General features: G+C 38.2%; 42 protein-coding genes, 1 tRNA gene and 5 pseudogenes. 8 read left to right on the top strand and 40 right to left on the bottom strand.

Annotated features, from left to right (window positions below):
* Nucleotides 1–36: 36 nt before the first annotated feature.
* The 28 genes and pseudogenes from AC058W_RS03660 to AC058W_RS03525 form a co-directional block, all read right to left on the bottom strand.
* Entirely contained in the window at nucleotides 37–1,002 is a 966-nt protein-coding gene (locus tag AC058W_RS03660; protein ID WP_479389725.1) for a S1C family serine protease, read from the bottom strand.
* A gap of 169 nt (nucleotides 1,003–1,171) precedes the next feature.
* A complete protein-coding gene (locus AC058W_RS03655) occupies nucleotides 1,172–3,742 on the bottom strand; it encodes a DUF5722 domain-containing protein (protein ID WP_117676601.1) in 2,571 nt (856 codons plus the stop codon).
* Nucleotides 3,743–4,057: 315 nt separating this feature from the next.
* On the bottom strand, nucleotides 4,058–4,627 hold the full coding sequence (lepB, locus tag AC058W_RS03650) for a signal peptidase I (protein ID WP_117676600.1): 570 nt from the start codon (nucleotides 4,625–4,627) through the stop codon (nucleotides 4,058–4,060).
* Between the two features lie 336 nt (nucleotides 4,628–4,963).
* A pseudogene (locus AC058W_RS03645) lies at nucleotides 4,964–6,524 on the bottom strand (aminotransferase class I/II-fold pyridoxal phosphate-dependent enzyme).
* 1,404 nt (nucleotides 6,525–7,928) lie between these two features.
* On the bottom strand, nucleotides 7,929–9,173 hold the full coding sequence (locus AC058W_RS03640; RefSeq protein ID WP_117676598.1) for a 3-isopropylmalate dehydratase large subunit: 1,245 nt from the start codon (nucleotides 9,171–9,173) through the stop codon (nucleotides 7,929–7,931).
* A gap of 17 nt (nucleotides 9,174–9,190) precedes the next feature.
* On the bottom strand, nucleotides 9,191–9,682 hold the full coding sequence (locus AC058W_RS03635) for a LeuD/DmdB family oxidoreductase small subunit (protein ID WP_117676597.1): 492 nt from the start codon (nucleotides 9,680–9,682) through the stop codon (nucleotides 9,191–9,193).
* A gap of 99 nt (nucleotides 9,683–9,781) precedes the next feature.
* The gene (locus AC058W_RS03630) at nucleotides 9,782–11,032 is read right to left on the bottom strand and encodes a 3-isopropylmalate dehydratase large subunit (protein WP_118411350.1); all 1,251 of its coding nucleotides are present in this window, start codon (nucleotides 11,030–11,032) and stop codon (nucleotides 9,782–9,784) included.
* A 1-nt stretch (nucleotide 11,033) separates the two neighbouring features.
* Nucleotides 11,034–11,516, bottom strand: a complete 483-nt coding sequence (locus AC058W_RS03625; protein ID WP_117676595.1) for a LeuD/DmdB family oxidoreductase small subunit — start codon at nucleotides 11,514–11,516, stop codon at nucleotides 11,034–11,036.
* A gap of 153 nt (nucleotides 11,517–11,669) precedes the next feature.
* Nucleotides 11,670–11,921 (bottom strand): annotated as a pseudogene (locus AC058W_RS03620) (adenosine deaminase); the annotation flags it as partial.
* 53 nt (nucleotides 11,922–11,974) lie between these two features.
* Nucleotides 11,975–12,403 (bottom strand): cytidine deaminase, encoded by a 429-nt coding sequence (gene cdd, locus AC058W_RS03615; RefSeq protein WP_118411351.1) that lies wholly within the window; start codon nucleotides 12,401–12,403, stop codon nucleotides 11,975–11,977.
* Nucleotides 12,404–12,583: 180 nt separating this feature from the next.
* Entirely contained in the window at nucleotides 12,584–13,249 is a 666-nt protein-coding gene (gene deoC, locus AC058W_RS03610) for a deoxyribose-phosphate aldolase (RefSeq protein ID WP_117676593.1), read from the bottom strand.
* 74 nt (nucleotides 13,250–13,323) lie between these two features.
* A complete protein-coding gene (locus AC058W_RS03605) occupies nucleotides 13,324–13,845 on the bottom strand; it encodes a nucleoside phosphorylase (protein WP_117845305.1) in 522 nt (173 codons plus the stop codon).
* Between the two features lie 98 nt (nucleotides 13,846–13,943).
* Nucleotides 13,944–14,483 (bottom strand): annotated as a pseudogene (locus tag AC058W_RS03600) (ABC transporter permease); the annotation flags it as partial.
* Between the two features lie 178 nt (nucleotides 14,484–14,661).
* A complete protein-coding gene (locus AC058W_RS03595) occupies nucleotides 14,662–16,023 on the bottom strand; it encodes an MATE family efflux transporter (protein WP_117676591.1) in 1,362 nt (453 codons plus the stop codon).
* A 50-nt stretch (nucleotides 16,024–16,073) separates the two neighbouring features.
* Nucleotides 16,074–16,646, bottom strand: a complete 573-nt coding sequence (locus AC058W_RS03590; RefSeq protein ID WP_072522472.1) for a CDP-alcohol phosphatidyltransferase family protein — start codon at nucleotides 16,644–16,646, stop codon at nucleotides 16,074–16,076.
* Nucleotides 16,636–17,700, bottom strand: a complete 1,065-nt coding sequence (locus AC058W_RS03585; RefSeq protein ID WP_117676590.1) for an FUSC family protein — start codon at nucleotides 17,698–17,700, stop codon at nucleotides 16,636–16,638. The genes AC058W_RS03590 and AC058W_RS03585 overlap by 11 nt, the downstream gene beginning before the upstream one ends.
* Before the next feature lie 23 nt (nucleotides 17,701–17,723).
* The gene (locus AC058W_RS03580; protein WP_117676589.1) at nucleotides 17,724–18,770 is read right to left on the bottom strand and encodes a HAMP domain-containing sensor histidine kinase; all 1,047 of its coding nucleotides are present in this window, start codon (nucleotides 18,768–18,770) and stop codon (nucleotides 17,724–17,726) included.
* Entirely contained in the window at nucleotides 18,770–19,441 is a 672-nt protein-coding gene (locus tag AC058W_RS03575; RefSeq protein ID WP_117602944.1) for a response regulator transcription factor, read from the bottom strand. The genes AC058W_RS03580 and AC058W_RS03575 overlap by 1 nt, the downstream gene beginning before the upstream one ends.
* A gap of 24 nt (nucleotides 19,442–19,465) precedes the next feature.
* A complete protein-coding gene (locus AC058W_RS03570) occupies nucleotides 19,466–20,899 on the bottom strand; it encodes a phospholipase D family protein (protein WP_117676588.1) in 1,434 nt (477 codons plus the stop codon).
* Nucleotides 20,900–21,088: 189 nt separating this feature from the next.
* Nucleotides 21,089–22,647: pseudogene (gene cls / locus AC058W_RS03565) on the bottom strand (cardiolipin synthase).
* 36 nt (nucleotides 22,648–22,683) lie between these two features.
* Complete coding sequence (locus AC058W_RS03560; RefSeq protein ID WP_055057101.1) at nucleotides 22,684–23,364, bottom strand: GTP pyrophosphokinase; 681 nt, start codon at nucleotides 23,362–23,364, stop codon at nucleotides 22,684–22,686.
* Between the two features lie 77 nt (nucleotides 23,365–23,441).
* A pseudogene (locus AC058W_RS03555) lies at nucleotides 23,442–23,675 on the bottom strand (ParB/RepB/Spo0J family partition protein); the annotation flags it as partial.
* Between the two features lie 249 nt (nucleotides 23,676–23,924).
* A tRNA-Arg gene (locus AC058W_RS03550) sits at nucleotides 23,925–23,998 on the bottom strand.
* 756 nt (nucleotides 23,999–24,754) lie between these two features.
* Nucleotides 24,755–25,630 (bottom strand): DUF3881 family protein, encoded by an 876-nt coding sequence (locus AC058W_RS03545; RefSeq protein WP_117676619.1) that lies wholly within the window; start codon nucleotides 25,628–25,630, stop codon nucleotides 24,755–24,757.
* Between the two features lie 32 nt (nucleotides 25,631–25,662).
* Nucleotides 25,663–26,952: a serine--tRNA ligase gene (gene serS / locus AC058W_RS03540; RefSeq protein ID WP_117676586.1), complete on the bottom strand. Its 1,290-nt coding sequence runs from the start codon at nucleotides 26,950–26,952 to the stop codon at nucleotides 25,663–25,665.
* 246 nt (nucleotides 26,953–27,198) lie between these two features.
* Nucleotides 27,199–27,720, bottom strand: coding sequence for a DUF4446 family protein (locus tag AC058W_RS03535; RefSeq protein WP_117676585.1), 522 nt, complete (start codon nucleotides 27,718–27,720; stop codon nucleotides 27,199–27,201).
* Between the two features lie 13 nt (nucleotides 27,721–27,733).
* On the bottom strand, nucleotides 27,734–28,699 hold the full coding sequence (locus AC058W_RS03530; RefSeq protein ID WP_117676584.1) for a ParB/RepB/Spo0J family partition protein: 966 nt from the start codon (nucleotides 28,697–28,699) through the stop codon (nucleotides 27,734–27,736).
* Nucleotides 28,699–29,466 (bottom strand): ParA family protein, encoded by a 768-nt coding sequence (locus tag AC058W_RS03525; protein WP_117676583.1) that lies wholly within the window; start codon nucleotides 29,464–29,466, stop codon nucleotides 28,699–28,701. The genes AC058W_RS03530 and AC058W_RS03525 overlap by 1 nt, the downstream gene beginning before the upstream one ends.
* Nucleotides 29,467–29,939: 473 nt before the next feature.
* Between AC058W_RS03525 and AC058W_RS03520 the strand changes: the two genes are divergently transcribed.
* Nucleotides 29,940–30,893 (top strand): alpha/beta fold hydrolase, encoded by a 954-nt coding sequence (locus AC058W_RS03520; protein ID WP_118247683.1) that lies wholly within the window; start codon nucleotides 29,940–29,942, stop codon nucleotides 30,891–30,893.
* Nucleotides 30,894–31,062: 169 nt separating this feature from the next.
* Here AC058W_RS03520 and AC058W_RS03515 read toward each other — a convergent pair whose 3' ends face one another.
* The 12 genes from AC058W_RS03515 to rpmH form a co-directional block, all read right to left on the bottom strand.
* Complete coding sequence (locus AC058W_RS03515; protein WP_479389724.1) at nucleotides 31,063–32,823, bottom strand: DUF4340 domain-containing protein; 1,761 nt, start codon at nucleotides 32,821–32,823, stop codon at nucleotides 31,063–31,065.
* Entirely contained in the window at nucleotides 32,824–34,308 is a 1,485-nt protein-coding gene (locus AC058W_RS03510; protein WP_118630421.1) for a GldG family protein, read from the bottom strand.
* Between the two features lie 17 nt (nucleotides 34,309–34,325).
* Complete coding sequence (locus AC058W_RS03505; protein ID WP_117676580.1) at nucleotides 34,326–35,189, bottom strand: ABC transporter permease; 864 nt, start codon at nucleotides 35,187–35,189, stop codon at nucleotides 34,326–34,328.
* 2 nt (nucleotides 35,190–35,191) lie between these two features.
* Nucleotides 35,192–36,265, bottom strand: a complete 1,074-nt coding sequence (locus AC058W_RS03500; protein ID WP_117845301.1) for an ABC transporter ATP-binding protein — start codon at nucleotides 36,263–36,265, stop codon at nucleotides 35,192–35,194.
* Nucleotides 36,266–36,474: 209 nt separating this feature from the next.
* Nucleotides 36,475–37,215: a 16S rRNA (guanine(527)-N(7))-methyltransferase RsmG gene (rsmG, locus tag AC058W_RS03495; RefSeq protein ID WP_117676578.1), complete on the bottom strand. Its 741-nt coding sequence runs from the start codon at nucleotides 37,213–37,215 to the stop codon at nucleotides 36,475–36,477.
* Between the two features lie 355 nt (nucleotides 37,216–37,570).
* Nucleotides 37,571–39,445, bottom strand: a complete 1,875-nt coding sequence (mnmG, locus tag AC058W_RS03490; RefSeq protein WP_117676577.1) for a tRNA uridine-5-carboxymethylaminomethyl(34) synthesis enzyme MnmG — start codon at nucleotides 39,443–39,445, stop codon at nucleotides 37,571–37,573.
* A gap of 178 nt (nucleotides 39,446–39,623) precedes the next feature.
* Nucleotides 39,624–40,997, bottom strand: a complete 1,374-nt coding sequence (mnmE, locus tag AC058W_RS03485; RefSeq protein ID WP_118411356.1) for a tRNA uridine-5-carboxymethylaminomethyl(34) synthesis GTPase MnmE — start codon at nucleotides 40,995–40,997, stop codon at nucleotides 39,624–39,626.
* 401 nt (nucleotides 40,998–41,398) lie between these two features.
* The gene (gene jag / locus AC058W_RS03480) at nucleotides 41,399–42,337 is read right to left on the bottom strand and encodes an RNA-binding cell elongation regulator Jag/EloR (protein WP_117676575.1); all 939 of its coding nucleotides are present in this window, start codon (nucleotides 42,335–42,337) and stop codon (nucleotides 41,399–41,401) included.
* Nucleotides 42,338–42,357: 20 nt separating this feature from the next.
* A complete protein-coding gene (locus AC058W_RS03475; RefSeq protein WP_117676617.1) occupies nucleotides 42,358–43,647 on the bottom strand; it encodes a YidC/Oxa1 family membrane protein insertase in 1,290 nt (429 codons plus the stop codon).
* Between the two features lie 87 nt (nucleotides 43,648–43,734).
* Nucleotides 43,735–43,947, bottom strand: coding sequence for a membrane protein insertion efficiency factor YidD (gene yidD, locus AC058W_RS03470; RefSeq protein WP_173681245.1), 213 nt, complete (start codon nucleotides 43,945–43,947; stop codon nucleotides 43,735–43,737).
* Nucleotides 43,916–44,287: a ribonuclease P protein component gene (gene rnpA / locus AC058W_RS03465; protein WP_117676616.1), complete on the bottom strand. Its 372-nt coding sequence runs from the start codon at nucleotides 44,285–44,287 to the stop codon at nucleotides 43,916–43,918. Before rnpA ends, yidD begins: the two co-directional genes overlap by 32 nt.
* A 63-nt stretch (nucleotides 44,288–44,350) precedes the next feature.
* Nucleotides 44,351–44,485, bottom strand: coding sequence for a 50S ribosomal protein L34 (rpmH, locus tag AC058W_RS03460; RefSeq protein ID WP_008708004.1), 135 nt, complete (start codon nucleotides 44,483–44,485; stop codon nucleotides 44,351–44,353).
* Between the two features lie 662 nt (nucleotides 44,486–45,147).
* Between rpmH and dnaA the strand changes: the two genes are divergently transcribed.
* The 7 genes from dnaA to AC058W_RS03425 all read left to right on the top strand — a co-directional run.
* Entirely contained in the window at nucleotides 45,148–46,503 is a 1,356-nt protein-coding gene (gene dnaA, locus AC058W_RS03455) for a chromosomal replication initiator protein DnaA (RefSeq protein WP_117676574.1), read from the top strand.
* A 278-nt stretch (nucleotides 46,504–46,781) separates the two neighbouring features.
* Nucleotides 46,782–47,897 carry a DNA polymerase III subunit beta gene (gene dnaN / locus AC058W_RS03450; protein WP_118411357.1) on the top strand — a complete coding sequence of 372 codons (1,116 nt, stop codon included), beginning with the start codon at nucleotides 46,782–46,784 and terminating at the stop codon, nucleotides 47,895–47,897.
* Nucleotides 47,898–47,910: 13 nt separating this feature from the next.
* Complete coding sequence (locus AC058W_RS03445; RefSeq protein ID WP_117676572.1) at nucleotides 47,911–48,120, top strand: RNA-binding S4 domain-containing protein; 210 nt, start codon at nucleotides 47,911–47,913, stop codon at nucleotides 48,118–48,120.
* A 4-nt stretch (nucleotides 48,121–48,124) separates the two neighbouring features.
* The gene (recF, locus tag AC058W_RS03440) at nucleotides 48,125–49,213 is read left to right on the top strand and encodes a DNA replication/repair protein RecF (RefSeq protein WP_118411358.1); all 1,089 of its coding nucleotides are present in this window, start codon (nucleotides 48,125–48,127) and stop codon (nucleotides 49,211–49,213) included.
* A 73-nt stretch (nucleotides 49,214–49,286) separates the two neighbouring features.
* Entirely contained in the window at nucleotides 49,287–51,800 is a 2,514-nt protein-coding gene (locus tag AC058W_RS03435) for a hypothetical protein (protein ID WP_479389723.1), read from the top strand.
* A 23-nt stretch (nucleotides 51,801–51,823) separates the two neighbouring features.
* On the top strand, nucleotides 51,824–52,693 hold the full coding sequence (gene rsmA, locus AC058W_RS03430; RefSeq protein ID WP_117676569.1) for a 16S rRNA (adenine(1518)-N(6)/adenine(1519)-N(6))-dimethyltransferase RsmA: 870 nt from the start codon (nucleotides 51,824–51,826) through the stop codon (nucleotides 52,691–52,693).
* Nucleotides 52,694–53,151: 458 nt separating this feature from the next.
* Nucleotides 53,152–53,540: DUF1002 domain-containing protein (locus AC058W_RS03425; protein WP_479389722.1), on the top strand; the 389-nt coding region annotated here is incomplete at its 3' end.

The following is a 53,540-nucleotide window of genomic DNA, read 5'->3' as shown; positions in this document are numbered from 1 at the left end:
TGGAAGTCTCATTCATCAGATTCTGAAGAATATCGGTTACATCAGAAATTGCAATCGCATATCCCATACCTTCAACTTCTGTAGATGCAAGTTTTGCAGAGTTGCATATCCTACAACTTCACCTTCCATATTTAAAAGAGCACCACCACTGTTACCAGGGTTAATTGCCGCATCTGTCTGGATCAGATTTACACCGTCACTGCTGTCATCGCTGCCATCAGTTACTGTACTTTTTTCAGAATCCATTCTACGGTTCTTAGCACTTACAATACCAGTAGTAACAGACTGTCCATATCCAAGAGCATTACCAATTGCAACTACCTGCTCACCAACTTTAAGGTCATCGGAACTGCCGATCTTTGCAACAGAAATAGCATCCATTGTATCATCCTTAATATCATCCAGTGCTACAGATACAACCGCAAGGTCTCTCTCTTCATCAAAACCTTTTACAGATGCCTCTACAGCATTTCCATCTGCAAATGCAACAGACAATGTATCTGCATTCTCTACTACATGGTAGTTTGTAGCAATCAGAAGTTCATCATCATTCTTACCTACGATAATACCTGAACCGCTGCCCTCTACTTCCTGTTCCTGCTGCTGTGGAGCATATCCATACATTCCGTACATTCCATAATAGCTCTGTACTTCCTGAACTGATTTAGTTGTGATAGATACGATAGATGGAAGTGCCTCCGCTGCGATATCAGATATATCCAGGCTTCCTGTTGTCTTGCTGCTTGTATCTTTACTGTCATCTGCTTTAGAATCGCTCTCATCTGAATCTGCTTCTTTTTCAGATTTAGCAAATGTTAAAGTTGTCTCATTTTTATTTGATGCAGCCTCTACTGTTGCTGCTCCATCCCATCCTGCAAGTTTATTTACACCCTCAAAGCTTCCTGCTGCAAGTCCTCCTACAAGCACTGCACATAAGCTAAATGTAAGACCTTTCTTAACGATCTTTCTGATTTTATCATTTCTATTGTCTTTATTCATCATAATAAAGTCCCTCCCTGAATCTATATCAATTCCATAAAACAATATGTATTTTTTTGTTTTACTTTTATTTCTCTCTGTTTCCTTTTGATGCTTCTAAGTATAGAAATCATTTGTGTTCTTTGTGTGGGAAAAATGTGTTTAATTTGTGACGATTTCATATATTTCCGCTTTACTTCCGATACATACTGGAAATTCTTTTTACATTATATCCCGGAATCTGTGCTTTCCAGTTCCCCACCTGACTGCTTAATACCTTTTCCGTATACTTCAGTGAATTGGAACTATCCATATTACTAAAGACATTAAATGCTGTTTTCTTCTTACCGTTGGCATCTTTTAATCCCATCGCCAGACCCTGAGCTACTTCATGAGTCTCATCTTTATAGCTTCTTACAATAAATGCATCAATCATCGGATTGCAAGCCGCCTTATAATATGCCAGCGCCAATGCTGCTGCCTGATTTGCCTGTCCACCTGTAGAAGAAAATCCCTGTTCAGAAAGAATCACTCTCGTATTGGAACCATATCTGCTCTTCGCATAACTAGTCAATGTGTCAATATTTCTCATTGTAATGAATGTTGTGGAATTGGCATCGCTGGTAAACATAGATGCATTTGCCCCAGACCAGAACCGAGAATCTGAAAGCGGTTGATTATAAGCATGATATGCCAGATTCCAGTTAACATTCTTCTGTATCTCAGAAATTTTGGTTGCAAAATTATCTAAAGTTGATTTTGCGCTGTAGCAGACACTGAATGCATTTTTCTGGTTCCAGCAGTTATCAAGGCAGATAAATACTTTAGAACTTCCGCGGCTGCTGCGAACTGCATTATACAGACAGCGGAATGCTTCACTGTACATGGAAATAAATTTAGAGAAGCTTACATTTCCTACATAATAATAACCACTTGCACTATTCACTTCATTTCCCAGAATCCAGTTACTTATATAGCAATTATTTCTGCCGAATTTCTCTCCCAGATATGCAAACATTGCCTCCATTGTCTGTCTTGTCGCAGCGTTGTCTGTATTCCATCCATAGTAAGCAGTCTCTGCATATGGGCTGCTTCCGGTTGTCAGACTCTGTGTACTTGCATTCTTGTCAATACTGATCTGTGCCGTCACCTGGATTCCTTTTGCATTACACTGCTGAACCAGATATTCATATCCATACAGCCCATTAAAATGGTATGTCTTTCCGTTATACTTATAGGTTTCTACCCCACTGTCTTTTCGCATCAGATCTGATATATACAGATTAAAAAATACATTCTTGGACTTTGTATCAGTCACTTCGCTAAAATTCGTAGCCTGAATTCCTTTTTTTGTTTTTGGTACAAAATATGCTGCTGTATTTGAGCTAAGTTTCTCTGGATTGCTGACATAACTTTTGGAACTGATTACTGTATAAGCAGTCTTGGATTTCTTTACTCCCACTGCAAATTTACCCTGCGTATATTCCGGATGCCCGGAAATATCCAGTTTAAATGCAACTTTTCCATTTGACATCTCAGGTTTCTTAACCTTAGCTGCCGCTTTCTTCACTTTGCCGGAATTGGAATCTACATATAACAGATAATAATAATCATCCACACTTTTTACATAATTGGCAATATTTGCAGATGCAGTGATTGTCTTTGCTTTTGTTCCTTTCAGTGCAGTCAGTGACGCCGCCTTTGCTGAAGGATTAACTTCCTTTATCCACTTTGCATATAAAGTAACCCTGCCCTTTGATCCTTTTTCAATCACATCTATTTTTTGTTTGTACTTACTGTCTGTATACCATCCCACAAAATGATATCCTGAACGTGTGGGCTTTTTTAGTTTTATTTCAGTCTCTCCAGTATACGTTTTGGGGTTAGACGTGCTGTTTTTTCCCTTATTAAGTTTATATGTAATTTTATACTCTGCTGCTTTTTCCCAGATTGCATATAATGTTATGGTTGTTCCGGTTGTCGTTTCAGATGTTACCATTTCTGCTGTCTTCGACTCTTCTGTTTCTTCTGTCCATTCAGGTTCTTCAGCTAATGATGCACTTTCCATTTTTTCTTCTTCAACGGATAATATCTGTGCTGTATTTCCAGCACTTTCTACCGTTGGATTAAGACCTTCTGATTCCATTTCTCCCATTTTCTTATCTTGTACCACTGAATTCGTATTTGCCGAATCTAAATTTTGCATTGCCGGATTTTCACTTTTCAAAAGCTTGCTGATGGAATCTCCCGGTTTATAGGCTTCTCCGCTTCCATCTTCTTTTGTATTCCACTCTTTAAAAACATATCCGGCTTTTCCTTTTAATGCTTCAGGTGCTTTTGCGTCATTAATATCTGCATATGCTATCACATACGTTTTTTCGATTTTTCCTTCACTGTAAAGCTGTATTGTATATCCTTCGACTGCCTGCCCGGTATTTACTTCTTTTTCCCTTTCAGACTGTTCTGGCGTTTGTTCTTTTGTATCATTTAAAATAATATTTTTCGATCCATTCTCTCCGTCTGATATATCCTCCATTTCCTTCTTTTTTTCAGATTCTCCTGTATCAAATTCATATTTTTCGTTATTCTTATCACCTGTTCTATTTCCCGATTCACTTTCCGAATTATCTCCAAACACATCAGCTACCGTTTCGCTGCTTTCTGCCGAAAACTCTGATGCCCACAATATCTGCTGCGGTACACCAGATGGTATTATCATAGATGCTGCCAAACCTATTGCCATAAACTTTTTCCATTTTCTCATGCTTTCTTTCCCTCTCTTTACATACCAAATATAAGAAGCCTATCGGATATTCACAATCCATTTTGCTCCCCAACCTTCTCAAACAACTACTTTATAATTTGTCAAGAGTCACCTGATTATTATAGTAATTCTATATCTAATAATTAGCTTTTTTTATAGTATAACATTTGAAAAATCTTCATACAATGAAAAAGAACTACTGGTAAAAAATCATCAAGTAAAGTAAAAAAACTGTCAAAATTAACTTTTTCACCAAAAATCTTTGGAGAAATCAGTTAATTTTAACAGTCTTTTTTCGACTTTCATGCTATTGCTTTAATCAACCGTTCCTATTTTGTTTAGCGGCCAGTAACGAACTGCTACTTCTGCCACTATCGCATCTTTCTCTACAAATGTATTCTGCCAGTATCTTGAGTCCATACTATGATTTCTGTTATCTCCCAACATGAAATAACAACCATCAGGAACCGTATACGGTCCAAAGCTTCCCTCTGGTGTTTCCGGGCAAAAGCTGTCATCTAATGGTTCTTCCGAATCATTGATGTAAACTTTTCCATCCACAATATTTACCGTTTCACCAGGCAGGCCAATTACTCTTTTTACAAAAAGCTGAGATGGATCATCCGGATACTTAAATATTACAATATCAAATCTCTCCGGATCCTTCGTCTTATATGCAAGGCGATTACCAAATACCCTGTCTCCTGTCATAATTGTCTGTTCCATAGATCCTGACGGCACTCTTGCATTGATATATACAAAGTGTCCTAACAGGAATGCTATAACAAAGACAACGAGAATAATCTTTGCATAGTCCCATAAATCTTTCCAGACAGACTGACTTTTGTTCTCCTGCTCTGCCTGGCTTTTTTCTTCATTTTCCATCTTCCGTCGTACCTCCAAAATTCATGCTATTGCATCATTTATCAATAATATAACATTTATTATCTTTAAATATGTAATAGCTGTTTTGCAAACGATGCATTGGATATAGTTTATCACATCTATTTCCTATTCACCATTAATTTTTTATAAAATTTACAACAATGCCGTAACATCTTAATTAAGTAAATACTAAAATTTATAGCTGATGTTTCACGTGAAACAATATTTATTTTTAAGTTATTCAGACAACTATGCTCAATTAAAACCTTACAATAATTATTCTCTGCTGAAAAAATAAGCGTATATGTTTCACGTGAAACATATACGCTATTTTCGTTATACTTCCTGCTGATAATGTTCCAGGAAATCTCTGATTTTTCCTGCTGCCTCTTTTAAAACCTCTATTCTCGGTAAATAAACTACCCTGAAGTGATCTGGCTGCTGCCAGTTAAATCCACCACCATGTACAAGCAGGATTTTCTTCTCTTTTAACAGAATCCAATGCAAATTTTTCATCATTTACAATATTGAATTTCTTTGTATCAATCTTAGGGAACATATAAAATGCCGCCTTGGGTTTAACAGCAGTAATTCCCGGGATATCTGTCAGTGCATTGTAAATATACTCCCTCTGCTCATAAATACGTCCACCTGGAACAATATAACTTTCTACACTCTGATGTCCTCCTAATGCAGTCTGAACAATGGACTGTGCCGGTACATTAGAACAAAGTCTCATATTTGAAAGCATCTTGATACCTTCTATATAATCTTTTGCAATTGCTTTATTACCGCTAAGAATCATCCATCCAATTCTAAATCCGGCAATCATATGTGATTTTGATAATCCACTAAAAGTAACACAGAATAAATCCGGAGCCATTGATGCAATAGAAATATGTTCTGCATCATCCATTACCAGGCGGTCATAAATTTCATCAGAGAAAATAATCAGATGATGTTCTCTGGCAATATCAACAATCTGCTGCAATACTTCTCTTGGATATAATGCACCTGTTGGATTATTTGGGTTGATAATAACAATTGCTTTCGTCCTGCTGGTAATCTTTCTTCTTATATCATCCATATCCGGATACCATTCTGCCTGCTCATCGCAGATGTAATGTACAGCTTTTCCTCCTGCCAGAGTAGCGCATGCTGTCCATAACGGATAATCCGGAGACGGAATTAAAATCTCATCTCCATTGTCTAACAAAGCTGACATACTAAGATTTATTAACTCGCTGACTCCATTTCCTGTATAAATATCTTCGATTGATACATTAGGAAGTTTTTTCAGCTGAGCGTACTGCATGATTGCTTTTCTGGCAGAAAATAAACCTTTTGCCGGAGAATAGCCTTCACATTCTGTCAGTTGCTGTCTCATATCATAGATAACTTCATCCGGTGTTCTGAATCCAAACGGTGCAGGATTTCCAATATTCAGTTTCAAAACCTGAGTTCCTGCATCTTCCATACGTGCAGCCTCCTCTACAACAGGCCCTCTTACGTCATATAGTACATTATTTAATTTTGATGATTTCTTAAATTCACGAACCTGTGCTTCCTCAACTGCCTCGTTATTATTTTCTTTCATATTATTATAGTTGTAATCAAATTTCATATTTTCCATCTGAAACTCTGCCTCGTTTGTCTCTTTCTTTAATGTTTCTACTGTTACATCATTTCCTTTTAACCAATCGACATCTACCTGTAATGTATTTGCAAGAAAATGAAGAATTTCTGATCTTGGAGTTGTTTTTCCACTCAAATACTGGCTTACATGGCTCTTTCCAAGCTTTACACCCTGTTCAGCCGCCGTCTTAACCAGATCGATCTGCTTCATATTTTTCTGTTCCATTGCTATCTTCAATCGCTCAGCAAATTTATTATTCATATAAAATTACCTCCCAGCTTACTTCTCAACGCATAATATTGTTTATTTTACTATAATCAAACAAATAAAATCATCAGCTTCGCTACTTACTTGATTCAATAAAGTCAAAGGATATTCGCAATCAAAGCAGGGGGACTTCCTTGATTTGGTCAAATTAGAAGTAATAATTTTCATATCTTTCCATATATTATATATAGAACCAAAATATATCTTTCCCCAGAAACTTTTATCACTCTTCGTAAAAACTATTATTATTTTAAAAATATGTCCAAGTAAGTTCAACATAGTTCACTTTTTTTATGTTGCGCAACCATATGTTCTGTTCATTTTGGAACCCGCAAGATTACGCAATTTTTACTTTGTAAGTATACTATAATTGAACTAAAAATTCAACGATAACTTTCACATTTTTTTGCAATTCAATTGATTCCTACTTTTGGTTCAATTTGTAGTTTAATTTTACTTTGAACTATATTGAACACTTTATTAACATGTTTAAATATTGGTTCAATTAGTTCATTTTATGCATTGAACTAATATTTAAACTTACTCTGAATTTTTCTTCGTGTTTTAGTCATTAGTTCAATCATGTTCAATTTTAAAGTTCAAGCGTAATTCAGCTTATTTTCCCATTTATTTCGCTATTTATTCAAAATACCCTTATTATCACGCTTAATACGGTTCAATTTTGCTTATTTTTATCTTATATCCTATATTTTTATTCTTATTTTAATGATTCCGAAGTGACTTTTTATATTCTTCATCCCAAAAGAATTCTGCCTATAGGATTCTTCGCCTTCGATGAGCCCCTGTAAGCAGCATCCGCTTGCTGCCGCAACATGCTCCCGCCTGATAGGACTTTTTGATGTGATTTTATGTACTAGTGTGCCGACAAGTTGATTCTTGAAGCAATCTTGCAGGATAAATTTTCTTATTTTAAGGCGGAGGAAATCATCCTGCGTCAATATAGCAGAAACTTAATTTTCGCTGTACTAGGAAATTTATTTGGAATTTCTATTACATAAAATCACACCAAAAAAATCCCCTGCTCTGTATAAAACAATAAGCAAGGGATTTCTTTGATGTCAGTCACATAATAACTACACATCTCATATTTAATTTTTATTCGGTACTGTAAATTATTATGCTTATATCTTGTCAATCGGATATTCGCAATCCGCTTTCGCTACTTGCTCATAACCGAATAACTGCTCCGCAGTTTATCAGGAGGGGCTTATACCCCTCCTGATACAAGCAAGTCCCACCCACTGCTTATTGCTTCTCGCAATTGAAGCAGGGGACTTACTTAATTCGGTTAAATTCACTCAATCTCAGTGTTTAAAGTATATTGTAGCACTATTTATTGTACTGTAAATATTTTCTATCCTGTTTATAGCCCTTTTATTACTCAGGTTTTACAATTTTACCTGCCACAGCACAAGCTGCTGCTGTTTTTGGAGATGCCAGATAAATTTCTACTTTTGATGTTCCCATACGGCCAAGGAAGTTTCTGTTATTTGTGGCTACTACGCGTTCTCCGTCTGTAAGAATTCCGCCTGTACGACCACAACATAATCCGCATCCAGGATGTGTGATAATAGCTCCTGCCTCTGCAAGTACATCCATAATTCCCATATCTATCGCCTGACGGTATATTTTGCGGCTTGCAGGCGTTACGATCAGTTTTACATATTTTGCTACCTTCTTGCCTTTTAAGACCTCTGCCGCAGCTTTAAGGTCCTCCAGACGACCGTTTGTACAGGAGCCAATGAATACCTGATCAATTTCCGTTCCTTCAAGGTCACTTACATCTCTGATCTTGTCTACCTGAGAAGGACATGCCATAACAGGCACAAAGTCTTCTGCGCGATATGTAATCGTCTTTATATATGTTGCATCTGTGTCTCCTGAAAGGCTTTTCTGGAAATCATTTAACTCTATCCCGCAATATTCTGCTGTCTTTTCATCTGGTGTAAATAATGCACATTTAGCACCTGCTTCAATTGCCATGTTAGCCATTGTCATACGGCTTGCAACTGTCATATTTTTCACTGTACTGCCAGTAAACTCAAGCGCTCTGTAAGTTGCGCCATCAGCTCCCAGATCACCGATCAGACGCAGAATAATGTCTTTTGACATAACATTCTCCGGAAGTTCTCCGTCAACTACTACTTTGATGGTCTCCGGAACCTTGATCCACATCGTTCCTGTTCCCAGGATACTTGCCATTTCTGTATATCCGATACCTGAAGAAAATGCACCAACACAACCATAAGTAGTTGTATGGCTGTCTGTACCAAATACAATATTTCCTGGTTTTACATAGCCTGCTTCTGTCATTAACTGATGACAGATTCCGTCACTTCTGTGAACATTTTTCATGCCATATTTTTTTGCAAAAGCATCTCCTGCATGGAAATGCCTTGTATCATCTAACTGACTTGCAGGAACCAGATGATCATAGATAAGGACAACTTTATCTGGATCCCAGAGCTTCGTAAAGCCCATTTCCTCGAACTTTTCTGCTACGAATGGAATAAATATGTCATGAATCATAACTCTGTCTACATTGACCGTTACGATGTCTCCTGGCTTTACTGTTTTTCCAACATTATTTCTTATGATTTTCTCAATAACTGTCTCGCCCATTTACTTCTCCTTTCTCATTAATCCAGTCCGTTTAATTTACGCATGGCTTTTACAAGTCCGCCTGCCTGGATAATACTCATCAGATTCTCTGGAAGAGAAGCAATTGGATATTGTTTTCCGTTATAATCTACGTGTTCATTCATTACTACAGTTACTTCATCGCCTTCTTTGATATCATCATGAATATCTGGCTGCTCAATTAATAAAAGACCATTGTTAATGGAATTTCTGAAGAAAATTCGTGCAAAAGACTTCGCAATTACGCACTGAATTCCCAGTGCTTTGATAATTTCCGGTGCCTGTTCCCTGGAAGATCCGCATCCAAAATTCTTTCCGGCAACAATAATGTCACCTTTCTGAATCTGACCTGCCAGTTCCGGACGCAGAGGACTGAATCCATACTGTTTCATATCGTCAATTGTTTTCAGTGCCAGATACTCTGTAGGAATAATGATATCTGTATCAATATCATCATCCAATACCCATACCTTTCCTGTAAATTTTTCCATAATCTTACCTCTTTATTTCTATCTGCATATTTATGATATCAGGGGCAAAAGACCTTTGTCCCTAAAATCATATTTATTATAAGTTTCACGTGAAACATTTTATACTTCACTTGCTAACGCAATCTTTCCGGCAATAGCAGACGCTGTAACAGTTGCAGCTGAACCCAGATATACTTTTGAACTTGGATGTCCTGCACGTCCTTTGAAATTACGTGTTCCTGTACTGATCAGAACTTCATTTTCGCCAATAACACCCTGGCAGCTTCCCCAGCATACACTGCAGTTCGGATTCATAACAATGGCTCCAGCGTCCATAAACACATCCATAAGGCCTTCTTTTAATGCCTGACGGTAAATAGTCTGGCTTGCAGGCACAACGAGGAATCTGACGCCCTCAGCCACCTTCTTGCCTTTGATGATTTCTGCCCCGACACGAAGATCTTCAATACGTCCATTGTTACAGGAGCCAAGGAAAGCTTCATTAATTTCAATTCCACATGTTTCTTCTGCCGGAACTACATTATCTACAAAGTCCGGTTTGGCAACTACAGGACGAACTTTTGATAAATCAAATGTATATTCTCTTGCGTAAACAGCATCCGGATCACTGTGATAGATAGCTTTTGGCTCACGTCCATGTTCTTTCAGATACTCAATTGCTTTCTCATCTGCTTCGAAAATACCAGTCTTAGCTCCGGCTTCTACTGCCATGTTGCAAAGTGCCATACGATCACTGATGCTGAGTGTTTTTGTGCCTTCCCCTGTAAACTCCATAGCCTGATAATTACATCCATTTGCTCCGATTTCACCGATAATAGTGAGGATTAAATCTCTCGCATAAACTCCTTCCGGAAGTTTTCCGATAAGATTGAATTTTACACTTTCAGGTACCAGAACCCATGATGTTCCTGTAACCATACCATACAGGAAATCTGTGCAGCCTACACCTGTTCCGAATGCTCCCAGCGCTCCATAAGAGCAGGTATGGCTGTCTGCACCAAAGATCAATTCACCTGGACGAACATAGTTCTCGATCATAACCTGATGGCAAACTCCCTTTCCTTCCCAGAAATCAATATTATTTTCTTTCGCAAAATCTCTCATTTTCTTCTGAGAAGCAGCCGTTTTCGGACTGTCTGAAGGTACATTATGGTCCACGATAAACACAAGTTTGCCTGGATCTGCAATATGCGGATTCTTTAATTTATTGCGGTACATATCAACGGTAAGATGTGTTGTTCCATCATTACTCATTAGACGGTCAAGTTTAACTGTATGGATATCTCCCGGTTTTACGCTGTCAACACCGGCTGCCGCAGCAATAATCTTTTCTGCAATTGTCATTCCCATCTTATTTTTCCTCCTTATTCAGAGATGCGATCAGACCGCCCTGATTTAAGATATTCTGCATATACTCCGGAAGTTTTGTGCAAGAATAAGTTTTTCCATTTGCTTCAACCGTTCCCTCTGACATATGAAGAATCATCTGATCACCTGTTTTCACTTCGTCCGGAAGATCTTTACAAACAATTACCGGCAAACCAATATTGATTGAATTTCTGTAAAAAATTCGTGCAAAAGATTTCGCTACAACTGCCTGTACTCCCAATGCTTTTAATACACCAGGCGCCTGCTCTCTGGATGAACCACATCCAAAGTTCTCTCCACCTACTACAAAATCACCAGATTTTACTTTCTTTGAGAAATCCGGATCCAATGATTCAAAAGCATGTCCTTTCATCTCATCCAGATTCGGAAGTAGCAGATACTGTGATGCTATGATCTGGTCTGTATCCAGATCATTATGAAATTTGAAAATTGTCCCTGTTTCCATAAAAATCATTTTCCTTTCTGTATCATTTATCTTTATGATTTGTCTTTATCATTTATCTCGCTTTAGCGATTTATTCAGATAAACTCTTTTCCTATTTTAGCACAAAAGACTAATGATTGAAAATGTCTTTTACAAAAAATGGCCTTTGCATTTTTCTCTGCTCATGCCTCTCAACACATCATATCCGGCTTCTTCCAGACCTTTTTCATCCATAATGCATTGTCCCGGCAATGTGAATTTTTCCAGATATTGTGCAAGACTGGTACAGTCATCTGATACGCTCAGTTCCTCCTGGTGTACTTCTCTTCCCAAACGCTTTTCTATAAATTCACGACTGAGTGACCCATCCAGATGGCAGTGCAATTCTATCTTGGGTAATGCGATCAGTTGTTCCTGTGTCGTGATGTTTCTCCATTTCGTATTTCGTATATACTTTAGTAAGTGTTTTGAAAAAGGCTTTATGCCAGGTTCATTGGACCGAATCCCAGTGGCAGCAGCTCTTTCAGGGTATAAATATCATAATGTTCCTTATCCACTGCCAAAACAATCTTAAATGTCTCCGGGTTACAAAATTCCATCATTACCTGTCGGCACACACCGCATGGAGCCGCGTATTCGGTCAAAACACCGCCTTTTCCGCCAACAATGCAAATCGCATCAAATTCCTTTATCCCCTCGCTTACAGCCTTAAAGAACGCAGTTCTCTCAGCGCAGTTAGTAGGTGTGTATGCTGCATTTTCAATATTACACCCTGTATAGATTTCTCCATTCTTCGCAAGCAGTGCTGCGCCAACTTTAAAATTGGAATATGGTGCATAAGAAAATTTCAACTGTTCAATTGCTGTCCCGATTAATTTATCAATCATCGTTTTGTCTAAGTTCTGCATAATCTACACCCCCGTTAATTACTGTCTTTATTTTTCATTATCAAATACTTACCTTGCGTAATTATTATGTCAATCGGATATTCGCAATCCGCTTCCGCTACGTGGCTTTACACCGAATAACTGCTTCGCAGTTTATTGCTCTTCGCAACCTCCGCAGGAGACTTACCTGATTCGGTTAAATCAATAACCAGTTGCTTCTTCATTCTTTACAATCTTAATGATTCTGCTCGTTCCCAGTCTGTCTGCACCCAGAGAAAGAAATTTCTCAGCATCATCCAGAGAAGAAATACCACCTGCTGCTTTCATTTTTACATTTGGTCCAACGTGTTTGGAAAACAGTTCGATGTCTTCAAATGTTGCTCCGCCACCGCCAAATCCTGTTGACGTTTTGATATAATCAGCTCCCGCCGCTGTTACGATCTCACACATTTTGATTTTCTCTTCTGTAGTGAGAAAGCAGGTTTCAATGATAACTTTGAGAATTTTTTCTCCGCATGCTGCTTTGAGAGTTCTGATCTCGTTCTCAATCAGATCATATTTCTTATCTTTTAACCATCCGATGTTAATTACCATATCAATTTCCGATGCACCGTTTGCAATGGCATCTTTGGTCTCAAATTCTTTCGTTGCTGTTGTTGTATTTCCATTTGGGAAGCCAATAACTGTGCATACTGCCATTTTTCCGTTCATGTATTCTGCTGCTTCTTTTACATAACATGGAGGAATACATACAGATGCGGTTCCATATTTCATTGCATCATCACAAATCTGCTTAATTTCTTCCCATGTGGATGGTTGAAGAAGTAATGTATGATCTACATGTTTTAAGATTTCTTTAATTTCCATTTTTACTTATCCTCTTTTCTTTCTGTCACTGCCGGTTCCGCTCGTTGCGATTATTCATTTATACTCACCAGCTGCTATTTAGCCTGATCTTCTTTAATCATTCTTCTTATGGCCTCTACAGCTACACGAATAGCCATATCTGTGTCGTGAACTACCGGATTCTCCAGACCAAGCTTCTCTCTCTCCTGATTTGCTACCGCAGGATATTCAATTGGTGCATATTCTCTGGTAGTTCCTTCCATACGGACTGCACCTGTGGCAATCACTACATCACCACTCTTTACTTCCGGCTGCATTCCTCCGCATATACCAATTCTCACAAATGTATCTGCACCGCAACGGTACAGTTCTTCCATTGCTATGGATGCGAATGGCCCACCAATTCCTGTTGATGTTACGCTTACCTTTACACCGTCGAATGTTCCTGTGTATGTAACATATTCCCGGTTATCCGCGATCAGCACCGGATCATCAAAATACTGTGCAATTTTGGCACATCTTTTGGGATCTCCCGGCAGGATCACATAACGTCCTACTTCGCCTTTTGCCACCTGAATATGATACTGTCTGCTTGCGTCTTCTGAATAATTTTTCATGGTCTTTCCATCCTTTACTAAAGTTTTTTCGTAACTGTTCAGTAATTTTCTATCCTGTGATGAGATAATTCTTATTGTCTTTTAACCCAAACACGGCTTTATCTCTGTCCTTTATCGTACGGGATACCCTCTGCTTTCGGTGCTCTGGAATTCTTTGACACAAATGCAAGAACAATCAGAGAAATAATATACGGGAACATATTGTATAAGGTACTTGGAAGCTTTAATGCTACCAGTACGTCAAATCCTGTATAAACATTTGAAAGTGCACGGAACAGACCAAACAGAAGTGCTGCAAGTCCGATATTCACCGATTTCCACTGACCAAAGATCATAACTGCAAGTGCAAGGAATCCAAATCCCGCAACACCATTCTCAAATTTCCATTCACTGACACCGGCTGTAATATAAACCAGCCCGCCAAGTCCGCCCAATGCTCCAGAAATCAAAACACCTGCATATCGCATTTTGTAAACGTTAATTCCTACGGAGTCTGCTGCCTGCGGATGCTCACCACATGTCATAAGACGGAGACCAAACTTAGTCTTATATAATATGATATATGATGCGACAAGAATCAGCAATGCCAAAAGCATAAACCAGCTAAATTCGAACTTCCCAATGTTTACAAGAAATGCTTTTTTTGCTTCTTTGTACGCAACTGTAGAAGAACAAACGCTTAAACTATACAGCCTAACAAAACGAGACCAGGCTTATCATATGTCAATGGAGATACAGAGTAATTTCCTGGCAAAATAAATACACAAAGATCCTGTTCTTTATAGCATAGTTTGAACAGGATCTTTTTATAATGCTTTATTTTCTATCTAAAATTTTATTAAACCGACTAAAGAACGTTGAAGTTGTTATTATCGCTGCCAAAATATCACTGATTGGCTCAGCCAAAAATACCGCAAATACTTTATTCTGGATAAAATGCGGCAGGATAAAAATCAACGGAATCAACAGAATCAATTTTCTTAAGCAGGCAAGTAATAAACTAACTTTTGCCTGGCCCAATGCCATGAAACTCTGCTGACAAGCAACTTGGAATCCAAGAGAAAAAATACCTGCCATGTAAATTCTTAACGCCCATGCCGTATACGTGATTAATTCTGTATTATTCGAAAAAATACCTGCAAACATCTTCGGAAATAGAAGCATAATCAACCAGAAGCATCCCGTAAAAATTGTACAAACTGTAAATTGAGTAAAAAATGCTTTTTTTACTCGATTTCTATTTCCTGCACCATAGTTATAGCTCATGATTGGCTGTCCACCCTGACAAATTCCCTGTAATGGTAATGTTGCAAGCTGGCTAACACTGGTAATAATTGTCATAGCCCCTACTGCGAGATCTCCGCCATATCTTGACAAACTGGAAGTAAAACTGATAGACAAAATACTTTCCGTAGATAACATGACAAATGTAGATATACCAAGAGCAAGGCATGGTAAGATGATTTCTTTTTGCAGTTTAAAGTTTTCTTTTTTAAGATGCAGAATCGTCTTCTTTCCTGACAAGAAACGAAGGATCCATATTGCCCCTACAGCCTGACTCAAAACAGTTGCGAGTGCAGCTCCCTTTACTCCAAGATGAAATACGAAGATAAAAATCGGATCAAGAATGATATTGATTACAGCACCAATCACTGTTGTCATCATGCTGATCTTCGCAAATCCCTGTGTCGTAATAAATGGATTCATTCCCATCACGATCAAAACAAAAATACTTCCAAGAATATAAATCCTTGCATAATCCACGCCATAAGGAAGTGTCTTATCGCTAGCACCAAACATCGTCAGTAACTGTGGCACAAAAGTAAAGAATATCACCGTCAAAGCTGCGGCCATAAGCATGAGGATTGCAAAACAATTTCCAAGAATCTTTTCAGCTGTCTTATTATCTTTCTTTCCCATAGAAATCGCTGCACGCGGTGCACCTCCGGATCCTGCCAGCATGGCGAAGGCATTGATCAGCATGAGAATTGGCGTAAACAATCCAACACCTGTTAATGCTGCGGCACCGACACCTGGAATATGTCCGATATAAATACGGTCAACAATATTATATAAAAGGTTGATGATTTGAGCCACAACAGCCGGTATTGCAAGCTGGGCCAAAAGACGTGGTATTTTTTCTGTTTCCATAGCTTGTGCGTTTGACTTACTGTTCATGTCTGTGTCCTCCTAAATATTATCTAGTCATCTCAATATAATCAAATTGCTTATGCAGTCTCTCCCCTAAGTGTTCTGGTATTCTTGATAATGTACAAAACAACTGATACAACCATCATTATAGCACACAAACCAATTAACAGATCTGACACCATTGGTGTAATGTGGAACCATATAATATGCACAGCCACAGTTCCATATAATAAAAAGGTTACTATTTTTCCATGCCAGTCTGCACCATGCACTTTTCCTGTTTTTCGTATCACAAGGCATCCACTAACCGCCATATAAAGTTCCTTAACTGCCATTATAACGATCAACGGGAGCATATGTGGAAAGCGAGTAAACGAGCAAATCAACATTGCTGCCTGTGTCAGCTTATCGGCAACCGGATCGAGAATCTTTCCTAGATTGCTAATCATATGAAATCTTCTTGCAATATATCCATCAGCGAGATCCGTAAGACCGGATAGCAATAAGATTTCTCCTGCTAACAAAGGATTTTCCTTTACACAATAACTCCATATAATTACTGGAATCAGACAAAACCGAAAAAAAGAAAGCAAATTGGGTACTGTAATAATTCTATTCAAATTTTCTTTCTGACTTCCTTCACTCTGCATGTACGGTCACATCACTTTCCTTTTGTTTCGACATAAACCAATAAAATACAGCACAAAATGCCAATGCAAATACAACACCAAAAACATTCTGAATCACTCTAAGACTAACTGCTCCTTTTAATCCATAACTTTCCGCAGCAATTGCGAGAGCGCCAAAGGTATTAAATACAGCCTGCCAGCCGTATTGCGCTGAAAATCCTACACCAATTCCACCAAGAATTCCTATATAAGCATAGATGGATGATGGAAGCAGAAAATATAATACGGTGAAGCATATAACACCTACAATATTTCCGACAATCCTTTTACGGACTCTGTATTGCATGTCTTCCACAAACGGCAAAATTGCTGACATAGCTGCAATACCTGCCCACATTGCACGTGGCATATTGCAAAGTTCTGCAATGCAAAGGACAATTGGTACACATATAATCTGGCATAACTGCCATTTTGTTCTCGATGAAGTGATATCAAATTCCTGGATTAGATCTTTCAAATTTCTTTTAAAAGTTCTATTTTTATGATTTCGATAAAATACAAAACAGGTAAGAACTGCGCCTAAAATCATTCCGGCCAATCGCATCTGATAGCTTGTTCCTGTAACATCATATCCATATAATAGCAGATAGCCAAGAACCAATGTAGATTGGTTAAACATGAATGGATTATGACATCCAAAAAATATCAACACTGCCAGTGCAGCAATATTTAACAGCATTCCCAGTACCGGTGAAAGCTGATTTGCAAGATGCGGACATACGACCATTATTACAAAGAACATAGCCAAAAGCATCGTAGATTGTCCAGTGTGGATTCCCAAATCCGCATTTCGAAATACCATAAGACATAATAAAACTACCACACCAACAATACTGTTTTCATTTCCAAACAGGATGCTGAAAACAGTAACAAATAAAAAACAAAAAACCATTGTAACAGCTATCTTAATCAGATATACCAGTATATGATACATTTTTTCTTTCGTGGTTTCACTCTTTTTCAACAGGTTTTTCGATCCTGCCTGATTTAACTGTAATTCCTGATAAAATGTCATATAAATCCTCCCATCTTCTACTTTTATATTATATTCTCATTTGTCTGTATCGGAAGTTCTACAACAAATCTACATCCGCCATATTCCCGGTTTTCTGCTTTGATCGTTCCTCCCGCACTATCTACAATCCGCTTTACAAGTGCAAGACCAAGACCGTTTCCTTCTGCCTTATGAGAACCATCTACCTGATAAAACTTGTCGAATATTCTAGTCTTTACATCTTCCTCGATTCCTGGTCCTTCATCCTCCACAATGAACTTCACAGAATTCTTTTCCTGTTTCAGAAACATCGTAATTGTTCCCTTTGCCGGACTAAACTTGATTGCATTATCTAAAAGATTCATCCAGATATTCATAAGAAGTCCTTCATTTCCAGTATATTTGACTTCCTCCAATTCTACCTGGAAGCCAATTTCTTTTTCTGTCCATTTTGATTCCAAAGAAAGAAATGCCTGACGAATCTGTTCATCCAGTCGATATTTCGTTTTTTTCATTGGTATATTCTGATTCTCCAATTTAGACAACAACAAAATATTTCCAACCAACCCAGAAAGCCTCTTCGTGTTAAATAAGATTTTTTCTACATATCCCTCTTGCTCCTGCGATAATTCTTCTCCCTGAAGAAGCATTGTATAACCTTCAATGGCATTGATAGGGGTCTTAAACTCATGAGAAACATTAGATACGAAATCCATCTGCAGCACTTCTGTTGCACGAAGCTCTTTTGTCATCACGTTGAAACTTTGGTAGGATTCACCAACCTCTGCTATACGACTGTTCGTTTCCAAATGCTGTTCAAAATCTCCTTGAGAAACTTCCTTCATTGCTTTACTGAGTCTGGTAATTGGCTCCAGTAACTTTGCATTAATAAAAGAAGTAATGAGCCCTGCGATCAGTGTATTAAAAATCAAAAGCCAGCCAAGCACAGGTATACTCCCCGGTAGCTTAAAGAAATGATTTAAAAATGCAAATAATAAAGCAGATATCACTGTTGAAAATACGAGAGACAGCCAGATTGCACCAGTCAGACAGGACCGAATCTTCAATCTTTTTTCTTTCTTCTGATTCATTATTTTTTCACCACCTTATATCCAATTCCACGCATGGTTACAATTTCGAAATTTGGATTATCTTTAAAACGCTCCCTAATTCTTCCTATATGCACCTCTATCGTATGTGGGTCTGCCTCTGTCTCATATCCCCAAACTTCATCCATTAACTGCTGTTTTGTAAATGTTCTTCCCGGCGAAGCTGCCAGCTTATATAAAAGCAGGAATTCTTTTTTCGGTAAAACAAGGCTTTCCTTATCCGTTGTAACGGTCATTGCATCATAATCAAACTCTGTTGAACCAATCACAATTTTATGTTCATTCAGGATCTGTGCACGACGGAGCAATGCGCCTACTCTTAAAACCATTTCATTCACATTTACCGGTTTTACCATATAATCATCACTTCCAGAAAGAAATCCCTGGCGCATGTCATCAAAGTTTCCTTTTGCAGTGATCATAAGTACCGGTATCTGGTATCCTGCTGAACGAAGTTCCGACACCAGCTCATAACCATCCATAACCGGCATCATGATATCGGAAATAATCAGATCAATATATTCCTTATCCAATACTTCTAATGCCTGAGCTCCATCCGGTGCACTTTTAACCTGATAACCATTCTTCTCGAGCACTTTCTGAAATAGCTGGCTTAATTCTTTATCATCTTCTACAATTAATATCTGAAACACGTTTTCCTTCCTCCCTGTTATCTATTAAAACAGATATCTTGCCCATCCAAGCAGATGCTGTACCAAAAACACATTTCTCTGACGTTTTTTTGTTAATTCAATCGGTTTTACATGATACGGATCATGATACGTGCCATCTTCTAATGCCTGTCGGGATACTTTTTCATATTCCATCATTCCTTCTTCCAACTGTTTATTGATTTCTTTGCTACGTATTACAAGCATCAGTTCCGTATCCAGATACGTACTTCTCATATCCATGTTAAAGGAACCAATCACAGATATATCATCATCGATCAGGATGCTTTTTCCATGGTAAGAATAACCGCCTTCATATTCCCAGATGTCAATTCCTGTATTTAAAATCTTATTTCTATTTTTTGCATAATCAGCAGACCCGAATGGATTTCCATTATTTGCAACCGAATTTGTCATGATTGAAAAATTTGGAACATTCTCTGCAATCTCCTCCCATGTATTGTACATCATATCATTACAGATAATATATGGTGTATGAATCTTTACACGATTCTTCGCACTTTTCATCAATTCTCCCAGCTGATACCAGACTACTGGTTCCTTGGAAGCTGTGTGAATAGGATTTGATACCAATGCAATCTTTTCTGTCTCAAACGTTTCGTCTGTATAATCCGTATCGAAAATCATTCCCTTGTTTTCATTAAAATATTGCTGATATCCTTCCTGCAGTTCTAATACTGCCTTCTTTACAGATTTTCTATTTGCAAGTTTCTTATCATTATGAAAATAGCCACTATCTTCTTGTTCCCATATCGTTTCAAAATAATCTAACAACTGGTTGACTGAATTTTCTTTCCTTGGTTCATCGCAAATAACCAACACATCTCTGTCATAGTTCTTGTGTCCTGGAAAATCGCCTAGGAAATAATTATATGTATTTCTTCCTCCAAGAATATAGTTCTTACCATCTGCAATCAAATATTTATCATGCATTCTTCCCATCATTTTCCATGGTTTCAACGGATTGGCCTTATTGTATAATTTGATTTCAACATTCTCATGGGAAGATAATCCATAAAAATACGGATTACCTTCCATATCAATCCAACTCTCCATTCCATCTACCAGCAAGCGAACATGTACACCTCTGTCTGCCGCATCACGAAGAGCTCCTAAGATCAATTTCCCACTTTCATCGGATTTGAATGCAAACGTAGAAAGAATAATTTCCTCTTTTGCATTCTTAATCAATCGCACTCTTTGTAAAAGAGCTTCCGAATTCTTTTCTATGATCACTGCCCGTTCTGGATTCTCACTGCATTCGTTCCACGACTCATTATGTATTTCTTTTACGGTTTTTTCGGACATTTCTGGCTGTTTTTTATATGCAATGCAGATTCCAAGTAATTCATAACAAGCCATAAACAGAAGAACTGCCAGTATAACAAGAAGAATTTTACATATTTTATGCTTTTTCATTGTATATCACCTGATTCCTTTTTTCTATGCTTATATAATACAATGTCAATCTCAATTCAACCTCAACAAAATTTATTTTTTTCACCTAAACGGAAATTCTGTACAAATCATTCGATATAACAAAACAACCTCTCAAAAACAGTCGACTTTTAAATTAACTGTTTTTTGAGAGATCGTTACATCAGATTCTTATAGCAATCCAGCAAATAATCTCATAAATAATTGTCCTAATCGTAAATATGCACTGCGTCCGGTACAATATTGTTCTGTCACATCACGACATTCACCCATGGTTTTTATCAAATCACTCTTTATATCTAAAACAGACTGACAATCTATCATAAAACATCCATTTTCAAAATGATGGTATAAACTTCGATAATCCAGATTAATTATTCTACAAGTTGCCATGCAGTCATCCACCACACTCATTTTTGCATGGCAGAAACCAGGAGTCCATTCATAAACACGCACACCATGTTTAACCAATCCATGATAAAAAGAACGAGTGATATTATAAATAAATTTTTTGTCTGGAATACCCGGTGTAATAATTCTGACATCCACTCCTCGCTTAGCAGCCAAACATAACGCATGTGTCATTTCGTCTGTTATAATCAGATATGGAGTCATGAACCAACAGTATTTTTCAGCTTTATTTATCATACTAATATAAACTTCTTCTCCAACCTGTTCATTATCCATAGGACTGTCTGCATAAGGCTGAATAAACCCCGTTTGCTGCGCCTTGTAATCATAATGAAAAATATATTTACCAAAATCAGGATCATTCGCATCTTTATCACTAACCGCATTCCACATTTCCAAAAATGTCACTGTGAGTGACTGAACAGCATCTCCTTCTAAACGAATACCTGTATCTTTCCATTGTCCATAAGGATGTGTATAATTAAAATATTCATTTGCGAGGTTGTATCCACCGGTAAACCCAACTTTCCCGTCAATAACCGTTATTTTTCTATGATCACGATTGTTCAAGAACAAATTTAAACCTGGTACAAACGGATTGAATACACGGCAATGAATTCCTACGCACTCCATTTTTTTTACAAAATCAGTATTAATAAATCCTATAGAACCCATATCATCATAAAATATGCGTACTTCCACTCCAACTTTTACTCGTTCTTCCAGAATCTTTTGGATCTTATGCCACGCCTCTGCATCTTCTATAGCATGATACTCCATGAAGATAAACTTCTGTGCCTTTGCAAGATCTTCAAGCTGGGTCTCTAATCCCCTTACTGCTTCATCGAAATACATCACATCCGTATTCTGATAGATTGGATACTGCGAATTTCTTTGTATATAACTTGCAATATTTCCTGCCTTCGGAATCGTTTCGTTTATTCTGCTTAAACACTCCTGATTATCGGAAAGCATTGGTAACAATTTGCTATCAATTTCTGCATATCGCTCACGCATTTTATGTGTGCCACCATTCAAACCAATCAATAAATATAGGCCTACACCCATAATTGGGAAAATTAAAATTAATATAACCCAAGGCATTTTCATGGAAGATGTCTTATCTGATGCATACAATCTCAAAACTAAAATTCCACTTAAAATCCTTGTAAATAGATTTATGATTTCTGCATATTCATTTAAGCGTGTTACAATAGTAATAATAAAAACTACTTCTAGAAGAATGCAGATTATGGAAAACACAATCGTTTTACTCCGTTTTTTGTTTTCGCTTTTCCTTCTAAAGTATCTTGTTTCATATATATTCCAACCTTTCTACTCAATCAAATTTCTGCTTAAATTTCGTGGAACATACCAATTTTGTCTTTTATTCTCTGCATTTCATTATCTGCTTCAATGACAACTCTTGCAGAATGAAGTAATTCTTCACTGATCTCTTCATATCCAGGCATTTCTTCAATGCCTTTTTTATAACGAAGCTGATGTTCCAACGTTGCCCAGAAATCCATCCCATTAGTTCGGATTTGGAGTTCTACACGCATAGGTGTTTTACCCTTAGCAAAAAATACAGGAATCTCAACAATCATGTGATAGCTTCGATAGCCATTTGGTTTGGGATTTTTTATATAATCCTTTACTTCAATAACTTTGATATCATCTTGTTGTGTGATCAAATCAGATATCATATAAATATCATCAATAAATGCACAAACTATTCGAACACCTGCTACATCATTTAGATATGTTTGTATATTCTCTGTTGTAAAATCATGTCCCATTTTCTGCAGTTTATTATAAATACTATTGGGTTTCTTAATTCTTGTCTTTATAAATGAAATAGGATTTCGATTGTTCTCAACTGAAAATTCATCATCTAAAACCTCAAGTTTGGTTTGAATTTCCCGGATAGCACAACGATACATCATCATTAAATTATAAAACTTTGTAGCATTCTTTAAAAACTGCATTGATTCCGGATTATCCATCCAGAGTTTTTCTACTTCTTCCTTTGTCATGGTAATTTCCTTCCTACTTCTTATTTATAAATACTATTTATTTTGATAATTGATTTGTTCTCCTTGAATTACAGGATAATGCTTTCCTGCAGAAGAAACATTTCCTTATCATCTTTCACCTGAAACGGATGCTCCTTAAAAGGGCGGAGACGTTCAATCTCAATTTCTATGATTCTTTCTTCTTTTTCTCCTAATTGTCTGTTTGTCTCAGTCATCTTGACTCCTTTCCTCTAGGATTCAGGATATAAAAAATGCCTGCCTGGAACTTTTGTTGTAAGTAAAGTTCCAAACAGACATTGCCGTTTGACCATTAGCTGTAGCTAATAGAATTGAATACTGTTTCAGCTAATTTATGTTTGCAGGTTTCGGAGAGATTGCTTCTTTTCCCGCCTTTTCTCTTATTTACATCCCCAAATAAGGGGTGACAACAGAGCGGAACCCAAATGTTAGCTGGAAATGGATCATTTTGAATGGAATTTCATGTCACGAACGTGATTAGAAAATAAGAAAAGCGTTCGCTGTCAGCTAATCCAGCTAACATTTTCGAACGCTTTGAAGCCCGTCGCCAAGAGGATTTGAACCTCCGACCCCTCGCTTAGGAGGCGAGTGCTCTATCCAGCTGAGCTATGACGACACATGCCGCAAACCCTTGATTTTACTGGGTTTCTGGGATTTTCCCCTTCGGCCATATATAAGATTATCAACTCTTTTTCGAGTTGTCAATCTACAGATTTTTTTACTTTGGTAACATTAGAACGTTCCCCAAATTGGGGAATGCTTTGTTGTCACCTTTGGCATTATTCAGAATAGATTCGAACTGAAAGTTGTTTTTCATTTTTCCCTTTGGGGAATGCCTCGGCTTTCTCTTAGGAGGCGAGTGCTCTATCCAGCTGAGCTACGAGGACACTTGACTCACAATCGTAATTCTACTATATTTTTATTCGAATTACAAGAGAATCTTTCATATTCTTTTCGTACACATTTAGAATCTGTTACTGTTCACTCCGTTCTCAGTAACACGCTTCGCGATGCACAGAATTTATGCTATTCGCATAAATTCGCGCGGTATGTCTCGGGATTTTGGCATTCTCATGCCAAAACACCTCGCGGGATAGTGGCGTGTGAACAGTAACTAGAATCTTACCCAAAATTCAAATGTTTTCATCAAATATGTTATGAAGTGGATATTTTCTCATCCACAATTGATTTGTATCAATCGGATATCTGCAATCCACTTCCGCTACGTGGCTCTACACCAAATAACTGCTTCGCAGTTTCGGTTAAACTATCGTTGTTATGTTTCACGTGAAACATAATATTTTATCTGATATTCATACCAGTTTTTCATACTTATATGCCATCACTAACTGGTTAAATATCTCCCACTTATTTAATAATGTAACTGACCCTGAAGCCAGATGATTCCTTTAAATCGGCGGCCGATCTTGAGTTCTCCCAGAAGATCTTCCCGGTTGATACACACGTCAAACTGCATATCATTACATTCTATAGTAATCTGACAAATTTTCTCTCCTGTAATGATATTTTCAAAAGTCATATAATCAATAATCTCCCCCATGACGCTGTACTGGTCACATTCAATGCCATATGGCATGAAATACGAATCTACAATGGAAAGAATATCATCAGTGACAATTCTCTGTGAAATCATAGAATATGTATCCATATCCTCCATTGTGAGGCTTTCCATTGCCTCTTCGTCTCCGTTGCGGGCTGCCGCAATCAAATGGTTTCTGTTTTTTGTCAGTTCCCGTTCAGCTTTTACAGCCTCTTTATCCTTCTCCACCGGAAAAAGAATTTTTCCTTCCCTGGCCAGTCCGGAAAGGGTTAAGGGCTGGCCATCAGGAAGCATACCGCTTTTGTATTTTTCTTTCATATACTCAGCGGCATTCTGAAGATAAAAAATTAAAGTAACTCCTATTCTCAGATCGTCACAGGCACCGGCAAAAGACTCTTTTTCTGTATGTCTCTCTATTATGACATTCTCCTGTGTCGTAATACCTGTTCCGCGAAAAAAAGGAAAATAATAGTCCGGATAAAATACGTTGTTTTCATCATACTGTCCACAGACAGTGATTCCACAATCGCATCCATAATCCTTGGAAAACTCAGCAAATACACCCTCCGGATGATCCTTTACTATTGTTTTATCATCATAATTTTCAACCACATCCGTAATGATCTGCCTGATACTGCTTCTTTTGGTGATCTTGGAAAAACCAACTGCTCTCAGATAACTGTGCATAAGAACACCTCCCTGAAAAAGCTCACTCTCCATTAAGCGTGCTTTTTCTCAATCTTTGTCATGCCGCCCATATATGGCTGCAGAGCTTTCGGAATGCTTACAGATCCGTCTGCATTCAGGTTGTTCTCCAGGAATGCAATAAGCATTCTAGGCGGTGCAACAACTGTATTATTTAATGTATGTGCAAGATATTTGCCGTCTTTACCGTTTACACGAATCTTCAGACGACGTGCCTGTGCATCTCCAAGGTTAGAGCAGCTTCCTACTTCGAAATATTTCTTCTGACGTGGGGACCATGCTTCTACGTCAAGAGATTTTACCTTCAGATCTGCAAGGTCACCGGAACAACACTCAAGTGTACGAACCGGAATGTCAAGAGAGCGGAACAGATCTACTGTATTCTGCCATAATTTATCAAACCACATTGGACTTTCTTCCGGTTTGCAGACAACGATCATTTCCTGTTTTTCGAACTGATGGATACGGTAAACGCCTCTCTCTTCAAGTCCATGAGCACCTTTTTCCTTACGGAAACATGGAGAATAACTTGTAAGAGTTTTTGGAAGTTCCTCTTCCGGAATAATCTGGTCGATGAATTTACCGATCATGGAATGTTCACTTGTACCGATCAGATATAAATCTTCGCCTTCGATCTTGTACATCATAGCATCCATTTCTGCGAAGCTCATAACACCTGTTACAACGTTGCTTCTGATCATGAAAGGAGGTACACAGTAAGTAAATCCTCTGTTAATCATGAAATCACGCGCATAAGAGATTACTGCAGAGTGAAGTCTTGCAATATCCCCCATCAGGTAGTAGAAACCATTTCCTGCAACACGTCTTGCACTGTCAAGATCAATTCCGTCAAAGCTTTCCATAATATCTGTATGATATGGAATCTCATAATCCGGAATAACCGGCTCACCGAATTTCTCAATTTCTACATTTTCACTGTCATCTTTGCCAATCGGTACAGACGGATCAATGATATTCGGGATTACCATCATATTTTTGAGAAGTTCTTCTTCTACTTCTTTTTCTCTTGCAGAAAGTTCTTCAATACGTGTTCCGGAAGCAGCTACCTGTTTCTTGACTTCTTCTGCTTCTTCTTTCTTTCCCTGTCCCATCAGAGCACCAATCTGTTTGGAAATTTTATTTCTCTCAGCGCGAAGAGCCTCTACTTCCTGTTTGATTTCTCTGTTTTCTTTGTCCAGTTCCAGCACTTTATCCACTAATTCCAGTTTATTATCCTGGAATTTATTGCGGATGTTCTGTTTTACAACTTCCGGGTTTTCTCTCACAAATTTAATGTCTAACATCTTGTTCCTCCTGAATAAAATAGTTACTGTTTACATCATTCACAGTAACATAAAATATTTTGTAACTATTCATTGATCTGCTTTTTGGCAAATTACCAGGCAGTTACTATTCTTTTATGTATTCTGGCAGCCGCCTGGCGGATATATTGCTGTCATACAGTTACTATTTTGTTACTGTTTACTTCGTATCCAGTAACACTGTTTTTTATTTTATCTTTAAGTATGCTCTTTCTTTTCTGTTTTTAATCAGTCCTGTTCGAGATTATCCAGGCCGAAATTAACAGCTTTTCGAAGTGCTTCCACTTCTTCCTGGCTAAGCATAACATAAGATTCGCCTTTTACAATTTCTTTCATATACAAAAAGCAATTGTCACGGCTATGCACTGCATTTAAAATAAGGCCCGTATTTTCCTTGTCCAGCAAGGCCAATGCAAAACTTAATTTGCCGCCTACATCATCAAATGCATCATATTTCTCTACACCATACTTATTGAACATCTTATCAAGATTCTTTTTAATAAAAAGGAGATCATGATCATGTTCTTCTTTCGCATCATACAGTTTATCTATCTGAGCGAATTTTCTTACAAATACTTTCTCCAGAGACTGTGCATCCGAGCCTTTCATAAACGTCTTATATTTTCGTTCCAGACGACTCAGACGCATATTCATACTGATATTCCTTACCAGCAGGAAGATAGTAAGAATCAGTAGTATAATAATGATGATCCCGGAATCAATTCCAAGACTTTCAAAAATGCCACTCATATTACTGTCACTCCTAACCAATGGATTCAAAGAGATCTATGATTCTCTCCAATTCATCCTTGGAATAATACTCAATTTCAATTTTACCTTTGTCATTTTTCTTTCGGTGGATCTGTACTCTGGTGCCCATGATACTCTTCATTTTTTCTTCCAGACTCTCGTAGATTGCATCTTCCGCAGAGCTGAATTTACTCTTTTTCTCTGTTTTCGGTGGCTCCAGCATACGTTTGACAAGTGCTTCTGTCTCTCGAACGCTTAATTTCTCGTCGAAAACTTTCATCGCAACAGATTCCTGTTTTTCTTTGTCTGATATTGCAAGGATTGCACGTGCATGTCCGGCAGTTATCATCTCATCAATCAACATCTGCTGCACTTTTTCACTGAGTTTAAGAAGTCTCATAGCATTTGTTACAGCAGTTCTGCTTTTGCCTACACGCTCTGCGATTTCATCTTGTTTAAGGTGAAATTCATCAATCAGCCGTTTATATGCCATTGCTTCTTCGACCGGATTTAAATCTTCCCGCTGAATATTCTCAATCAGGGAAATTTCTACTAATTCCTGTTCAGAAAAGTCTTTTACAATTACAGGAACTTCTTTGAGTCCGGCAAGTTTTGCTGCTCTCCAGCGTCTTTCTCCTGCAATTATTTCATAATAGTCCTTTTTATCGGATACAAGCAGTGGTTGGAGAACTCCATACTGTTTAATGGACTCAGATAGTTCTAACAACGCATCTTCATCGAACTGTTTACGAGGCTGATTTACATTAGGCTCTACGCTTGATATTTTTACTATCATTGCTGTTTTTTTATGCTCTGCTGTATTGCTTTTTTCCTTCGTACCAGTTGTTTCTTTTTCAGTTGCTACAGTTTTATTTTCTGTTTTAGCTGTTGTTTTTTTTACAGGTTCTTTGACAGCAGACTTCTTTTCCGGAAACAGTGCATCTAAACCTCTGCCAAGACCGTTCTTTCTGCCTGCCATTAATTATCCTCCCTGTTGATCACTTCTTCAGCTAAAAGTCTGTAGCTCTCTGCTCCCGCTGATTTTGGATCATAAATTGTTATCGGCTGTCCATAACTTGGTGCCTCTGCTAATCTTACATTTCTCGGAATAATCGTTTTGTATATATTCTGATTAAGATTTTCCTTTACGTTCTCCACAACCTGCAGAGACAGATTTGTTCTGGCATCATACATTGTGAATACGACACCTTCCATTTTCAGACGCTTGTTTAATCTGTCTTTTACCAGATCAATCGTATGGATTAACTGCGAAAGTCCTTCCAATGCATAATACTCACACTGAATAGGCACTAATACTGATGTCGCTGCAGTCAACGCATTAATTGTCAGCATATTTAGTGATGGCGGACAATCAAGTATTATGTAGTCATATTTGCGTCGAAGCTTATCTGTAATTCCTTTTAATATAAATTCTTTATTATCGATGCCTACTAATTCGATTTCTGCACCGGAAAGATTAACATTAGATGGAATCAGGTCTACGTTTTCGACAACATTTTTTATAATCGTATCTTTCGTCTCGGCTTCTCCAAGGAGAAGTTCATACAATGTATTTTCTACAGAATTCTTGTCAACGCCAAGTCCACTGGTTGTATTACCCTGTGGGTCTATATCAATTGTAAGAACCTTCTTTCCCTTTTCTGCCAGACAGGCCGAAAGATTAATTGCAGTTGTTGATTTACCAACTCCGCCTTTCTGATTGGCAACTGCTATAATTCTTCCCAACTTCATTCCTCCTTTATGAGGTTTTATTTGTCATTGTGCGTATTGCAGATTTATTATAACACTTTTATTTTAATCCCGCCACATAATGTTTCACGTGAAACATAAAAAAACAAATAAATTTTTTTAAAAAAATTGTTTAGTTTGTATGGCTCATGATTTTCTTGTAAAATCAATGTCCTCGCAGTATAATATCTTTATATATGTTTAGTGTTTTTTATAGCAATTCCAGAAAATAATGCAATTAGACGGTTCAGCAGAGTGTGAAGGACAAGAAAGATATCTGCAGGCGTGCTGACACAGGACAAAGATATCTGACACAGGACTTCACTCTCTGACGGGCTGAATTAATTGCAGTATTTTATGAAACTGCTATAGTTACTGTCACATGCTATTTTGTCATAAAATATATTCCTTAAAATAAGGTATGCAGTAACGTTTTAAACATTTGCTATGCTTAATAAAGGAGGCTGAAAATGAACAGAAACAAACATAAATTTCTTACATTTGCTGCTCTGATGACTGGTGCAACTGTTACAGTCCATCTGATCAACCGCACTGTTGCTGCTGCCGCACAGCTTAAACAGATGCTTCATATTTTTGATGATAATTACTTTGAATGGCGTTTTGGCAATATTTACTATACAAAAAAAGGAACCGGCTCACCAATTTTATTAATTCATGATGCTTTACCAGGAGCTTCTGGATATGAATGGAGCAAAATTGAAGATGAACTGGCAGTTGACCATACCGTATATACTGTTGATCTTTTAGGTTGTGGACGCTCCGATAAACCCAGCATCACATATACCAATTTTGTATATGTACAGATGATCTGTGACTTTATCCGGAAAATTATCGGAGAAAAAACAGATGTAATTGCCAGTGGATTTTCCAGTTCCTTTGTTGTAATGGCCTGTCATAATGAGAAAGAACTCTTTAACAAAATCATGCTGGTTAACCCTCCAAGCTTTACTCAGTTAAGGCATATGCCAACAAGAAAAGACCACTTATTAAAACTTGCTCTGGAGGTTCCAATTTTTGGAACATTGATTTACCATATGATTGTTTCACGTGATAATGTAAGTAATTTGTTTATAGAGAAAATGTATTACAATCCGTTTCATGTGGATTCTCAGATGACAGATGCATATTATGAGGCAGCACATAAGGGCGGATGTTATACGAAATATCTGTACTCCAGCCTGGCTTCCAAATACATGAATATTAACATCAATCATGCTGTCAAGGCGTTAGATAACAGTATTTATATCGTTGAGGGAGAAGCAGAACCAAATGCAAAGTCCATCACAGATGAATATTGTTCTTGTAACCCGGCTATAGAAATTTCTACACTGACTGGTACTAAGCATCTTCCTCATGTTGAAAACCCAGAAAACTTTCTCGAGCAGGTTAAAATCTTCTTTTAGTGGCAGATTAGAACATATTTGAAAAAGGCGTTCTGCAAATAAAGCAACCCTATAAAGTTGTTCTCAAACACAAAAAGCTTCGACACACAGATTTATTTCTATGTATCGAAGCTTTTTTATAGCAATTCCAGAAAATAATGGAATTGCTATGGTCTTTATTTACATTTTCTTACTCTTCTGTATCGCTTTCAGATGTATCTGTTGTATCAGATGCACTTGTGGACTTTGAATCATCATCAGTTACTGCATCACTATTATCGGATGTTTCTGTTTCACTATCAGTTTCAACATCTGCTGATGCTTTTTCATCTGATTCCACTTCGTCTGAATCTGTTTTAGTCTCATCCTTCTCAACGCCTGCGACTGACTCGAATGCTGTAAATAACTCTTTTACATTCATTTTGTTTACAAGATATACCTTGTTATCTACTACTGCTGCATAGTAGTTTGTATCATAACTGTAGTAGGAAACTTCCAGTGTGTCTCCGTCTTCTTCTGTAAATGTTACTGTCAGTTCTGCATCTCCATCCGGATCATATTTTTCCGTAAGGCGTTTCTGTGCTGCCATGTTAATCAGTTTATTATAGAATGTTGTAAATGTTGTTTCATCCAGATCAGCGCCGTCAAGTTTATATGTTACTGTTTCTGTATCATTTCCGTCTTCGTCTGTTGATGTTTCACGTGAAGCATTTACCTTATAATCTGTTCCCTGATAATTTACTTTTAAGCCTGCAAGGCTGTTTACAGATACATAACTTACTGTCATATCCCAGAAATCTTCTTCTGTTTTATCTGTAAGTGCAGACAGTGTTTCTTCCGACATAGTGTAAACTTCATTACTGTCATTTACCATGACATATCTGTTACTGTCATCAGCTTCGTTACCAACCAGAATTGTAAGCTGTTTATCTACCATCTCTGTCTTTTTCTCATCTGTCGAATCTTCATTATCTGATGAATCGTCTGCATCCGATGCCTCAGCACTATCTTCTGATTCGCTTGCAGATTCCTGCGTATCTTCACTTGTATCTGTCGTTTCTGCAGAATCCGGTGTTTCAGAATCTGAGGTTTCTGCGTTATCATCCGAAGTTTCTGCTTCTTCCTGGTAATCTACGGTGATTGTCGAATACGGTTTATCCAGTCCATACTTGCTCTTATCTTCGCATTTATAATCTGCCATGGAATTATAAGCCATGCTTCCAAAAGAAGATACCAGAGAACTTACTGTAGCTGAATCTGCCTTATCCTCTTCTCCATTAGCACTTACTGACCATACGCTGGTATCCGCATCCTTTTTTAATTCATAGGAATTATCTCCGTCTACAGAAATCTTAGTGATTGTATCTGTGCTGGAGATTGCCGGGAAGTCTTCCATCTGCGCGTAATCATATAATGTCTTTGTAAATGGTTCTACGCAGGAAGAATCTACCAGATAAACTGTTTTCTCATCATCTTTTCTTACATAATACTGGCTTGTAGATGAATTCTCATCTCCTACATATAATGTAGTTGTTGTATCATCGCCGTCTTCATCCTCTGATTTCGTCACAATCTTAATTGTATTTGCCGGAGAATCCAAACCATACTCTGCAAGGTCATCTACATCTTCCAGAACTCTGTCTGACTCTACGGAAGTAACCGATGACGCAGCACTGTCCAAAGTACTCTGATTTACCGGAAAATCTGTATCATCTTTTTTTACCCAGCTATCATCTTTTTTTTCAAATGTTGTTTCTGTATCATCAACCATGAAATCCAGAGATTTAATGTCGTCAGCAGAAGCAGTAAATACAGAGGTGTTTTCTTCGGATTCCGCTTCTGATTCTTTCTGTTCCTGGTGGGATACGTAGGTTTTTACGCCTGCGTATGCCCCACAGCAAACTGCAAGAACTGCAACTGCAAGAATCATTTTTACAGTTTTATTCTTCATTTAAGCTTTTCTCCTCTTCATCCAGACTACAAAACCTACAACCAGGAAGAATCCAGGAATCAGTCCGATCGTACAGATTTTCCAGAATGCAGCATCATAATCTGTAAGTGTCAGATAAGATACGGACAAGCTCTTTGACGGAATAGATACGGTTGCGCTGTCTCCTGTATCAGTCATCCATTTCAGTGATTCAATGATCAGCTTTTCATTTCCGCCTGATACCATCTGATTAACCTGTGATTCCATCAGATTAGAAGAAGAATAATAAACGATCTGAGTTTCTTTGTCATCATCCAGAGTTTCTGTAATGCTCACTCCCAGATCAAATGGCCCTTCTTCATCGCCATCTTCTTTCTCTAATGTATCACTGTTAAGATCTGTCTTTGAGTATGCCTGATCAGAAGTTGTTAAGATACTGTTGATCGTTACAGTGTCTCTCACATCATCCATCTTCTTGATTCCCTGTGCATATGGTGCAAGTACATAATATCCGCCGGAGGCTGTCTCAGAACTTGCATCTGTACTGTTTACAGTCGGAACCAGGTAATATGGCATCTGCATTGCATAATGCTGGCTGTCACCCTCAAATACAATTCCTGCTGCTCTCTGAACACCATAATTTTCAAGAACTGCATCGAAGTTTGGCAGATCTTCTGTTGTATAATCAGAGAAGATCATCGCTTTTCCACCATTTTCAAGATAATCGATAATGGCATTTTTTTCATCTTCAGAGATATCTGTAGATGGAGAATCAATAAACAGACAATCTGCATCATCCGGAACACTGCTCTCTGTAAGAAGATTCAGTGACTGAATATCCATGTTTGCTTTTTCGATGTCTTCTTTGATAGAAGAATCCATCTCTTTTTCTCCATGTCCTTCCAATGTATAAAGAACCGGAAGATCTTCAGAAGTTACATATCCGATAGCACTTGTGATCTGACCTTCACCATCAAAACCAGTTGTCTGATAACTGTATGTCTGATAGTCCATTGTACTTTCATAGATATTGTTGTAATCAATAACTTTGTTTCGATCTCCGCATACCACAATAAGACTATTTGCAGAAAGATCATTGCTTGTATACTCGGTTACAAATTTAGGATTTACTACCGGGTCTTTCTGTTCTACTTTAATATGTTTGGATTCATCTTCATATTTCTTAAGAAGATTCGTGATATTTTCATCTTCTGAACCGCTCTGTGCAATCTGATAAATCGTTATATCCTTATCCAGATCTTTCAGCATTGCCTTAGTATCGTCGCCGATACTGTAAAGCTTCTCACTGCTGATATCGATCTCTGAGTATTTGGATGGAATCGCACTTACAATCATATTTATCACAACTACAACTGCAATAAATATTACTGACATTACCATTGTATAGGAACCGTTTTTAATATGTTTCTTGCTGACAGTTCCAATCAATTTCTTTTTATCAAACTTCGTATGTTTACTGTTTTTCATTTTTTCTTTCAGCTTCATTTCCTTTCACCTCCCCACTAATTCCAACGTCTCTTCAGAATAGACTGTGTTGTAAGGAACAAGCATACTGCGATCACTGAAAGAAAATATACAATTCCTTTTATGTCAAAAATGTTACTCGTGAAATTATCAAAATGTCCACTCAGGTTGAATACATCCAGAACTTTCTGAATTCCGCCTTCAAAAATACTGGATTTTACTACATAAATGATTACAAGTATTACTTCTCCGATCACTCCAATCACTGCTGAGATCAGAACATTCTTAATCATTGTATAAATAATAATCGCTGCTGCCAGAATCAGTAATCCAAATGCTACACATGTAGACATTGATGTCTGAGAGAAAAATGAAGAAATACCATTCATCATGTAGAAGGCAAATAAAAGGACAAATGTAAGTACTGCCGCAATTACCTGGCTTTCAGTTAATGCTGACATAAATACACCGATTGCAATATTTGCACATCCAAGAAGGAAAAATCCAAGAACTGCTGTATAAGCAGATGCAAAGGATACTGTACCAAACTTAGACATAATCAGTGGATAAGTACACATAACTGCCATAGGAATGGCATATACCGTTACCAGTGCAAGATATTTACCTATTACAATACCACCTACAGAAACCGGTGATGTCAAAAGCAGCTGGTCTGTTTTCTGTTTTCTTTCTTCTGCCAGTACACGCATCGTCAGGATTGGCACTCCAATAAGGAACACAAAGGTAATGGCACTTAATGTATATTCAAATTTAGGATATGCTGCTGAAAGCTGATATGCAGAAAAATAAATACCTGCCAGTACAAGGATAAAAAAGATAAACAAATATCCTACCATGGATGTCAGGTAGCTTTTCAGCTCTCTTTTATAAATAGCTGTCATGATTATTTTTCTCCCCCTTCATCATTTTTCTGTGATTCTGTTGATGTCTGTTCCACGTTTACAGCTTCCGTTTTAGCTTCTGCTGTTTCCTGGCTTTCAGAACTCTTCTGGTCTGTATCATCTTCACTTGCAGATGCCGGTTTCTCAGATGCTGTAAGTTCAAGGAATATTTCCTCAAGAGATACTTTCTTGGACTTCATCTCATAAATTGGGCTGTTTATATCAGACATCTTGTAGAATACTTTTTCTCTGATATCATTATTCTCTTCTGTGGAAACCTTAGTGCTCCAGAGATTCTGTTTCTCATCCTTCTCAATAGTCACGCTGTTAACTCCTTCAATGCTTTCCAGAGCCTGTTTAATCTGTGATTTTTCACCTTTAATAAGCATTTCAAGAGTATTAGATCCTTCTGCCAGCTTTCCAAGGTTCTCCGGAGTATCACTGGCAACCAGTTTTCCATGGGAAATGATCAGCACGTAATCACACACCGCACTTACTTCAGATAAGATATGCGAACTGAGAATTACTGTATGCTTCTTCTTTAAATCTTTGATGAGGGTACGGATTTCTATAATCTGTTTCGGGTCAAGTCCTACTGTCGGCTCATCCAGAATGATAACCTCCGGGTAGCCCATGATTGCTTCCGCCAGTCCAACTCTCTGTCTGTAGCCTTTTGACAGATTTTTGATCAGACGATTTCTCATATCAGAAATCTTTACCATATCCATAACTTCTTCTATCATGGTTGCTTTTTTGTCTTTTGGGATTTTTTTGAGATCAGCCACGAATTTCATATATTCCAGAACGGTCATATCAAAATAGAGTGGCGGCTGTTCTGGCAGATAACCGATACATTTCTTCGCTGCTTCCGGTTCTTCAAGGATATCGTGTCCGTCAATCCTGACGGTTCCTTCTGTGGATGCAATGTATCCTGTTATCATATTCATTGTGGTGGATTTGCCTGCACCGTTTGGTCCAAGGAATCCATAGATTTTACCTTTCTCGATTTTAAAAGAAAGGTGGTCAACTGCCGTATGGTCGCCATATCGTTTGACCAGATTGTTTACTTCAATCAATGTGTTCTCCTCCTTTTATTTAAATGCCGCAAATTCGTCCTGGTGTGTTTAAAAAAGACTTTCCGCAGGAATGATTTTCCAAACACGCTCTGGCTTCAGGATTAATATAGAAAATGTCCTCAGGCGAAACAGAGAATGGGGGAACCCGAGGACATCTCTACAAGAACAGTTTATGATGAAGTTGTGATAAAATTAGGATAAAAGTGTGATTATTTTGTGATGTTTGTGTGAGACAATGGTTCTTTCAGCGGAGTTCCTGCTTTACGCGGATATTTACCCGGAGTTGGTTTCTTCTTATCTATAATGACAAGAGAACGGTCAATTTCCGAATCAGGAAGCTGGAAATATGTGATATCTCTTAACTGCCCGCCAAGGATTTTGATTGCTTTTTCAGCCTCTGTTGCTTCTTCCTGTACAGTTCCTGATTTATAGGAAATAAATGTTCCACCTGTTTTTACATATGGAAGGCAATATTCTGACAGCGTTGCAAGATTTGACACTGCTCTGGATACGCAGAGGTCATATTTCTCACGATATTCCTTGTTCTTCGCATACTCTTCGGCTCTTCCATGAATTGCCTTAATTCCTTCCAATCCGAGAAGCGTAAAGCTTTCCTCCAGAAAATTCACTCTCTTCTTCAGGGAGTCCAGCAGGCAGGCTTCCAGATGCGGGAATGCAATCTTTAACGGTACTCCCGGGAATCCTGCTCCTGTACCAATATCCATGATTGTTTTTACTTTTGTCATATCAATCGCTTTTACGCAGGACAGGCTGTCGAGAAAATGCTTTGTCAGCACTTCCTCGAATTCTGTAATTCCTGTCAGATTCATAACTTTATTCTTCTCTACCAGAAATTCATAGAACTGAATAAACTGATCTTTCTGTTTCTGACTCAGTTCTATTCCCAGCTCTTTACATCCGTTTTCCAATGTCGACAGATTATATGGCATGGTATTTTTCTCCTTTTTTATACTTATTTCTAATTCTCTAATCGTTGTTTTGTTTTTTCAACTTATAACTGATTTTTCTTTTTTATTTCGGTATTTCAGATTTTGAGTTTCCCTGCTATTTTATTAGCTTTTCTCTCAACTTTCTATTTTTCTTTTTGTTGTTTTTTGGGATTTTTAATGTTCTTTTCTATTCTTTCTCTACCTGAGTCTGTGTATTTAAGTGTTGTTTTTCGTACTTTGAAATCGTTTTTTGGTGATTTAAGGGTCCTTTATTCAGTTCTTTCATATTGTAAAATATGCTTGCTTTTTTCATATTTTCACATGTGCAAGTACATTAAATAGTGCTTATTGTGTCTTATCTTGCACTTGAAAGATATACCAGTAAAACAGATATATCTGCTGGCGATACCCCTGAAATTCGGGAGGCCTGTCCGATAGAAATCGGTCTGTATGCCTCCAGCTTCTGGCGGGCTTCGATTCTCAGACTGCCGACTTTCTCATAATCAAGATCCGTTGGGATTTTCTTTGCTTCCAGTTTCTTAAACTGTTCTACCTGCTTTAACTGTCTGCGGATATATCCATCATACTTGATGTTAATATCAACCTGTTCCTGTACATCCCATGGAAGTTCCGAACGTTCTTTGTCAAGCGGTTTAATTGCTTCATAGGAAAGTTCCGGACGGCGGATCAGTTCTGCCAGTGTTGTTCCTGACTTCAATGGAGTACTGTTGTAGCTTTCCAGAAGTGCCTGAACCTCTTTATTTGCACCGATATTTGTATGTTCTACTCTTTCAATTTCTTTCTTAATCTGTTCTTCTTTTGCAAGAATCTTCTGATATTCTTCCTCGCTGATAAGACCTACCTGGTAGCCCTTCTTACGAAGTCTCAGATCTGCATTATCCTGACGGAGAAGAAGTCTGTACTCTGCTCTGCTGGTCATCATACGGTATGGTTCATGGTTCTCCTTTGTTACCAGATCGTCAATCAGGACACCGATATACGCCTCTGAACGGTCCAGAATCAACTGTTCCTGGCCTTTAACTTCCATAGCCGCATTAATTCCGGCAATCAGTCCCTGAGCCGCCGCTTCCTCATATCCGGAACTTCCGTTAAACTGTCCACCGCTGAATAAACCTTTAATTTTCTTGAATTCCAGTGTTGGATATAGCTGGCGCGGATTAATGCAATCGTACTCAATGGCATATGCATTTTTGACGATTTTGGCATGTTCAAGTCCCGGTACAGAGTGATACATTTCCTCCTGTACATCCTCTGGAAGGGAGCTGGACATTCCGCCGATATACATTTCATTTGTATAAAGTCCCTCCGGCTCAATAAACACCTGGTGTCGGTTTTTATCAGCAAAACGCACTACCTTATCTTCAATAGATGGGCAGTAACGTGGTCCTGTTCCCTCAATCATTCCTGAATATAGCGGAGAACGATCCAGGTTTGCGCGGATAATCTCATGTGTTTTCTCATTGGTGTATGTCAGCCAGCATGATTTCTGTTCAATCTGAACATCTTCCGGGTTGGTTGAAAAAGAAAACGGAACAACCCTCTCATCTCCGAATTGCTCTTCCATTTTGCTGTAGTCAATGGTATTTCCAGCAATACGTGCCGGTGTTCCTGTTTTAAAACGGAACATTTCGATTCCCAGTTCTTTCAGAGAATCTGTAAGATAATTGGCAGCCTGGAGTCCGTTCGGACCTGTGTAGTTGCTTACATCGCCGTAGATACATCTTGCTTTCAGGTAGGTTCCTGTACAGAGAACGACTGCCTTACAATTATAAATAGCACCTGAATAAGTTTTTACGCCTTTAATCTTTCCATCTTCAACCAGAAGCTTTGTTACTTCACCCTGCTTAATAGTAAGGTTCGGAGTATTTTCCAATGTCTTTCTCATCTCATTGCTGTATGCCTGTTTATCCGCCTGTGCACGCAGCGAATGAACCGCAGGTCCTTTGGAGCAGTTGAGCATTTTTGACTGAATAAATGTTTTATCAATATTCTTTCCCATTTCACCGCCAAGAGCATCCAGTTCTCTTACCAGATGTCCCTTGGAACTGCCACCTACATTTGGATTACATGGCATTAATGCGATACTATCTACGCTGACGGTAAACATAACTGTATTCAGACCGAGGCGCGCGCCTGCAAGTGCAGCCTCACATCCGGCGTGTCCGGCGCCGACTACAACGAGATCATAATCTTCTACTAAAGTTTTCATTTTATCTCCTTTATTTCCACTGTATAATCTACTATCGTACAATTTACTAATCTATTATTAAAAATCGCCGAAGGCGATTTTTTTGCAAAATTTATTCTGTTACAATCATACTTCATCAATACTAATGATAATCTATCGGATACAATCAAGTCACTACTCGCTGCCAGATTCTTATCCACTATTTACCCATACAGAACTTACTGAAAATCTCATTAACCAGATCCTCACCCACTGATTCTCCGAGAATCTTTCCAAGATTTTCATATGCGTTCATCAGATCTATGGAGAAGAAATCCTCCGGCATTCCCATTTCTATACTGTTTCTGACCAGATCAAGACTCTTGTCAGCTTCTTCCAGTGCTGCTTTATGGCGGGCATTTGTGATGTATACTTCGTCATTAAAGGAAATCTCTCCACCAAAGAACATTTCTTTGATCTGTTCTTCCAGCTCTGTGATTCCTTTTTCCTCTTTTGCAGAAATCGGAATCACAGGGTGACCCGTCTTTTCTTTCAGAAGTTCTGTCTGGATCACTGGCTGAAGATCCGTTTTATTATACAGGATGATTGCTTTTTTACCGGCAAGCATAGCCATGATTTCTTCGTCATTCTCGTCAAGCGGAACTGACGAATCCACAACATAAAGAATCAAGTCTGCTTTCTGTGCCATTTCTCTGGCTCTGTCTACACCGATTTTTTCCACAATATCCTTCGTCTCACGGATTCCGGCTGTGTCGATAATCTTCAGAGAGATTCCATGAAGTGTGATATATTCTTCAAGAATATCTCTTGTTGTTCCTGCAATATCAGTTACAATAGCGCGATTTTCTCCTATCAGAAGATTCAGCAGAGAAGATTTTCCGGCATTTGGTTTCCCAAGAATAACCGTCTGAATTCCCTCCTGGATCATCTTTCCGTCGGAAGAAGTTTTCAACAATCGTTTCACTTCTTTCTGCTCGTTGTCCACAACTTCCAGAAGCTCCTGTGGATATCCATCCAGACTGATGTGTTCCGGATCATCCAATGCTGACTCAATGTATGCGATATGATAAATCAGTTTCTCTCTGATCTCGCGGATAGCTTTCTGTACAGAACCTCTTAACTGATCCATGGAACTGCGAAGTGCATATTCATTCTTTGCCTGAATGACATCCATAACCGCTTCGGCCTGGGACAGATCCATACGACCGTTCAGGAAAGCGCGCTTCGTAAATTCTCCTGGTTCTGCGATCTCTGCACCGTTTTTCAGCACTGTTTCCAGTACTCTCTGCATGGCAAATACACCGCCATGGCAGTCAATTTCTACTGTATCTTCCCCTGTGAAAGTTCTCGGTGCGTGCATGATCATCACCAGAACCTCATCCACCAGTTCCTCTCCATCATAAATATATCCATAATGAATGGTATGAGTCGGAACTTCTTTTATTTTTTTCTTTCCACCTTTTGATCTGTAGACACGGGAAATCACGTCCATGGCATTTTCACCACTGATGCGGACAATTCCAATTCCGGATGCACTCATAGCTGTGGAAATTGCTGCAATTGTTGTTTCCATTTTTTCCTCCTCACTTATTATATGTACTCTCGCTGCCTGCTCATAGCCGAATAGCATTTAGAAATTTTAAAATACAAACAGGATTACACAGGCAACCCTTAGCATCTTTTTCAAATCTTTATATAAATAACAAGATCATTACACCTATCGTTAATATCCCTGTTATTTATACAAAAACAAGTCCCACCTGGGAACTGCTGCCGTTGGATAATTACTTATTTTCTACAATAAAAAATGTTACTCCAGGTAAAAGTGTACACGCAAAGTTACGTGTTATTCACGCTTTCACCTAGAATAACATTCTTTTTTAATATCTGCAATGAAACATGTGCTTCTACATACAGCTATTTATTTAATTTGTTACTGTTCAGTCGCCAACACCTTGTGAAATAAACAGCAGATTAATTTCTTTTTAATTTTACCACTACATGGCGGTAAGGTTCTTCACCTTCACTGACAGTCTCAACGAATTTATTTCCCTGAAGAGCAGAATGGATGATTCTTCTCTCATAAGGATTCATCGGCTCAAGAATTACCGGCTTGCGGGTCTTTCTTACCTTATAAGCGATACCTCTTGCAAGATTCTCAAGAGTCTCTTTACGGCGTTTGCGGTAATCTTCTGTATCAAGTTTTACACGAATGTAATTTGATTTTCCTTTATTTACCACAAGGCTTGTCAGATACTGAAGAGAATCCAGTGTCTGACCTCTCTTGCCGATAAGGATTCCCATATCTTCGCCTTCGAAATCAACTTCCAGACTTCCATCTGTTGTATTATACTTAGATGTGATCTCTACTTCTCCAAGATTCATAGAAGCAAACACTTCGCTCAGGAATATCCTTGCTCTGTTTTCTACTTCTTTAATCTCTTCCGGATCTGTAATGATTTCAACAGGTTTTGCCGGTTTCACCGGTTTTGCTGCCTTTTCTCTGACTGGTTTCTCTTTGATTTCTTTCGGTTCTCTTGGCTGTTTTTCTTTTACAACTTTTTCCTTTACAGGCTTTGGCTGTCTTGGTTTCTCAGAAACAGCTTTTGGCTCTTTTGTTTCTTTCTTCACCGGTTTTACAGGTTCTGGTTTCTTTTCTTCAACCGGAGTCTCTTCCTTGAAGGAATCAAGTTTTACTGTCTCTACGATTTCCTTCATTTCTTCTTCCTCAGAAACCAGTTCAATCTTACGAACCTTTATCACTGCAGGTTTACTTCCGATTCCGAAGAATCCGTTGCTTCCTTCACTGATTACCTGAATCTCAAGCTGGTCACTGGATACGCCAAGCTCGATACATGCTTTTGTAATTGCTTCACTCTTTGTTTTCGCTGAAAACTGGATATAATCCTCCATGCCAACCCCTCCGTTCCTGACTACTTCTTCTTATTACGCTCATCAAATGCTTTTACCATATTGGCTTTGGCAGTAATGCTGCCCGGTTTTGCATTTGCTGCGTTTTTGTAAGATTCTTCGACCTTCTTAGCTCTTGTCTCGACATCAGTATTGCTGCTGCCTTTTTCAACTTTATTGATATTCTTAACGCTCTGATGTGCCTGATTTGTGATTTTCTGAGGCGGAAGCCCTTCTTTTTCGCGCTTCTTTTCCATCTTCTTCATATTCTCATTGATCAGGTCATCAATCTGAATCTTATCCATATGTCTGTTGATGACAAGCTGCTGTACACTTCGTACTGCCGCACTTGCTACCCAGTAAATACCAAGACCTACAGGGAATGTGAAACAGAATACTGCTGACATGAGCGGCATTACCATGTTCATTGTCTTCATGGAGTTCATCATTGCATCCTGCTGTGCATCTCCACCCTGCTGTGCTGCCTGAGGCATCAGCTTTAAGTTAATCATCTGTGTAGCCCACGCAAGGATCGGAATCAGGATTGCAACGATTGCAATAAGAATAGAACCACCGACAAAAGCGGCTTTAATATAAGTCAAAGGCTGGTCTGCAATATTCAGTCCAAAGAAGTTCTGCACATGCGAAATCTCTTTTGCAGTACTGTTGAGTGTATCCGCAAATCCGGAAAACTGACTGGTCTCTGCAAGAGTTTTCCACTGAGAAGGAGATAATGCATATAAAAAGTCTGTTACAGAATTGCTCGTAGCATTGTTGCCATCCATAATAAGCTGAACTCTTGTCATCTTATTATCTGTGATGAACTGCTGCAGGATATCTGTATATCCGTTTACACCTGTAATGCTTGTAACTGCAGATGCAAGGATATCTTTTACGCTGCCTACATATGCCGGAATTTTGTAAATTACCTGGTATAATGCCATCAAAATAGGGAACTGGATTGCAAGCTGTACGCAGCTTCCTGTAGGAGATACACCGTATTTCTGATATACAGCCTGTGTCTCTTCCTGCATCTTCTGCATAGCTGCCGAATCGTTATTTTTTCCCTTATACTTCTTCTGAATCTTCTGAAGCTCTGGCTGCATGATCGCACTTAATTTAGAAAATTTCTGCTGTTTGATCTGCAGTGGAGTCATAAGAGCGTAAATAAGGATACTGAAGATGATAATGCAAAGACCGATATTCTGAATTCCAAATACATTCAGCAGTCTGTAGATACCATCCATGATCCATCCCATGACGGTCGCAAGCTGACCGATAATAGGAGTGCTGCTCTTTGTCGCTAAAATCATTTCCAAGTTCATTTCCTCCTAGAATCCATAAATGACAGGAGGTTCCTTCGATCGATCAATATTCAATTTTCAAGTACATTCCTGTCTTTACGGTACAGGGTCATAGCCTCCATGGGAAAAAGGATTACAGCGAAGTATTCTCCATACCGCAAGAAGACCACCCTTTAATGCACCATATTTTTCGATTGCTTCTAAACCATATTGAGAACATGTGGGAATATAAGGACATTTTGTTCTCTTCATCGGTGACAAATACTTTTGATAGAGTTTAATTATTCTGATCAGAAACTTCTTTATCATTGTTCTTACCTGCTATGCAGTGCTTTCCCGCAAGATGCATCAGTGCACTTTCTATCTCATGATAGGTTCTGTCTTTTGCCTGGGGACGTGCAACTACTACAATATCCAAACCATTTTCAAATTCCGCTTCATTTAACCGATAACTTTCTCTTATCAATCTGGTGAGTCTGTGGCGGACCACACTATTCCCTACTTTTTTACTTACTGATATTCCCAGACGATTCTTCATGTACTGATTTTTCAGTACGTACATCACCAGATACCGATTACCTTTTGATGTTCCATGTTTATATACTTTTTGAAAATCTTGATTTTTTTTTAAGGACTCTGATCTTTGCATAGAATCCCCTTTCATAATCTCTTTTTTAAGAGAAGAAAAGACCACATAACTGCGGTCTTATTCTTAGGCTGATAAATGCTTTCTTCCTTTTAATCTTCTGGCAGCTAATACTTTACGACCACCTTTTGTGCTCATGCGAGCTCTGAAGCCATGAACTTTCGCTCTAGATCTTTTTTTCGGCTGAAATGTCATTTTCATAGGTAAAGCACCTCCTTTATCTATTATCCATGTTAAATTTTGTAACTTTTTAAGTATGGCAAATGCCGGAGTATTCGCTTCCTGCAGCCGCCAACTTTACTTATTAGAACATCATTTCAATTATATTCATAAAGGGTGGTTTCGTCAAGTATTATTTGCAACAAAGATTTCTCTTGTTTTTCTGTCATTGTGGATAGTTTAATTGGTTTACGTAATATTATCCACAATTTGTGGATAACTTGTGGATAACTTGTGGAATACCTGCGTATCTTTCCACTTTATCCCCCTTGTTTTTACACATCTCCCAAAAATTCTCTTTTATTTTTGCGCTTTTTGACAGTGTATAAAATTATACACATTTTTTTCCTATATTCAAGTGATCGTGTCGCATTATGGTAACCAAAATGGGCTTTTCCACTGTTATCCACACTAATCCACATAAAAATTGGGGATAACTTTTTTTCCACATTTCCATCAAATATACATTGCGAAAACAGGCATTTTATTATAATATATATAAGGATATTTATGTCTTTTTTAAAGAATACGGACAATGTCTGTGGAAAACAGGCTATCGCAATGACTTATACATTAATATAGAAGCAATTGTTACTGTTCACTACATGTTCAGTAATAAGTAATACGAACCGGGAGAACCAAAAATGAACAAAGTTGTGGAAAAATGGGATGAAATCCTACAAATCGTCAAAACAGAGCATGATCTGTCTGACGTTTCTTTTAATACATGGCTAAAACCACTCACTGTTTTTGAAGTAGTCGACAACGTCGTTACTATTATCGTTCCATCTGAGCAGGTCGGTCTCAATTATATAAGTAAAAAGTACAAACTTCCTCTCCAGGTAACAATCAGTGAAGTTACCGGAATGGAAAACTGTGATATTAATTTTATATTACCGGAAGATGTTCCGAAAAGAGAGACAGTTTCTCCCAAAGCGCAGTCGCAGGACGCCCGCTGCGAAGAAGCTCATCTGAATCCGAAATACACTTTTGACACATTTGTAGTCGGAAGCAACAATAAATTCGCCCAGGCGGCAGCCCTTGCAGTTGCTGAATCTCCGGGAGATACCTACAATCCGCTGTTTATCTACGGTGGCGCAGGTCTGGGAAAGACTCACCTTATGCATTCTATTGCGCATTTTATCATTGATCACGATGAAAACAGTAAAGTACTTTATGTTACCAGCGAGGAATTTACTAACGAACTGATCGAGACAATCCGAAACGGAAATAACTCAGCAATGACTAAATTCCGCGAAAAATACAGAAATATTGATGTTCTTCTCGTCGATGATATTCAGTTTATTATAGGAAAGGAATCTACACAGGAAGAATTTTTCCATACTTTCAACAGTCTGCACAGCGCAAAAAAACAGATCATTATTTCATCAGATAAACCACCGAAAGATATGGAAATTCTGGAAGAACGTTTCCGTTCACGATTTGAATGGGGTCTGATCGCAGATATCACACTGCCGGATTACGAAACCCGAATGGCGATTCTTCATAAAAAAGAAGAAATGGATGGCTATGATATTAATGAAGAAGTAATCAAATACATCGCAAACAATATCAAATCCAATATTCGTGAGCTGGAAGGTGCGATCAACAAGGTTATGGCTTTCGCCAAACTTGAAAAGAAAGAAGTAACACTTGAACTTGCTGAACAGGCGCTTAAAGATATCATTTCACCTGACGAAAAGAAAGTGATCACACCGGAATACATTATTTCCATGGTTGCAGAACACTTTGATGTTACAGTTGAAGACCTCTCAGGAAATAAACGTAACTCCAAAATTGTAACCCCTCGTCAGATCGCAATGTATTTATGCAGGGAAATTATTTCCACACCATTGAAATCTATCGGAAAATCTCTTGGTAATCGTGACCATACTACCATTATGCATGGAATCGACAAGATTGAAAAAGAGATTTCCAACGACGAAAATTTAAAAAATACCATCGAAACCTTAAAGAAAAAGATTAATCCACAGGGATGAGGATAACTGACTGTATAAACTGTGTATAAGATGTTGATTATATGTGGATAAATGTGAATAACTTTCTGCCCCTTTTTTGGCAAATCGGTTATACACAAGTTATTCACATGCTTTAAGTGCCTCTATACACGAAGTTATCCATATTCGAAACCCTTGAAAAATCAACATAAAATTGAGTTTTTCACATATTCACATCCCCTACGGCGGCGACGACGGATTTCTTTTATATATTTATCTATAAAAAACACATTTCACCCAGAAAGGAAGTTATACACATTATGAAAATCATTTGCCAGAAAAGTAACTTGCTCAAAAGTGTCAGTATCTCACTCAAAGCAGTTCCTTCCAAAACAACAATGCCAATCCTTGAATGTATTTTAATAGATGCAACAACAAACCAGATTAAATTTACTACCAATGATATGGAACTTGGGATTGAAACAATCGTTGATGGAACGATTGAAGAAAAAGGATTAATTGCACTTGATGCAAAAATCTTTTATGAAATCATTCGTCGACTGCCAGAAAATCAGGTTACTATAAAAACAGACGAGAAACTTACTGCCACCATTACCTGTGAAAAAGCTAAATTTACAATTCCTGGTAAATCCGGAGAAGATTTTGCATATCTCCCAATTATCGAAAGGGAAGAGAGTCTTACTATCTCACAATTCACTCTTAAAGAGATGATCAGACAGACAATTTTCTCAATTGCGTCTAATGAGACTAACAAATTAATGACCGGAGAACTTTTTGAGATTAAGGATAATTATCTGAAAATCGTATCTCTGGATGGACATCGTATTGCCATCAGACGTATGGAACTGAAGAAAGATTATGCAGACCGCAAAGTGGTGGTACCTGGTAAAACCCTTAATGAGATCAGTAAGATCCTGTCAGGTGAAATTGATGATATTGTAAATATTTATTTTTCAAAGAATCATATTTTATTTGAATTCGACCAGACAATTGTTATTTCCAGGCTGATTGACGGAGAATATTTCCGCATTGATCAGATGCTTTCCAGCGATTATGAAACAAAGATCGTAATCAACAAAAAAGAATTTCTGGATTGTATTGACCGAGCTACATTGCTGGTAAGAGAGGGAGAAAAGAAACCGATCATCATAGAAATTACTGATAATTCGATGGAATTACGCATTGATTCAGCAATGGGTTCTATGAATGAAAGCATTGATATCAACAAAGAGGGAAAGGATATTCTGATTGGGTTTAATCCTCGTTTCCTGATTGACGCTCTGAAAGTAATTGATGATGAAACAATCAGTATCTACCTCGTAAATCCAAAAGCACCATGCTTTATCAGAGATGATGAGGAAAATTACACATATTTGATTCTGCCTGTAAATATCAACCAGAATCAGGCAAGATAGGGAGTAAATGAAAATGGAAGAAATTAAAATCAGAGATGAATTTATAAAACTGGGGCAGTTACTGAAACTTGCAGATATGGTTCAGGACGGGGTTGAAGCGAAATATGTGATCACCGACGGACTGGTTAAAGTTAATGGAGAAGTGGACGAACGTCGCGGACGAAAAGTTTATGAAGGCGATGTTGTTTCTTATGATGGAAAAGAAATCAAAGTGATCAGGTGAGTAAATGTATATTGAATCCGTTCAGTTAAAAAATTTCAGAAATTATGATTCTCTGGAACTTGATCTGGCACAGGGGACGAATATATTTTACGGAAATAATGCCCAGGGAAAGACAAATATCCTGGAAGCGCTTTATTTATGTGGAACGACTAAGTCGCACAAGGGAAGCAAAGATAAAGATATGATCCGGTTTGGAGAGGATGAATCTCATATCCGTATGATGGTGAAAAGAGATGAACTTTCTTACAAAATTGACATGCACCTCAGAAAGAATAAGGCGAAAGGTGTAGCTATTAACGGGCTGCCGATCAGAAAAGTCGGTGAGTTGTTTGGCGTGGTCAATCTTGTGTTCTTTTCTCCCGAGGATCTGAATATCATAAAAAATGGTCCCGGAGAAAGAAGAAGATTTATTGATCTTGAATTATGTCAGCTGGACAAAATATACCTTACGGATCTGGCTTCATACAATCACATTGTAAATCAGAGAAATAAATTGCTGAAAGATATTTATATTCAGCCTTCGCTAAAAGATACTCTTGATATCTGGGATATGCAGATGGCAGAGTATGGGCGTAGACTTATTAATAAGCGAAGTGATTTTATTGCGGAATTAAATGAGACTGTAAGAAAAATACATCATAATCTTACGGGTGGTCTGGAAGAACTGGAAGTTATTTATGAGCCAAGCTGTACCTCAGAAGAACTGGAAAAAAGTGTACAGTTAAATAGGGAAAAAGATATGCGGATGAAGCTGACATCTGTCGGTCCGCACAGAGACGATCTGTGTGTGATGGCAAATGGAATCGATATTCGAAGATACGGTTCACAGGGCCAGCAGAGAACCGCGGCACTTTCACTTAAATTATCGGAAATTTATATGGTGAAAAGAAAAATAAAGGATACGCCGATTCTGCTTCTGGATGATGTTCTGTCTGAACTGGACCGCAGCAGACAGAACTATCTTCTGGACAGTATCAGTGATATTCAGACGTTGATCACATGTACAGGTCTTGATGATTTTATCAGTCATCAGTTTCAGATAAATAAGGTATTTCAGGTAGTGCAGGGAAATGTATTGCAACCTGAACAATGACGGTTAACAATCTTTTGACAAGGGTATAGGCTTATGATACACTGAACGTAATTATGGAAAGTTGGTGAATGCATTGGACAAAGAAGAATTTCGGATAAAGCTGGAAGAGATTAATAAGCTGGTTCAGGACAAAGATTATAAAGGCGCCATGAACATTGTAGACAGCATAGACTGGAGACGTGTCAAGAACGTCCGTACTTTATGCGTTGTCGGTGAGATTTATGCCGCAAATGGAAGATATGAAGATAGTAAGGAGATTTTTCTTCTTGCATATCATAAAGCATCTATTGGAAAAAATATTCTTTATCGCTTAATTGAGATTTCACTTAGAATGGATGACATTAATGAAGCGGAAGAATTTTTTGAAGAATATAAACAGGTAGCATCTAATGATAGTACACAGTATATTCTTCAGTATAAAATTGCGAGAGCGAAGAACTCTTCCTTGAATGAGCAGATCAGAATTCTGGAAGAATATAAAGAGCAGGAATTTACTGAGAAATGGTCATATGAACTGGCTGCATTATATTATAAAGCCGGAGAAAAGCAGAAGAGTCTGGATTTATGTAATGAGATTATTCTGTGGTTCAGCGAAGGCAAATATGTCATGAAAGCTTATGATCTTAAAATGAGAATGGGTGAGCTGACAGGTGCAGAGAAAGCTAAGTTTGAGAAACAGTTTGTTCCGAAACTTCTTACGCCAGAGCAGGCGAAGGAACTGAAAAAGGCAGAAAAAGAAGCAGAGTCAGAGAAAGATGCTTCAGAAGAGGAAGAACAGAAAGTAGCTTCAGACAGTGAAGTGGCAGATGTAAGTGAGGATACTGAAGAGAAAGAATCGGAAACACCTGAAGAATCAGAGCCAGAGATTCGTGTCAATATGGAGGGTATCCAGGAGCAAATTTCCAAAGGTATCAGAGATATTTTTGGTGGTAAGACTCAGGAAGAAAAAGAAGAGTTTACAGAAGAATCTGATGATATGATCAATGAAGCCGGAATTACAAAGGAGAATGAGATTCCGGAAGAAATCATAAAGAGTGATGCATCACAGGAAGAACCGGAAAATGTTCCGCAGCTGGAAGCAGAACCTGAGAAACCGGGGGAAGCTCCGGTAGCTGTTCCTGTCGAGAGTGTACAGGAAGAGAAAAAAGAGCCGGATTTTTCTGCAACAATTAAGATGCCGGAATTAAATATACCTGCTTCCATGAAGAATATGGAACTTAGTAAAGCTCCGAAAGTGGAAGATGTTGCTGAGACGAAGTTATCCATGGACTCTTTTAAAACATCAGGAACAGAATTTAATCTGGAAGATACGATTCTTGCTGCTGCCAGCGCTCAGGGAATTGAAATTCCGAAGGAAGAAAATCAGCCGGAAGTAAAAGAGCCGGAAAAAATTTCAGAAACAGAACCTGAGGTAACGATAAAAACACAGAAGATTGCAGATGAATTAGAAGAACCGGATTTTCTCAGTGGAAATCTGGAAGATACAGACACTGAGGATGTTAAAGCAGAGCCGGCAGAGGCTATAATAGATGAGGAAAAAACAGAAGAACCTGTAGCTGTTCCAAAAGAGTTTATTGAAGATGACGAAGATGAGGTTACGGAAGAGGACCTCAGAAGAGCAGAAGAGGAATTTCTGTATGGACCGGCAGGTAATTCGGATGTCAATCTGGAAGATATAGATGATACAGAACCGGAACAGTTAGTTGATGTGGCGAAAGAGGAAGAAGAACAGCCAGAACCTCTGACTGAAGAAGAGGAACTGGAACGTTTTATAGAATCTATTCAGCCGAAAGATGAAACCGATCCTAGAGACATTGTACCAAGAGAAAAAGAACTGACGGATGATGAGAAACAGTTATTTACATATTTTGTAAAGATTCCGGGAATGAAAGAACAGTTGGTTGATACGTTATGTGATGTTCAGATGGCGGCAGCAGATAAGACTTCCAAAACTGGAAATATTATTGTCATGGGTGGCAAGGAATGTGGAAAGACTAGACTGATCTCCGGGCTGGTTCCGGCAATCTGTAAAGAGTTAAATCTGGAAGCATCCAAAGTAGCTTACGTTTTTGCAGACCAGATCAATGGAAAAAATATTTATAAGATTTTCTCCAAGCTGGCCGGTGGTTTCCTTGTAATAGAGAATGCAAATCAGCTTACACAGGAAACTGTTGAGATGCTTGATAAAGCTATGGAAGTAAATACGGATGGTCTGACTATAATTGTTGAGGATGAAAAGATTGGCATGCGTAAACTGATTGCAAAATATCCGAAATTTGCAAAGAAATTTACATCTATGATCAATATTCCGGTATTTACCAATGATGAGCTCGTTAATTTTGCAAGGGTTTATACAAAGGAAAATGGTTATACCATTGACCAGATGGGAATGCTTGCACTGTACAATCTGATTGGAATCAATCAGAAAGAGGATTCGCCGATGAATATTGGCGCGGTGAAAGAACTTATAGATTCTGCGATTGCGAAATCTCAGGGAGGAATCCGTAAATTTAAACGAAATGTATCCAAGAAACGTATAGACAGAGACGGTTATATCGTTCTGTATGAAAAAGATTTCAGTAAATAATGCAAGAAAAAGGAGTAAAGACTATGCCCAGACCGTATCTAGGAGATCCAAAGTATACCATAGAAGTGCTTCAGAAGTATAATTTTGCATTCCAGAAAAGGTTTGGTCAGAACTTTCTGATCGATACTCATGTTCTGGATAAGATCATAGATTCAGCGCAGATTACAAAGGACGATTTCGTATTGGAAATTGGTCCGGGAATCGGAACAATGACGCAGTACCTGGCTGAAGCAGCCAGGGAAGTTGCGGCAGTCGAGATTGATACGACACTGATTCCGATTTTGAAGGACACATTAAAAGACTGGGATAATGTAACAGTGATCAATAATGATATCCTTAAAGTGGATATCCGGAAGCTTGCACTTGAGAAGAACCAGGGACGTCCGATCAAGGTGGTTGCGAATTTACCGTATTACATTACTACCCCTATCATTATGGGATTATTTGAGAATCAGGTTCCGATTGATTCAATCACGATCATGGTACAGAAAGAGGTTGCGGACAGAATGCAGGTAGGACCCGGAACGAAAGACTATGGAGCTCTTTCACTGGCAGTACAGTATTATGCGAAACCTCAGATCGTTGCAAATGTACCGCCGAATTGTTTCATGCCAAGACCGAAGGTTGGAAGTGCTGTGATCAGACTGGAAAGATATGCGAAACCGCCGGTTGAGGTGAACGATGAGAAGCTGATGTTTCGAATTATCCGGGCATCCTTCAATCAGAGAAGAAAGACACTGGTGAATGGTCTGAAGAATTCACCGGAGATTCCTTTTTCAAAAGAGCAGATAGAGGAGGCTCTGGGAATGTGTGGACTTTCTTTGAATATCAGAGGAGAAGCATTGACACTTGAGCAGTTTGCACAGCTTGCAAATGCTTTCAGCAGTTTATAAAAATATGAATATAAAAAGCATCCGGTGGCTAGTCGGATGCTTTTTATATTACGTTCAAATTTATTTTTTAAAAGGAAGGAGAGTCAATTGCCCTTTTCAGGCAATCAACATATGAAAAAGAAATTTTATAAAAATAATGTTGGCTTTATTATTTTTATGGTCTTAGTATATCTTGGAATTATGATAGAATCATGTTTAAGATGTGAAAAAATTTTGAACAAATGTCAAATGATTTATGAAGGTAGTATGTGAAGTGATATTTACTTTACAGAGAGAAAAGTAAGTGTGTTATAATGTGCCGGTAAAAAGGAAAAATAAGAAATATCAGATAATATGAACAGTTATCGGGGTGTTAATGATTTGGCTTTTTGACTTGTAACTGTGAAGGTACTGAACAGTTATAAAGGTTGAATGATTGATGCCCCAGGTTGTTATTGGTTATGGAGGTAATTTAGATTATGAGAATAAAAAAACTGGGAACACTTATTGTTGCAGGAGTGATCATGTGCACGACACCGGCAATGCCTGTAATGGCATCAGATGCAGTTGAATCTGTACAGGAGATTATCTCAGATAATGAAATAGATTCTCTCGTTTCTGATCCGGATAAAGTTGTGGATATCATTATGTATGTAAAAGATGCTGTGGCAGATCAGGATATTTCGGATGACCAGATCAAAGAGGTAATCCAGACAGCAGAAAATACTGTTGGAGTAAGTCTTACTGATGAGGAAGAGAATAAAATCGTCACGATCGTTAAGCAGGTCAAGAATTCAGATATTAACGAGGAGCAGCTGAGAAGTACTGTGACAAAGGTGTATGATAAGCTTGAGAAATGGGAATCGGC

Source organism: Blautia sp. CGZ-1-C1 (assembly GCF_056504575.1).
The sequence above is the reverse complement of the archived record's forward strand: the minus strand, read 5'-3'. Positions and strand labels throughout refer to the sequence as shown.

What these genes read in the sequence shown, in the direction of transcription:
- rpmH (WP_008708004.1), bottom strand. Translation starts at nt 44,485, where the DNA reads ATGAAAATGACATTTCAGCCGAAAAAAAGATCTAGAGCGAAAGTTCAT.
- AC058W_RS03515 (WP_479389724.1), bottom strand. Translation starts at nt 32,823, where the DNA reads ATGAAGAATAAAACTGTAAAAATGATTCTTGCAGTTGCAGTTCTTGCA.
- AC058W_RS03630 (WP_118411350.1), bottom strand. Translation starts at nt 11,032, where the DNA reads ATGGGAATGACAATTGCAGAAAAGATTATTGCTGCGGCAGCCGGTGTT.
- dnaA (WP_117676574.1), top strand. Translation starts at nt 45,148, where the DNA reads ATGAACAAAGTTGTGGAAAAATGGGATGAAATCCTACAAATCGTCAAA.
- mnmG (WP_117676577.1), bottom strand. Translation starts at nt 39,445, where the DNA reads ATGAAAACTTTAGTAGAAGATTATGATCTCGTTGTAGTCGGCGCCGGA.
- AC058W_RS03505 (WP_117676580.1), bottom strand. Translation starts at nt 35,189, where the DNA reads ATGACAGCTATTTATAAAAGAGAGCTGAAAAGCTACCTGACATCCATG.
- AC058W_RS03520 (WP_118247683.1), top strand. Translation starts at nt 29,940, where the DNA reads ATGAACAGAAACAAACATAAATTTCTTACATTTGCTGCTCTGATGACT.
- AC058W_RS03585 (WP_117676590.1), bottom strand. Translation starts at nt 17,700, where the DNA reads ATGACATTTTATCAGGAATTACAGTTAAATCAGGCAGGATCGAAAAAC.
- AC058W_RS03590 (WP_072522472.1), bottom strand. Translation starts at nt 16,646, where the DNA reads ATGCAGAGTGAAGGAAGTCAGAAAGAAAATTTGAATAGAATTATTACA.
- AC058W_RS03510 (WP_118630421.1), bottom strand. Translation starts at nt 34,308, where the DNA reads ATGAAGCTGAAAGAAAAAATGAAAAACAGTAAACATACGAAGTTTGAT.
- AC058W_RS03570 (WP_117676588.1), bottom strand. Translation starts at nt 20,899, where the DNA reads ATGAAAAAGCATAAAATATGTAAAATTCTTCTTGTTATACTGGCAGTT.
- yidD (WP_173681245.1), bottom strand. Translation starts at nt 43,947, where the DNA reads ATGATAAAGAAGTTTCTGATCAGAATAATTAAACTCTATCAAAAGTAT.
- AC058W_RS03580 (WP_117676589.1), bottom strand. Translation starts at nt 18,770, where the DNA reads ATGAATCAGAAGAAAGAAAAAAGATTGAAGATTCGGTCCTGTCTGACT.
- lepB (WP_117676600.1), bottom strand. Translation starts at nt 4,627, where the DNA reads ATGGAAAATGAAGAAAAAAGCCAGGCAGAGCAGGAGAACAAAAGTCAG.
- mnmE (WP_118411356.1), bottom strand. Translation starts at nt 40,997, where the DNA reads ATGGAAACAACAATTGCAGCAATTTCCACAGCTATGAGTGCATCCGGA.
- AC058W_RS03535 (WP_117676585.1), bottom strand. Translation starts at nt 27,720, where the DNA reads ATGAGTGGCATTTTTGAAAGTCTTGGAATTGATTCCGGGATCATCATT.
- AC058W_RS03635 (WP_117676597.1), bottom strand. Translation starts at nt 9,682, where the DNA reads ATGGAAAAATTTACAGGAAAGGTATGGGTATTGGATGATGATATTGAT.
- jag (WP_117676575.1), bottom strand. Translation starts at nt 42,337, where the DNA reads ATGGAGGATTATATCCAGTTTTCAGCGAAAACAAAGAGTGAAGCAATT.
- AC058W_RS03545 (WP_117676619.1), bottom strand. Translation starts at nt 25,630, where the DNA reads ATGCACAGTTATCTGAGAGCAGTTGGTTTTTCCAAGATCACCAAAAGA.
- rsmG (WP_117676578.1), bottom strand. Translation starts at nt 37,215, where the DNA reads ATGCCATATAATCTGTCGACATTGGAAAACGGATGTAAAGAGCTGGGA.
- recF (WP_118411358.1), top strand. Translation starts at nt 48,125, where the DNA reads ATGTATATTGAATCCGTTCAGTTAAAAAATTTCAGAAATTATGATTCT.
- deoC (WP_117676593.1), bottom strand. Translation starts at nt 13,249, where the DNA reads ATGGAAATTAAAGAAATCTTAAAACATGTAGATCATACATTACTTCTT.
- serS (WP_117676586.1), bottom strand. Translation starts at nt 26,952, where the DNA reads ATGTTAGACATTAAATTTGTGAGAGAAAACCCGGAAGTTGTAAAACAG.
- AC058W_RS03595 (WP_117676591.1), bottom strand. Translation starts at nt 16,023, where the DNA reads ATGAACAGTAAGTCAAACGCACAAGCTATGGAAACAGAAAAAATACCA.
- AC058W_RS03475 (WP_117676617.1), bottom strand. Translation starts at nt 43,647, where the DNA reads ATGATTTTAGCGACAAAGAGCAGCACTCCTATTATCGGTCAGCTTGCG.
- AC058W_RS03530 (WP_117676584.1), bottom strand. Translation starts at nt 28,699, where the DNA reads ATGGCAGGCAGAAAGAACGGTCTTGGCAGAGGTTTAGATGCACTGTTT.
- AC058W_RS03445 (WP_117676572.1), top strand. Translation starts at nt 47,911, where the DNA reads ATGGAAGAAATTAAAATCAGAGATGAATTTATAAAACTGGGGCAGTTA.
- AC058W_RS03655 (WP_117676601.1), bottom strand. Translation starts at nt 3,742, where the DNA reads ATGAGAAAATGGAAAAAGTTTATGGCAATAGGTTTGGCAGCATCTATG.
- rsmA (WP_117676569.1), top strand. Translation starts at nt 51,824, where the DNA reads ATGCCCAGACCGTATCTAGGAGATCCAAAGTATACCATAGAAGTGCTT.
- AC058W_RS03640 (WP_117676598.1), bottom strand. Translation starts at nt 9,173, where the DNA reads ATGGGCGAGACAGTTATTGAGAAAATCATAAGAAATAATGTTGGAAAA.
- dnaN (WP_118411357.1), top strand. Translation starts at nt 46,782, where the DNA reads ATGAAAATCATTTGCCAGAAAAGTAACTTGCTCAAAAGTGTCAGTATC.
- AC058W_RS03625 (WP_117676595.1), bottom strand. Translation starts at nt 11,516, where the DNA reads ATGGAAACAGGGACAATTTTCAAATTTCATAATGATCTGGATACAGAC.
- AC058W_RS03605 (WP_117845305.1), bottom strand. Translation starts at nt 13,845, where the DNA reads ATGAAAAATTATTCAGAAGACGCAAGCAGACAGTATCATATTCAGGTG.
- cdd (WP_118411351.1), bottom strand. Translation starts at nt 12,403, where the DNA reads ATGCAGAACTTAGACAAAACGATGATTGATAAATTAATCGGGACAGCA.
- rnpA (WP_117676616.1), bottom strand. Translation starts at nt 44,287, where the DNA reads ATGCAAAGATCAGAGTCCTTAAAAAAAAATCAAGATTTTCAAAAAGTA.
- AC058W_RS03560 (WP_055057101.1), bottom strand. Translation starts at nt 23,364, where the DNA reads ATGACAAAGGAAGAAGTAGAAAAACTCTGGATGGATAATCCGGAATCA.
- AC058W_RS03660 (WP_479389725.1), bottom strand. Translation starts at nt 1,002, where the DNA reads ATGATGAATAAAGACAATAGAAATGATAAAATCAGAAAGATCGTTAAG.